Source organism: Palleronia aestuarii (assembly GCF_003253995.1).
GTDB classification, from domain to species: Bacteria; Pseudomonadota; Alphaproteobacteria; order Rhodobacterales; family Rhodobacteraceae; genus Palleronia; species Palleronia aestuarii.
The window spans coordinates 54,877-107,425 of the sequence record NZ_QKZL01000011.1 but is presented as its reverse complement, the minus strand read 5'-3'; the positions used below and the strand labels follow the sequence as shown (position 1 = coordinate 107,425).

The window sequence follows — 52,549 nt, the reverse complement described above, 5'->3', positions numbered from 1 at the left end:
GGCGGGTTGCAGCCGGTGCCCATCTCGGCCTTCGCGGCGGGGCGGATGCGGGGCGGATTGCAGCCGGTGCCCATCTCGACCTTCGCGGCGGGTCGGATGCGGGGTCCGGAGAACGGCTCGTTCGTGGTCTCGAGGGCGCGGGCGAGCAGGTCGGTCTTGGCGTTCATTTGTCTCTCCATCGGTATCGCTACGTCTTGGATAAGACACGTCACGCTCGAACTCACGTGAGTAAAACGTGAATTTATTCAATGTTTGCAATGACTTGCTTTAAATAGCTTATTCCTGCCACAGACACGAGAAGGATGTGTTGACGGACCCGAATCCGGGTGGCCAGCCCGGTACGATCTTGTCCGCAGTGTTGTGGGATCCCGGCATCGAATGTCACCCGGATCCCGCACCACCTTTGGTCGAACCGTCCCGATCGGCCACCATTGCGACATGCTCGGAAGCGCATGCCTATGGGGTAATCGACCGCGCAATGCGCCATTGCGCAGGAGCGTATGTTTCGAGGGGATCGCAAGGATAGCGGCCCCATGAAGCTCGGAAGGTGCCCGGACCGGGCATGACCGTTCTGGCTTTCTCGTTATCGACTGACCCTCCGTTTCCCTCGGGCCGGGCGCCGGCACGGGGCCAGCGCCTGACGGCTTACCGACGATGCCGGCGGGTCGCCTCGATTTCACGACCGGGGCTGTAGAAATCGGCGTAAAAACCGCCGAACGAGACGTGCTTCTCGTCGAAGAGGTTCGTTGCGTTGAGCGCCAACTCGGTGCGGTCGGTAATGGCATACCTGTAGGACGCGTCGACGGCGACGAAATCGTCGGATTCCCCGACGCTGTTCGTATCATCGTAGAAAAAGGCCTCGCTATAGCACGCCCCGAGGCCGAAGGTCATGTCGCCGCGTGCGCTAATGCCCCCCAGCGTGTAGCTCGCTCGGATCGAGGCAAGATGGTTCGGGACGCGCGCCGGTTGGTTGCCGGCATTGCCGGATGTCCCGTTCTCGACGATTCGTTGGTCGCGGTCGAACCCGCGATGCGGTCGCGTTCGGTGATGTCGATCCAGTCGTGGTGCAGCCCGAAGGACGCGATGACCCTGTCTCGCCAGTCGAGCTCTTCCTGCAAGTAGATCGCACCGCCTCTGCTTTCAGTCTCGGTATCTGCGAAGAGGGGAACGCTTTCCGGCTTTCCCGTATAGGAGATCGAAACGGACGGGGCGGCAGCGAATAGGCTCTGCCCGTTCGATGCGAAGTGACGGGCCTCGAACCCGATCAGCGTCGTCGTCGAGACAGATCCGAACTGCCCATCATAGGCTAATTGGATATCCGCGATTGCAACGTCTTTCTCGCCACCGCTGACGAAGAAACTTCGTTCGGCCTCCATCGTCGTCTGGCCCGAGACATAGGCATAACCGAAATCGTCGGCGCCGTCGCTGAGCCGGGCGGTTCCGCCAAGGCGCCACCCGTTGCCGAGATCATGCCGGCCGATCAGGGTGGCGGTGGTCCGTTCGGCCCCGCGATAGTTGAAGTCCGGCTCACCGAAGAATGCCTCTCTGCGGTCTAAATCGTAGCCGAGCGGGAAACCACCGCTGCCCGGCACATCGTCGCGATCCAGATGATCGAGCACGAAGGTGAGCTCGCTGCCCTCCTGCGGCCGGCAGGAAATCCCGCCCATCACGAAGACCTCGTCGTCGCGGAAATAGGGATATTCGTGCGTCCCATCACGTACGAGGCCGGCGAAGCGGTAGGAGAGCGCTCGGTCAGCGATCAGCGCATCCCCGAAATCGACGCCGATCTCGACGCTGTCGAATGAACCGATGGAACCGTAGGCCGAGCCGAACCGCTCGCTGCGTGGCGTCTTCATGACGTAGTTCACCGCCCCGCCGGGATTGGAAAAGCCGAACAGGGAGGAGTTCGCCCCCTCGAAGATCTCTACCCGTTCAGAAGCAAAAGGCTCCTCGCGGATCCGCCGAAATTCGCCCCCAGGGTCAGCCCATCGCGACAGGTGCAGGCATCGAAGCCGTGGATCGAGAAGTAGTCGAAGCGGCCGTCGGCGCCGTAATTGTCGGTCACGATGCCCGCGGTGTACTACAGAACGTCCTAGATCGAATCCGCACCGCGGCGTTCGATTTCAGCACTCGTGACGACAGACACCGTGGCGGGGACATCGAGGATATCGGCGGTGATCTTTCCGCCGGTGGCGATCTCTTCGGCGACGATGGTCTAGTCATCGTCGGCCGGACCGACTTCGAGGACGATCCCGGGCAGATGGACCGCATCCTGTGCGGCGAGCCCGCCCGGAACGATGATCGATCCGCAGAACAGTGTGGTCCGAAGCGGGGGATGGGGGGTAGGAGGCAAGACATGAAGAGTTCAGTTCAGACAACTTATTTCGGAATCCGGAAGGGCTGTCCCTCTGCGTCGCCATAGCTCGGATCAATGACGATACGGCTTTCGAGATCGAAGACGGCACGGGCGTTGTCTGAGGTCAGGACATCGCCAAGGGCGGCCCTCGACATGAATGCGTTCGTCGGCGATGGCGATCAGCCGATCCGAATAGCGCGCGGCGAGATTGAGATCGTGCAAGACCATGACGATCGTCGAGTCTCGCGACCGGCTTAGATCCATAAAGAGGTCGAGGACGTCGTTCTGATGGGTGACATCGAGATAGGTCGTGGGCTCATCCAGAAGCAGCAGGCCGGTTTCCTGCGCGAGTGCCCTCGCGATCCAGGCGCGCGAGCGTCCGCAGGAGTGTGAACTTGCCGGACGCATTGCCGCCGGCGATGGACGTGATCCGCCCCGGCAACGGCGCGAGAGACACGCCGTTCAGGATTCGCGCGTGGTTGTATCCCGCCAACAGATCGACGGCTTTGAGACGGTGCGCTTAGGTCATGGCCGTCCTCCGGCCCGGTTGGCACGAACGATGAGATAGAGAAGGTTCGGCGCGCTGAGCCCTCCGGTCACGGCTCCGGAGGACAGCCGGGCGGGCAACAGGAATTGTCCTGCGTAATCGCCGCCAAGGACGAGGATCGCGCCCATCGTGGCCGCGGCGGGCAAGCGGGTACGCCCGCCGGTCAGCTGCGCCGAGATCGGGCCGGCGAGGACCGCTACGAACGCGATCGGGCCCGCTGCGGCCGTGGCAAAGGCGATCAGGCCGACGCTGGCCACCGTCACGCATAGGCGGGTCAGGTCCGGGTCGACGCCGAGCCCCCGCGCGGTGGCGATCAGCAATCCTCCGAAAATCCCGATCGCGCCCGCCACCGGCCAGAAATGCGAGAGGTGTGTGCCGTTGACGCTGCCGGTGAGCCAGCGCATCGCATCGGTCCGGTCCCATGCCTGCGCGACGAGAAGCAGGTAGGCGGTCACGCTGTCTAGCATGGCAAAAAACCTCAATTCCTTTGCGGATCAGTCGTGTCCCGGCGGCCCCGTCCTCCGAAGACAATCCCCAGATCGCAGCCGCCGCGCCGAGCGCGGAAAGGACGACCATCAGGAAGACAGCCCCGTCCGTTAGGCCCAAGGCGACAATGGCGAAGACCGCGGCCGTCCGGGCGCCGGAACTGATCCCGATGATACCGGGGCTCGCGAAGGGGGTTGCGCAGCATGAGCTGGAAAGCCGCGCCGCCGAGACCGAAACAGCAGCCCGCCACCAGCGCCAGAAGCGCCCGTGGCAATCTCAGATCGCGGACCAGTAACGTCGCGCCGGGGACATCCTCGCCGCCCAGGACGGCGACCACGTCCCCGGGCGCGATGCAGCCCTGGCCGCACGCGAGCGCGAATAGGGCCGCCACCCCATCGACAGCACAGCGACGATCCCCGTGCCACGCGCGGGCGAGAAGGCGCGAGCGACGAGCGTCGGGTCGGACATCCCGCTCATAGACCGCGCCATTTCCGACGCCGTACCGTCCAGATGAAGACGGGCGTCCCGACGAATGCCGTGACGACCCCGACATCGAGTTCGTTCGGCCGCGCGATGACGCGCCCGAACACGTCGGTCAGGGCGAGCAGCGTGGTGCCGCCGATGGCAGAGGCCGGGATCAGCACGTGATGATCGATGCCTCCGAGGAGCCTGCAGACATGCGGAACGACGAGGCCCACGAACCCGATCGGCCCGCATAGCGCCGCCGCCGCCGAGAAGAGAAGGACCGCGCCGAGTGCCGCGAGCCCACGTCCGACGGTAACGTTCTGGCCGAGGCCCCTGGCCATGTCCTCGCCAAGCGCCAGTGCGTTCAGCACGCGCCCCGACGCGAGGCACAGAAGGAGCCCCGCGGCGAAGAAGGGCAGCGCGGGCACGATCGTGTCGAACCAGGCGCCGCCGATAAGCTAGGCCTAGACGTTGCCCGCGATGTCATTGCGCGGCAGTACCACCGCGATGAGGGAGGACGAAGCCGTGATGGAGGTCGCCGTCCCGGCAAGCGTCAGCTTGAGCGGTGTCGGCCCGTCGCGGCCGAGCGCGCCGATCGTGTAGACAAAGATCGCGGCCGCGCCCGCCCCCGCGACGCCCACCCAGAGATACGCCGCCGGCCCCGAGAGATCGAAGAAGGCGATCCCAGTCACGACGAAGAGAGCCGCGCCGCGATTGATGCCCAGGATCCAGGGATCGGCGAGGGGGTTGCGATTGATCCCCTGCATGACGTCGCCTGCGACCCCGAGCGCGCCGCCCGCGAGAGGCGCGAGGGCCGTTCGGGGCAGACGCACAGCGACCGCGGCGGAACCGATCGTTTCCGTCTGTCCGCCGAGCGCAGTACGGATCTCGGTCCAGGGGACCGACCGCGTGCCGATCGTCACCGAAAAGACAGCGGCGATGCCGAGCAGGACGAGCGCAACGGCGATCTTCAGCGATGTCGAGGCCAGCGATGCGGGCATCGGGCTATCGCGACGCGGCGCGTGACAGCAGCCCGAGATACGCGTCGAGCGACAACGGCGTCGGGTTCGCCGTGGCGCCGATCGCGTCGTCGCCAATGAGGGCGACGGCATCGCGCGCGACCGCGGGGAACTGCGTGATGAGCGGGTTCTCGGCCATCTTTTCGAGGCCGTTACGGTCGCCATGGGTGACGACCACGTCGTCGAAGAGATCCACGCGTTCGGCGCTGATCCTTTAGGCATATTGATCGGCCTCGCTGGCCGTACGGACGGCTTGTGGGATCTCCATGCCCAGATCGCGGAGGAACTGAACGCGCTGGTCGGCTTCGGCGTAGAAGTGGATCGTGCTCAGATCGCACGGATCGAGATGGGTGACGAACATGCCGGTCTTGCTCGCGAGGTCGGGATGCTTTGCCACGGCCTCCTCGATCCGCTTCTCAAGCCTCCGGACCAACTCCTCACCTGCCTTTGCCGTACCGATCCCGGCGGCGTTCTGACGGATCATCTTGCGCCAGGTCGCGGTCCAAGGCGCCTCAGGATGGGCGATGACGGACGCGATGCGGCTCAGTGTCTCGTAATCGGAGCGCGTGATGCCGGAATAGGCGGCGAGGATCACGTCCGGATCGGTCGCGGCGACGGCCTCGAAATCGATGCCGTCGTCCTCGTCGAAGAGCATGGGGGGTTCGGCGTCAAGCCTGTCGAGGCGCTCGGTGACCCAAGGCAGCATTCCGTCGTCGCCGCCTCAACTGGCGCGCGCGAAGCCGACGGGACGATGCCGTGCGCGAGCGGCAGCTCGTGATTGGCCCAGCCGACACTCGCGATGCGCTCCGGCGGGGCATCGATCCGGGTTGTGCCAAAGGCGTGTTCGACGGTCACGGGAAAATCCTGCGCATGGGCGCCGGACGTCGTGACGAGGATCGCCGCGAGGGCGAGAAGTCGTGGAATGGCGAGGTCCGTTTCGTTCCAGTCAATCGTTTCAGGGGTCGGGCGGCGGATGATGCAGCCTCAATCCATCTGCCAGTAGGCCGTGACATGACCCTCGCCGCGCAGAATTCCGCGATGCGTGCGCAGGTCCTTGCGGATGGAAGCGGCGCGCTGTTTCTCGGCGGCGACACGCCTTTCCGCCGAGGCCGAGACACGCTTCGCGGCACTCGAAAGGGGGTTCCGGTTTCTCGATTCCGTCGTGCAGTTCACCCCTCTCCTCGCCCTTTCCGGCACGGTTCCTGGCATGATCGAGGCTTTCCAGTCGCTTCAGGCCGCGGGCTCGCGAGTAGACCCGAGCTTGCTGGCAGGCGGGATCTGGGTCGCGCATCTTACGACGGCGGTGGGTTTGGCGGTCGCGATGCCCCCGGCAGTGATCCTATCATGGTTCGAAAGCCAGATGGATGCGGAACGCGTCCTGGCGGAACGAGCGATCTCCACCGTTCGGACGCCGATCGGAACGTTGCGGTCGGTCACGACGCCCGCGGGCCGCTTAGCCGATGCATAAGGTGAGCCGACGGCGCTGTAGATTGTCGCTCGCATCCCTTATCGACGTGATCTTCCTGCTGCTCCTGTTCTGCATGCTGTTGTCGACGTTCTAGCGGTTCCCCGAGATCGACCTCGTCGAAGCGGCGGCAGGTGGAGGAGCGCCCGATGAGGCGCCGCCGCTTTTCCTGCGCTTCAATGCTAAAAGCGTAAGCCTGAACGGCGAGGCCGTCGCGCTCGAGGGCCTGCGTGCCGCTCTGCCCGGCGACGCGGATCTGCCCCGCAGCCTCCTTATCTCCCTCGGCGGAGACGTAACGGCGCAGCGCTTGACTGATCTTCTGAATATCCTGCGCGGTGCGCCGGGCGTCCTGCCGACCGTCCTTGATGCGTCGTGATGCGCATGAAAGAGACGCTGAACCGGTAGCCGACGATACCGCTCATCAACGTCGTGTTCATGATGCTGGTCTTCTCCATAGTCGTCGGTCAGATCGCGCCGCCACTCGATGACGATCTGTCGCTCGTCAGGACCGAGGATCTGGAAGGCCGGGCCCTGCCCGATGCTCTCGTGATCCGCGCCGACGGCCGCCTTGCGTTCAGGGGGGCGGAGGTGACCTCGGTTGCCGCCTACGTGGAGGAACTGCCACTCGAGGCGCGCGGGGCGATCCGCATTGTTCCCGACCGGAATCTCGCCGCATCGCGCCTCGTGCAGGTCTCGGCCAACTTGCGCGCGTCGGGTACGGCTCGTGGCCGAACGGGGATTGGAATGATCCCCTCGTCGCGGATTGCCAAGGTGCTCGCGGGGCGGGAGCCGTCGCGATATCGGCCGCCGCAGTCGTGACGATCATGGCCGAGGCCCCGGTGAAGGCCGAAGGCGGTGGTCGGCCTACCCCTATCGAGGCTCAGCTCGGGACGAGCTTTGCCGATCTGGCAGAGGGCATACAGGGACCGGATGCGCCCGAGCCCCTCGAGCCTGTCGGAGAGCCGGAAGTCGAGGCCATCCAGCCCGATCGCGCCGAGGAAACCTCTGAAGATACTTCTCGACCGAAACTCGTCGTTCCGGATGCCGACAGATCGGCCATAGCGTCAGCGGCCGACCGGACGCCTGCCGCCGCACGCGGTCTGCCGCAAGTGGCCGTCTCCCCGGACGTGGTGGATCCGGCACCGGACACGGCCGCGCCGACGACGCCCGATACGATCTCCGCGGAGGAACCCGAACAGGGCGTCGTCTCTTCCTCCCCGCGTCCGTCCAGGCGGGAGCGGCAGTTCGAGCGGACGCAACCGCCTCAACGTACGGCTGCCGAGACGCCCGCACCGCAACCCGTGGCCCGCTCCGCTCCGGCTGCGGATGGCGGCCGCCAGGCGAGAGCCCCGGAAGTGGGCAACGCAGCGGTCTCGACTTATCCAGGGCAGGTCATCGCACGGCTTAATCGCGTGCGTCGGCCGTGGGTCCGCACGACCGGCGTGGCGAGCGTTGCTTTCTCGATTTTTGATACCGACGACCTGTCCGATACCGGCCTCACGCGTAGTTCCGGCTCGTTAAAGCTCGACCGCGCCGCGTTGAACCTCGTTCGCCGGGCCGGGCCCTATCCTCCGGCGCCCGTCGAAGCTTCTCGATCGACATATCCGGACGATAGCTCACGGGCTTCCGCTCGCTGTTACCGTGCCAAGGCAGAGGCAATGAAGCGATGTCAGCCCTTGGTACCATCCCATTTCCGCCCCGCTTCGAGAATGCGGTCGGTTCCGATGACGTCGTTCAGGCCCGCGAAGTCGAACATCCGGTCCATGAAAGGACGGTTCGAACCGTTTGCATGCAAGCTTCCATAATAATCCTGCGCCGTCCGGGCGAGCGCGCGGACGATGCCGCCCGGAAAGATGGCGATGGAAAACCCCATGGCCTCGAGATCGGAGGCGGCGGAGATCGGCGTGGCGCCGCCCTCGACCATGTTGGCCAGCAGGGGCAGGCGATCGCGGAACGAGGCCGCCACGTGGGCAAGTTCGGCGCCCGTGCGCGGCGCCTCTACGAAGAGCACGTCGGCGCCTGCGTCGATATAGGCTTCGGCACGGTCGAACGCCGCATCGATCCCCTCTACAGCGATCGCGTCCGTGCGCGCGATGATGAGGATTTCGTCGGAGTCGCGGGCATCGGCCATGGCGGCGATCTTGCCCGCCATCTCTGCCTTGGGGATCAGGGATTTCTCGGCTAGGTGACCGCACCGCTTCGGATAGGTCTGGTCCTCCACCTGCAACGCGGAGGCGCCTGCGCGCTCGTAGACGCGCATCGTGCGCTGTGCGTTGAGGGCGTTTCCGAACCCGGTATCGGCATCGATGATCACGGGAACGGAAACCCGGTCGGCGACGAGCGCCATTGTATCCGCCATCTCCGACATCGAGGTCAGGCCGATATCGGGCCGCCCGAGCCGGGTATAGGCCACCGCGGCCCCGGAGAGGTAGAGGGCCTCGAACCCAGCTTCCTCGGCGAGTGCGGCGGTCAACCCGTCATAGACGCCGGGGGCGACGAGGATTCCATCGGCGGCGAGACGGGCGCGGAGGCTCATGACGACACCTCAGTCTCGGCTTCCGCCTCGGAGCAGGTCATCGCCGTGCCCGTGGCGCCTGAGCCAGTTCTAAACTCACGCAAAACACGACCGTCATCGACCTTGCATGTCGGACGCCGCGCCGAAAGCTCGCGATCCTGCGGGGCCGCGGCGATCTCCCGTCTTCCCGCCCTCTGCTGGTGAACGCCTCCGAGACATTGGATACCTGGCGAGGGGGCGATGGGTAGCAACGACATTCGGTTCATATCGATACGGTCAGTCATGCGCGTCCTCCCGCGTGATGATTATGGTGCCATGGGGAACGATCCACCCGGTCAGCCCCAGCTCGATCAGTGCCGGCGCATTCCTCTACTTAGGATCACGGGGTCTACGGGCGGGCAAGCCTCTTTAGGGCGGTGACCATGGCCTGCCACGCCTTGCAAAAGCGCAAGCGCTTGACCTGTTGGCTCATCCGGACCGAACCTCGTCCGGGATCGATCCCCCAAAGCCGGCTGTTACGCACATTAGGGGAAGAATGGGGTTTGTGGCGCAATCTACGCCAGACCGTCTTCGCTATCCCGTCCAAACGTCATGATCTTCGACCGTGAGGCGGCCTGTTGGCTTCAGGTCGAATCTGGTGAACCATCGCGTCAAAAGTATGATTCAGTGTCGATTGCCGAAGCGGTTCGGAATGGAGGTCCGATGGGAGACAACGCCAGGTCCGTCATTCCGGGAGGCGCGAGATTCCGCTCGGATAGGTCGCTTCCGAATGATGATTTCGTGCCCGGGACGAACGCGCGTCATTTGTATCCGACCGTGGAGTCGAGACAGGCCGACCGGGTCGGCGGTAGAGGGTTGAAGGTTCGCGATTCCATCGATTGTCCTGTCCGATCCCGCGCGCATGGCAATTGGCGCTTAACGGTTGACCCGGTGCAGCAGAGAGGGCCGACATTCGCCGCGGCTGGCTTCGGTGTGTCATCGAGCGGCTCCGTCGAGCCTCCCTCTTCGCTCCATAGCCCCGATCGTTTCGAGCTTGATATGGAAACGGTACACGCCGGGGAGGTCGGGGCTCGCCGTGCGGACACAATATCCTGTGATCGCCGCGGGAAGGCCGGCTCGTGAGCCGCACGCTGCTCGACAAGCTCTGGGACGCGCATGAGGTGGCGTTCGACGAAGAGAACGGGTCGCTTCTCTGGGTGGACCGGCACCTCGTCCATGAGGGTTCGCATCATGCCTTCGCGAAACTGGCCGAACGCGACCTTCCGGTCTTCGCACCCGAACTCACTTTCGGCGTGGCCGATCATTACGCGCCGACGCGTGGCCGCGCCTCCATCGCCGACCCGGCCATTGCCCAGATGCTGGAGCGGCTCGAGCGCAACACGGAGCGTTACGGCATCCGTTTGTTCGGACTGCGCGACCCCCGCCAGGGCATCGTGCACGTGATCGGGCCGGAGCAGGGCCTGACGCTGCCCGGGCTGCTCGTCAATTGTGGCGACAGCCACACATCGACTCACGGCGCCTTCGGGGCGCTGGCCTTCGGGATCGGCGCGACGCAGGTCGCGCATGTCCTGGCAACCCAGACGATCTGGCAGGCACGGCCGAAATCGATGCGCATCCGCATCGACGGCATGCTCGGACCCGGAGTGACCGCCAAGGACATCGCGCTGCACTGGATCGCGAAGCTCGGGACCGATGGCGCCACGGGACATGCCGTGGAATATGCCGGATCGACGGTGCGCGATCTCTCGATGGAGGGACGGATGACGCTCTGCAACCTCTCGATCGAGGGTGGCGCACGCTTCGGGATCGTCGCGCCGGACGACAGGACAATCGCCTACCTGAAGGGTCGCCCGTTCGCGCCGGACGGGGACGATTGGGACCGGGCGTGCGTCGCGTGGCGCGAACTGGTGACCGACGAGGCGGCGCGCTTCGACCGGGAGGTGCGGATCGACGCGGCGGACATCGCGCCCACCGTCACCTGGGGCACGACCCCGGAGCAGGCGCTGCCGATCACGTCCACGATCCCCGATCCCGGCACATTCGACGGCGGTCGGGCACGGGCCGCGCGGGAGGCGCTCGACTACATGGGGCTGACGCCTGGACAGCGGCTGGAAGACATTGCCGTCGATCAGGTCTTCCTCGGCTCCTGTACCAACGCCCGGATCGAGGATCTGCGCGCCGCCGCCGCGATCCTCAAGGGTCGCAGCGCCCGTGTGCCGGGGGTGGTCTCTCCCGGGTCGATGCTGGTCCGGGCCGAGGCCGAGAGGGAGGGGCTCGACCGCATCTTCGTCGAGGCCGGGCTCGAGTGGGTCGCTTCGGGCTGCTCCATGTGCGTCGGCATGAACGGTGATGTCGTCGCGCCCGGCAAGAGATGCGCATCGACGACGAACCGGAATTTCCGCGGACGGCAGGGTAAGGGCGCGCGGACCCATCTCATGTCGCCCGTCATGGTTGCCGCCGCCGCTGTCACCGGACGGCTAACCGATGCCCGGGCACTGATGATGGAGCAGTCCTGATGGCCGGCTGGACCACCCACGACGGCTTGGCCGCCGCGCTCCCACAGGCGAATGTGGACACCGACCAGATCATTCCCGCGCGGTTCATGTCCGCGAGCCGGAAGGAAGGATACGGTGACTACCTCTTCGCCGACCTGCGCGAGGGAAACGACGCCTTTCCGCTCGATCGCCACGCAGGCATCAGCGTGCTGGTCGCCGGGCCGAACTTCGGCTGCGGGTCGTCGCGCGAAGCGGCCGTCTACGCGCTGATCGACGCGGGCATCCACGTGGTCGTTGCGGAGAGTTTTGCCGAAATCTTCGCGGGCAATGCCGTCAATAACGGCTTGTTGCCGGCGCGAACTGCCGAGGCGGGGGCGATTCTCGAAGCGCTCGGAACCGAAACGGCCAAAGTCCGGGTGGACCTCGAGACGCGGCGCTTCCTCGTCGATGATCGGGAATACGGGTTCGAATTAAGCGAGATCTGGCGCCGCAAGCTCGTGAATGGCTGGGACGATATCGACCTGACGCTGTCGCGGACCGAGGCTATAGCCGCGTATCGCGACGCCCGGCGCGGGCAGGCCCCCTGGATTTGGCCGAAGACCGCTCCGTCCTGAGCCACTCAGGGCGACTGCGCCCATGGCGTCTTCGAGCCCGGCATCGCCGCCGCATACGAACTAGGCGTCGGCTTTTGGGGAAGGGGGCAACGGGCGGCGATGTTACGCATGGTCGCGCGAACTTCCTTCATAGCATTACGAGCGCCGCGCGATGACCATTTCATCGCAGAAGTGCGATCCGGTTAAATCTGCCACGCCACATCAGTAAGTCGCAGGTAAGTAATATCCTGTGCAATATTGATTGATACGTTCCGCTATGCGGTATAACAGGGGGTAAATCCTGTGCTGCGATTACATGGGATTGCGCGCTTTGGTGCAGACAAGTACTTGCGAGATGACCTTGAACCGACGGGAGAGATCAGATGCGCACCCGGAGTTCGCCGCTCGAAGACGGCGGGTCGGATCCGCACGAGGATGGCGGTCGCGACCGGTCGTCCGATCGCAAGTTCATAAATTCCCTGTCCCGCGGGTTCGATATCTTGCGTGCGTTCAAGCCGGGCGCGGGACCGATGGGCAACCAAGAGCTGTCGCTGGCGACGGGCATTCCGAAAGCCACCGTCACCCGCCTGACGCATACCCTCTCGGAGCTCGGATATCTGCGCTACCTCAAGGGCGAGGCGAAGTTCGAGCCGACGGAATCGATCCTCGCGCTTGGATACGCCGTCCTTTCGAACATGACCGTCCGGCAGATCGTGCGCGAGCCGATGCAGAAGCTGGCCATCGCGCAGGATGTCACCGTAGCACTTGCCGCGCGGGATCGATCGAGCATGATCATCGTCGACGCCTTCAACGCGGGGTCGCTGTCGTCGCTGCATCTCGAGGCGGGATCGCGAGTGCCGATCGCCACGACCGCAGTCGGGCGTGCTTTCCTCGCGGGGCTGGACATGGAGGAGCGCGCCTTCTTCTTCGATCTGCTCAAGGCGAAGCTCGCCGCGGAGGATTGGGCGGAACTCAAGCCCCGGATCGACGACGCCATCGCGCAGGTGGAGAGGCGCGGCTTCTGCTACGTGGAAGACGATTGGCACCACGGTATGCGCGCGGTGGGAAGTCCGCTCAAATCGGCCGCGGGGCAATCTCTCAAGAGCATGCTTTGCGGCGCGCCGTCCTTCGCGGTCGGGCGCGACAAGCTCGAGGGCGAGCTCGGCCCGCAACTTGCCCATATGTGCCGACAGCTTTCGCCGATGCTGCGCTGACATCCGCCCGGTCCGGGCCATGCCGCAGTCCACGGTGGCCCGATCTCCTGCCGACGGGGCGGGACAGGACCTTCAAGGGAGGATGAGATGAATCAGCAGGCACGGATCGACGCGCAGACGACGCCGGGGGCGACACGGGCGCTCGCGAAGTTCGTCGCGGAGGCGCGGACGGCAAGCTTCGACGACAAGACGTTTCACCGGGCGCGGTACCATGCGCTCGACACAATCGGCGCCTTGATCGCAGGCGCGGTGCAGGAGACGACCGAGACCACGGTGAAGGCCGTTCGCGCCACCGGCGCCGGCGGAGAGGTGCCGGTTCCGGGTCGCGGTGAACGCTTCGACATGACGACCGCCGCGCTCATCGCGGGTACCGCGGGGCACGGGCTCGAGGTCGACGATGGCTACCGGGCGGGCTCGGTCCATCCTGGAACCGTGATCGTGCCAGCCGCGCTCGCCGCGGCGTGGCAGACCCGATGCGACGGCGACACTTTCCTGCGCTCGATCATCGCGGGCTACGAGGTGATGTGCCGGATCTCCGCGGCGATCCACCCCCGGGCGCGCTGGCGCGGCTTTCACAACACCCCGGCCACCGGGGTCTTCGGCGCGACCGCCGTCTGGTGCGTGATGAAGGGGCTGGACGAGGATGCCGTGGAAAGCGCGTTCGGGGCGGCGTGCTCGACGGCCTCCGGGCTCTTCACGTTCCTCCACGGCGGAGAGGTGAAGCGCCTGCATGCAGGCTTCGGCGCCCGCAGCGGATTGCTCTCGGGTGTTCTGGCCGAGAATGGCCTGCAGGGCCCTCCGGGATGTCTCGAGGTGCGCGATGGGTTCTTCCATGCCTATGCCGGGGGCGATACCGGCGAGTTCGACTATTCCACGCTCGATATCCTGTCCGTCGGAACCGGTTCGCCGCATGCGATGACCGAGTGCTACATCAAACCCTATGCGTGCTGCCGGCATATCCACGGCCCGATCGACGCCCTGACCCTCCTGATGCGCGAGCACGACTTCACCGCCGACAAGATCGAGGCTATGCACGTGGGCACCTACCGCGTCGCGGCCGCGCACGACCTTCGGACATGGTCGAGCTTCACGGGCTCGCAGATGAGCATCCCGTTCGTCCTGGCGAGCGCCGCGCGTTTCGGTCGCGCCGACATCGACGTCTTCGACGCCGCGCACCGGGCCGATCCGGAGACGGCTGCTCTGGCGGAGCGGGTGAGCGTCGACGTGGACCCGGAATGCGAGGCCGACTATCCCAGGACCCGACCCGCCCGGGTCACGGTCACGCTGAAGGATGGCCGGCGCGTGGATCACAGGGTGGACCAGCCCTATGGATCGCCGGGCAACCCGCTCGACGAGGCGGCGCTCGAGGCGAAATTCATGACGCTGGCCACGCTTGTCTTCGACGAGGCGGAGGCGCGGTCCATCGCGGCATCACTTTGGGCCGTCCACGATACCGCAGACATGCGTCCGCTCGTCGAGAGCCTGGCGCGCGCCAGCTGACCGAACGGGCCGCGCCCGATCCGGGGCGCGGCCTGCGGTCACACCGGGCGCATGGCCGCCGCAAGCGCCTGCGGTCCGACGCGTTCGAGGGCAAGCGCGGCGTCGCACAGGCGTTCCACCCCGGCATCCCCGAGAACCGGCGCCGTGAGCATCTCGGCCTTCTGTCGGAACGCGGCTTCATCGGGAAACCGGTCGGGCTCGCCGGAGGGCGATTCCACCACCCGATCGAGTTCGCGTCCGTCCGACAGCACGACGCGGACGGAGGCGGCCATGCGTCGTGGGTAGAGCGCCTCGATGGCCGTGTCGTGCCAGACCTGCACCTTGTCGGCCAAGGCATCGATCTCCGGCTGGGCGATGAGACGCGGGTAATCGTCCCAGCGCACGCCCCCGGCGATCAAAGCTGCGGCCGCAAGGAAATACATGGAAAACTGTGCGTCCACGGTGTTTCTCGCGTGCCGCTTGCGCGCTTCGGGTTCTCCCACGGCGGCGATGGCCTTGCGGGACAATCCCACATGGATCGACCGGACATCGCCGGCATCGACGCGCATGTCGAGAAGCGCATCGATGGCCGCATGGGCGAACCGGCAGGCGGGATAGGGCTTCACGCCGATCTCCAGCGTTTCCCATTCGGTGCCGAGGTTCTTGACCGCCAGGCCGGGCTCGGGGGCATCGGTGAAGACGCGCAGGAGCCCGCGCTCTCCCTCGATCGGTTCGGCCGCACCGCGAAATCCCGCCCGCGCAAGGAACGCGGCGCGGACCCCCGCCTCCGCGGCAAGGCCGACCTGCAAGCGCTTCGTCCAGGCGCCGTTGGCGTGGAACTGAAGCGTTCCGCCCGCCGAGGAAAGCGCGATCCCGAACGCATCCGTCATCTGCTCCGCAGACAGTCCCATGACCGCACCGGCCGCCGCGGTTGCGCCGAAAACACCCGAAGTCGCCGTCGGATGATACCCTCTGGCATAATGCCTTGGCGGGACGAGCGCGCGCCCGAGCCGGGCCATGACCTCCATTCCGGCGACGATGCCGACGATCGTCGCCTCACCGTCGGCGTCGACCGCCTCTGCGGTGGCAAGGGCGGCGGGAACGACGGGGGCCGTGATATGGGCGGAGGCGCCGATATGCGTGTCGTCGAAATCGAGCGTGTGCACGAGCGCTCCGTTCAGGCCCGCGGCAGCCGCGGGGGCAAGGCGGGTGCCATGGCCGGCGACGGTACAGGGCCCCGGACCCGCGCCGGCATCGCGGAAGCCGGCAAGGAGGCTGGGGGTGGAATCGCCGTCGTGCATCGCGCGCACCGCGATGGCGACCGCGTCGAGCGTCAGCAGGGCGGCCCGGTCGCGCACCGTCCGGGGAATCCCCTCTGCCTGCAATGTCGAGACGAATTCCGCGAGTTTGCCCGTGATTTCCGCCAAAGCTCCATCCTCCCTAGATCGATCGTGACCGAGATTAGATGTATTGCAGTATAGACATCAAATGTATTTTAGACAGGCCGCAGGACGGGTGTATAATGCGGTTGATACATGATGCGAGGATCACATGGCCGCGGCACCGCTCTACCATGCCATCTACTCTCAGCTTCGGGCCAACATCCGCGAGGGACATTACCGTCCCTACGATACGCTGCCCGGCGAGAACGAGCTTGCGCGGGATTACGGCTGTTCGCGCGTGACGATCCGCAAGGCCCTGCAGAATCTGGCAAGTGACGGGTTGATCGAGCGACGCCAGGGGCGCGGAACCGTCGTGGTCAACAATCGTGCGATCGATCCGGTCCGCGCGGAAGTTACGGGCTTCGTGGAGAACCTCCTCGCCATGGGTCTGCGCACGCGCGTGGACGTCTTGCACTTCGCGTTCGAGAGGCCGCCGGAGCGGATCGCCGAAACCATGGGATTGCCGCCGAATACCCAAGGGCTTCACACCGTAAGGTTAAGATTTTACAAGGACATGCCGTTCTCGTACTCCGTCGCGTGGGTGCCGGAGGAGATCGGTCAATCTTTCAGCCGGGCCGATCTCGCCGCGCAGCCGCTGACGCAGCTTCTGCGCCGCGCCGGGATCGATGCGGTTCGGGCCCATCAGCGCATCTTTGCAAAATCCGCAGATACGATCGTCGCGCCGCTTCTGGGCGTCGCGGTGGGCAGCCCCTTGCTGGGGATCGAGCGCCGCGTCGAGGATCGGACGGGGCGTATCGTGGAGTACCTATACGTTCTCTATCACCCCGAGCGGTACGAATTCGAGATTACCATGGAATCCGACCCCAGCAGGAACGACGGCGCCTGGCAGGCGGCTGGCAGGGAGGACATGCTTCCCGAAGATAATTCTTGACGGGACCCACATGTATTAAGTTAGATACAAGTGGAGGAGCGGATCGCGGGCTGCGGTCCGATGAAGCTGGAGGATTCGCCTTGGATTTCGCGCCGACCCCCGAGAGGACGCAGTTCCGCGACATGGTGCGCCGTTTCGCAAACGACAAACTTGCACCGGGTGCATTGAAGCGGGCGCACGATCCCGGATTCCCCTTCGAGGCGTCGCGCATGGCGGCAGAGGCCGGTCTTCTCGGCATCACCATTCCGGAAGAGGATGGGGGCCAGGGCGGCACCCTGATGGATGCTATCATCGCGATCGAGGAGGTGGCACTCGCCGACCCGCGCGGGGCCGACGCGATCCAGCAGGGCAATTTCGGCGCCATCCGCACCTTCGCCGAGTACGCGAGTCCCGCTCAGAAGGAGAAGTATCTGCCGGGGATGCTGAGGGGCGAAGTCGCGATCGGTCTGGGTATGACGGAGCCCGATGCCGGATCGGCGGTGACGGATCTGACCACGCGCGCCGATCCCGATGGTGACGGGTACCGGCTGACCGGTGGCAAGGTCTTCACGAGCCACTCCGCCGAAGCGAACGTGTTCCTCGTCTATTGTCGCTTTGGGCCGGGTGCGGGCAATATCGGATCGGTCATCGTGGAGCGCGGCCAGGAAGGGTTCAGCTTCGGTCAGCCGTCGAATTATATGAACACCGAGCAGTGGTGCGCGCTTTATTTCGACGCCGTCCGGATCGAGCCCGAGAACGTGCTTCTCGGCCCCGGCGGCTTCAAGAAGCAGATCTCCGGGTTCAACGCGGAACGGCTCGGCAATGCCGCGCGAGCCAGGGCGCTGGGCGAGTTCGCCTTCTACGCCGCACGCGACCATGCGCTCGAACGCACGCAGTTCGGACGGCCGCTTTGCGAGTTCCAGGGATTGCAGTGGAAGTTCGCGGACATGCAGGTCGCCCTGGAATCGGCGCGTCTGCTTCTCTACCGCGCGGCGGTCTCGGCGGATCGTGGCCTTCCATCGGCGCAGGACACGGCCTTGGCCAAGCTCATGTGCAACCGCGCGGGTTTCGATTGCGCGAACGAGGCGGTGCAGGTCATGGGCGGCACGGGGTATTGCGACGAGCACCTCGTCGAATATTGCTTCCGCAAGACGCGTGGCTGGATGATCGCCGGCGGATCGACCGAGATGATGAAGAACCGGATCGCCGAAGGGGTCTTCGGACGGCGCTTCTCGCAGCGTCCGCCTCGCCCCGAGGTCCGGGAGGCCGCGGAATGAGCGCGCTCGATCTCGGTCGTCCCGACCTCGCCGATGCCCTCCTGCGACCGCGTTCCGTCGCCATCGTCGGGGCCTCGGCCAACCTGTCGAAGAACAACAGCCGCCCGCAGCGTTTCCTGCGCAAGCATGGCTATGAGGGGGCGGTCTATCCGGTAAATCCCGGCTACGACGAGATCTTCGATGTCGCCTGTCATCCGACGATCAGCGATGTCGGCACCGCCGTCGATCATGCCTATCTCATGGTTCCCACGTCGGCCATGGAAGCGAGCGTGCATGATTGCGTCGCGGCAGGCGTGTCCTGCGCCTCCATCTTCTCGGGCGGTTTCGCCGAAGCGGGCCCGGACGGCGAAGCATTGCAGCGACGGATCGTCGATATCGCACGCGAGGGCGGATTGCGGCTTCTGGGCCCCAACAGTCTGGGCGTCATCAATCCGAACGAGAAGGTCGCCTTGTCGGCCAACGCGGTTCTCGAGCGCGACGACCTCGCGCCGGGACGGCTGGGACTCGTCTCGCAATCTGGCAGCCTGATCGGCGCCCTGATCTCGCGCGGGCGGGCGCGGGGGATCGGTTTCGGAACGCTCGTCTCGGTCGGTAACGAATGCGACCTGTCGGTGGGCGAGATCGCGACGATGATGCTCGGCGACCCGCAGCTCGATACGATCAGCCTTTTTCTTGAGACGTTGCGCGACCGCGATGCGCTGGAGGAGATGGCCTGGAAGGCGAAAGAGGTGGGCAAGCCGGTCATCGCCTACGTCCTCGGCAAGTCCGACCTCGGACGGTCCCTCGCGCAATCCCATACCGGCGCGCTCGCGGGCGACGGCATGGCGATGGACAGTTTCCTGTCGGACATGGGCATCGTCCGCGTCAATCTCTTCGAGACGCTCATCGAGGCACCGGCGCTCCTGGCAGGCACGCCCAAGGCCAGGGGCCGCCGGGTGGCGGTCGTGACGACGACGGGCGGAGGCGGGGCCCTCGTCGCGGACAACCTCGGCGCCCGGGGAATCGAAGTCGCGCCGCCGAGCGACGGGTTGAGAGCCGCCCTTTCGGGATACGGGCTGGAAACAGGTGATTCACCGATCGTGGATCTGACCATGGGCGGCACACGGGAAGAGGTCGTGGATGCCTGTCTCGGTGCGCTCGTCGCGGACGAGGCGATCGACCTCGTCGTGATGGTCGTGGGATCGTCTTCGGAATTCTATCCGCATCTGGCGGTCAAGCCGCTCGCGAAATGGGCCGATACGGGCAAGCCGGTCGCGGCGTTTCTTTGCCCCAATGCGGTGGAGTCTCTGGAACTTCTCCAGAAGGCGGGAATCGCCGCGTTCCGCACGCCCGAATCCTGCGTCGACGCGATCGACGCCTACCTGAGCTGGCGAGATCCGCGGGCTTTGCCGCGTGAGACGTTGCCCCCCGCGGTGACGGATGGATTGTCAGGGCGCGGTACACTCGACGAACGCCGATCCCTCGAGGTGTTCCGGGCGCTCGGGATCGTCACGGCCGACAGCCGTGTTCTTCCGGCCGGAGCGCCGATCCCCGACGACCTGTCCTATCCGATCGTGGCCAAAATCCTGTCCGACAAGATTGCCCACAAGTCCGATATCGGGGGCGTCGAGGTCGGCATCGCGGGTCGCGACGAGCTGTCGGCCGCGCGCGAGCGGATGTTGTCGGCAGTCGCGGCGCATCGGCCCGACGTGACGCCGGAGGGAATTCTCGTTCAGAGCCTGCACCAAGGGCTCGGCGAGGCCATCGTGGGATTTCATGTCGATCCGATCGCCGGGCCCGTCGTGCTGGTGGGACTGGGTGGCGTTCTGGCCGAGACCTACCGCGACGTGGCGGTGCGGCTCGCGCCCGTGACGCTCGACACCGCACGTGAGATGGTGGCGGAGGTCAGGGGGTTCGCCCTCCTGCGCGGCGCACGGGGGGCGCCGAAAGGCGATCTCGATGCGCTGGCGCAGACGGTCGTCTGCATGTCGGGTTTCGCGACCGTCGATGGACCGGCCGTCGCCGGGGCCGAAATCAATCCGGTTCTCGTCGGCCCTGAGGGGCAGGGCGTCGTGGCGGTCGATGGCCTGATCCATCTATTGGAGGCGGATGCCGACCATGCGTGACGCGTCGATCGACATCATCGGCGTCATCGGTGCGGGCACGATGGGGCGCGGTATCGCCCAGCTTTTCGCCCAGTCCGGACGGGAGGTCCGGCTTTTCGACCGTGACGCGGATGCAGCCGGGCAGGCGGTGAGTTTCGTGTCCAACATGCTCCGGCGTCGTGCAGAGAAGGGCGAGGCGACGTCCGACGAGGTGGAGGCTGCCATCGCGCGCATCGCGATCGTTCCGGACCTCGCCGCGATGGAGGGCGCCGATCTGGTGATCGAAGCGGTGGCCGAGCGACTAGAAATAAAGCAGGACCTTTTCACGGAGCTCGAGGGCATCGTCGCAGGAGATGCCATTCTCGCCACGAACACGTCCTCGCTCATGGTCACGGCCATCGCGTCGAGTTGCGCGCGCCCCGAACGGGTGGCAGGCTACCATTTCTTCAACCCGGTTCCGCTGATGAAGCTCGTGGAAGTCGTCCGCGGCGAGCGGACCGACCCCGCATTGGTCGAGCGGCTGGCGGCGCTGACCCGCGACGTCGGCCACCATCCGGTGATCACTGCGGATACGCCGGGCTTCGTGGTCAACCACGCGGGCCGCGCCCTCTACACGGAGGGGCTGCAGCTCCTGCAGGACGGCGTCGCGGGCGTCTCGGAAATCGACACCCTCATGCGGGAGATGGCGGGGTTCCGCATGGGACCGTTCGAGCTCTTCGATCTGACCGGTATCGACGTATCGGGGCCGGTCATCGAATCCGTACATGCGCAGTACTTCTTCGATCCCCGCTATCGCTCCAGCCCGATCGTCCGTCGTCGGATCGCGGCTGGCCTGCACGGGCGGAAGACCGGCGAAGGTTTCTACGCGTATGACGGTCAGAAGATCCGCCGCCCCGCCGAGGAGGTCGTCGCCGATGCACCGCTGCCGGAGGGGGTCTTCGTGGATGGCGACGATCGGGATCTCGTGGCATTGGTCGAGAAGCTCGGCGCGCGTATTGACGAAGGGGCGACGCCGGCTCCGCACAGTCTCATCGTGACGGCGCCACTGGGCTCGGACGTGGCCGAGATCTGCGCCGCACGCGGATACCCGTCCGACCGGACGATCGGGGTGGAGACATTCTTCGGGCTCGGCGGAGAACGGCGCTGCCTGGCCGCGCCGGTGGGCGCCAGTGCCGCTACGCGGGCCTCGGCGCGGGCACTCTTCGCGCGTGACGGGGCGCGGGTGAGCATGGTGAACGACAGCGTGGCGCTCGTCGTGCAGCGCATCGTTGCGGTGATCGTCAACCTGGGCTGCGAGATCGCACAGCAGCGCGTGGCCGATCCCGAGGACATCGACCTCGCCGTGAGGATCGGTCTCGGCTATCCCAACGGCCCCCTCGCACTCGGGGACCGGCTTGGACCGGCGCGCGTGCTTGCCGTGCTGGAGGGCCTGCAGGGCCTGTCCGGCGATCCGCGCTACCGGCCGAGCGGCTGGCTGCGCCGGCGCGCGCGACTGGGTCTCTCCCTACGGACCCCCGACCGGGTCTAGCCGTGCGGGCGGCGTGCGGTCAGGCGTCCCGCCAGACGGGGTCGCGCTTCTCGCGGAAGGCCGCGATCCCTTCGTGCAGGTCGGCGCTCAGGTAGAGCGTCGGCTGGTGGGCTGCCTCGAAGCGCAATGCATCCTCCAGTGATGCGGGCGGTTCGCGGAAGATCTCGCGGACGCATCGGCGCGTGCCCGGCGCCGTGCGCGCGAGCCGCTCGGCGAGATCGACTGCTTCTGCTTCCGCGCGGCCTTCCGGCGCAAGGGTGTCGACGAGGCCCATTTCATGGGCTTTCGACGCATCCAGCGTGCCGCCGAGGAGGAACAGCCGCCGCGCCGCCTGTGGGCCGATCCGGGCGGTGACGGACCACGCCGCACCGACATCGGGCATCAGGCCCACCTTCTCGAAAGCGGTGACGAAACGCGCGGCCGTACCGGCCACGAGAAGGTCGCAGACGGCCGCAAGACCGAGCCCGGCGCCGGCACAAGCACCCTCGACCGCGGCAACGATCGGCTTGGCGCTGTTGTGGATGCAGCGGGGAAGGGCATGGGCGGCCCGGATGCGACCCTCTGCCTGTTCGGGCGTCATCCGCATCATCGTGTTCAGGTCGCCGCCGGCACAGAAGGCGCGACCGCTGCCGGCGAGGACCATCGCGTCGATCGCGGGATCGTCGTTCAACGCGCCGATCGCCTGGAGCAGGGCTTCGCGCATGGCCGCGTCGAGGGAGTTCCTGGTTTCGGGGCGTGTCATGCGGAGCACGGCGATCCGGCAGAAGCGCTCGACGCGGACATGGGCACGGCCGGTGTCGGTATGGGTCATCGGTGTCTCCTGTCGAAGAAGCGGGCAGGGAGGCGGCGTCGCATTCAGACGTCCGCGGCATCCGTGCAGAACTGCGCGAGAACCGAGGCGGTATCGGCGCCCTGGACCGGGGCGCGTCGCGTTCCGGGATCTCGCTCTCCGCCGAAATCGAGCGGTATCGCGGATGTCAGGTACTCTCCCGCGCCGGGCTGATCGACACGTGCGAAAATCGGGTTTTCGGGGGAGCAGGCCCGGTCGGACGTGACCAGATCCCGGATCGTCTGGTAAGGCCCCCAAAGAACCCGGTGCCGATCGAGAGTTTCGGCAACCTCGGCGTAATCGCGCCCGGCGAACCACGGCGCGAGCAGCAGCTTGAGGCCATCCCGCGCTTGCCAGCGCCCGGCATCGGTATCGAGGTCTGCATCGAGCGCGCGGGCCATGTGACGGGCCTTCTCCGCCGTACCGGTCGCGTCGGTGAGGGCGCGCCATTGGCGATTGCTGAGCGCCGCGACCATCACGCGCCGCCCGTCGCCGGTCCCGAAATCGCAGCCGAACGCGCCGAAAACGTCGTTGCCGTTCGCACGCCGCGGCTCCTCTCCGATCTCGGCCTCGGCGAGCATGCCGAGATTGCTCAGCATCCAGAGGGCGCAATCCTCGAGCGACAGCCGAATGAGGCTCCCCTTGCCGGTCTCGCGGCGACGGCGTTCCGCGGCGAGCAGGCCCGACGCGGCAAGGAGCCCGCAGACCATGTCCCAGGCCGGCAGCATCTGGTTCACCGGGCTTTCGCCGGTGGCCTGACCCGTTAGGAAGGGAAGCCCGGTGCGCGCCTGGATCGTGTAGTCGATGGCGCCGCGATTGTCGTGCGTGCCGCGAATGGCCAGCATGATGAGATCCTTGCGATCCTGACGCAGGGATTCGTAGTCGAGCCACGCCGTGTCGGGCCGGTTCGTCACGACCATGCCGGTCTGTCGGATCAGTTCCCGCGCATGGCGCTGGCCCTCCTCCCGGCGCAGGTCGAGTTGCACCGACCGCTTGCCCTTGTTCAGCCCCTGCCAATAGAGGCTGACGCCCTCTCGGCTCAGCGGCCAGCGTGTCGCGTCGAGGCCGCCACCACTCTGATCGATCCGGATGACGTCCGCGCCCATCTGCGCCAGAGACAATCCGGCGAGGGGGGCCGCGATGAAGGCCGACAATTCAACCAGCTCGAGGCCGGCAAGGATCCCCGCGGGGGTGTCGTGAGAGGGTCGGGTCATCGGGCTTCCTCAGCTTCAGCGCCGGCGCTTTTGCAGGAAGGCGTCCATGCGCGCCTTCTGATCGGGCGTGTCGAACAGGATCTGCATGTTGCGCTGTTCGATCCGCAGCGCGGCCTCGAGCGGGAGGTCGGCTCCCTCGGTCACGGCAGACTTTATCATCTCCACCGCCAGGGGCGGCATGGCGGCGATCGCGGCCGCGCGCTCGATGGTGCGGGGCAGGACCTCTGCATCGGAAGCCGCGAGCTCCGTGAGGATGCCCCATTTTTCCGCAGTCTCACCGTCGATCGGCTCCCCGCTCAGAAGCAGGCCCATGGCCCGGTGGCGTCCGATCAGCCGAACGAGGCGCTGCGTGCCCCCACCACCCGGCATGATCCCGAGCTTGATCTCCGGCAGGCCAAGCCGCGTTCCGGGGCCACCGACCATGATGTCGCAGAGTAAGGCCAGTTCGAAGCCGCCACCGAAGGCGTAGCCGTTCACGGCCGCCAGGAGAGGCTTGGGATGCGCGAAGATGCGCCCCCAGAGCCGCGCGAGTCCGAGACGATGGATTTCGGCCGGTCCGGCCTTGGCGAGAAGGGCAATGTCCGCGCCGGCGGCGAAGGCCCTCTCGTCTCCGGTAATCACGGTCGCGCGAATGGCGTCGTTCCCCTCGATCGCGTCGAGTTCGGCGACCAGTTCCAGACGCATCTCGAGATCCAGCGCGTTCCGCGCCTCCGGACGATTGAGGCGCAGGACCGAGACGCCGATGTCCTCCCTGTCCTCCCTGAGTACCTTCATGCCTACCTGCAACTTCATCTATAGACACTGATTATAAGCACACAATACCGCATAGCGAAATGCAAGAGTTGAAGATGATGCATTTATTGGGTAAGTCCCGCGGTAGGGCGATCCGGGAGGGGACGTTGCAACATTCCGCGGGCGATGTGTCTGCTGGCTCGGAGGACAGGGAGCGGATCGAGCGCCGAACCGACCGGGTCTCCGGCCGGCTGGTCGAGCAGTTCCGGGCGACATTGGGGTGTATTCCGCCGACACCGGAGGTGCCGCAATTCCTACACTGGTGTCTGGCGACGCCGCTTACGCCGAACGTGGAATTGGGAACCGACGGGCATCCCGAGCGCGGCGATTTCCTGCCGGAGGTCGGATTGCCGCGCCGCATGTGGGCCGGGGGGCACCTGGAGTTCCGAGCATCTCTCGCAGATAGCGACATCGTCGAGCGGACGTCGCGCATCGACGACATTCGCGAGACGACCGGACGCAGCGGGCGGCTCTGTTTCGTGACCGTCATGCACGATTATGCGGTAGACGGCGCATCACGCATCACGGAGCGCCAGGATATCGTGTACCGGGGCGCGGGCGAGACGAAACCGCGTGCGGTCCCTGTCGAGGAGGAGGATGAGCCCGTCGCGATGTCGCGCGAAATCCTCCCCGGCGCGGCGTTGCTCTTTCGCTACTCGGCGCTGACATTCAACGCGCATCGCATCCATTACGATCTGGCATATGCGCGCGACATCGAGGGATATCCTGCATTGGTCGTCCACGGGCCACTGATCGCAACGCAATTGGGTGCGATCGCCGCAAGGTGCTTCGGACGCCCCCTCCGGACATTCGAGTTTCGAAGCGTCGCGCCGGTCTTCGCGGATGGGGTCTATCGTCTCGAGGCAAGGCACACGGCGGAGGGTCTGTCGCTCCGCGCGACGCAGCGCGGACAGCTGGCGATGCGGGCCGCCGCGACCTGACGAACACGCAACGCAAGTGACGAAGGACAGGGCACCACGATGAAAGATGTCTTTATCTGCGCGTACCGTCGCACCGCCTTCGGTCGGTTCGGTGGCGCGCTCGCCTCGGTCCGGCCGGACGATCTCGGCGCCGTGCCGATCCATGCCATCATGGCGGATCATCCCAACCTGGACTGGACGGGGCTCGATGACGTGATCTTCGGCAACGCCAACCAGGCCGGGGAGGACAACCGGAACGTGGCGCGGATGTCGGCGCTGCTGGCCGGTCTGCCGGTCGAGGTGCCGGGCGTGACGCTGAACCGGCTGTGCGGGTCGGGGATGGACGCCGTCCTCACCGGCGCGCGGGCCATCGCGGCGGGAGAGGCGGAATTGATCCTCGCGGGCGGCACCGAGAGCATGAGCCGCGCACCCTTCGTCCTGCCGAAGGCCACGGATCCGTTCTCGCGGAAGGCCGAGATCCACGACACCACCATCGGGTGGCGCTTCGTCAATCCGGTCATGAAGGCGCGCTACGGTGTCGATTCCATGCCCGAGACCGCCGAGAATCTCGCGGAGGAATTCCAGATCTCGCGCGATGATCAGGATGCCTTTGCCCTGCGATCCCAGGAAAAGGCCGCCGCGGCGATCGCGGCGGGCCGCCTCGCGGAGGAAATCGTTCCAGTCGAAGTTCCCCGCCGGAAATCCGATCCGGTGATCGTCGATGTCGACGAGCATCCCCGTGCGACGACCGCCGAGGCACTGGCGAAACTGCCGACACCCTTCCGGGAGAGCGGCGGTTCGGTAACGGCCGGGAACGCGTCCGGCATCAACGATGGTGCCGCGGCGTTGCTTCTGGCCTCCGCGGGTGCGGTCGAGCGGCACGGCCTGACGCCCCTGGCGCGAGTGCTCGGAGGTGCCACGGCGGGCGTCCCGCCGCGCATCATGGGATACGGCCCGGTCCCTGCCGTACGCAAGCTTCTCGATCGCATCGCGCTTTCAATCGATGAGTTCGATCTCATCGAGCTCAACGAGGCGTTCGCGGCCCAGGCGCTTGCCTGCACACGCGCGCTCGATCTGCCTGACGACGATTCGCGGCTCAATCCGAACGGCGGTGCCATCGCCCTGGGGCATCCGCTCGGCGCATCCGGAGCGCGGCTTGTCGGGACCGCGACGCTCGAACTCGCGCGCTCCGGCGGCCGGTACGCCTTGGCCAGCATGTGCATCGGCGTGGGGCAGGGCATCGCCCTTGCCCTGGAGGCCGTCCGCAGATGAGCAAAGCCACGCAGTAATACCGCATAGTGAAACGATGGATCTAAAAATAGACGTGCAAAGTGCAGTATTAGTTTTGAGTTTGCGCGTTCCTGTGATTTGATCCGTACAAGAGGAGAGCCGCCACGCCGTTCGCGCGACGTTGCGACGACAGGCTGTCGAGGGAGGAAAGTTGATGTCACCAGCCATTGCGCAGGCCGCGGCACCGGTCAGGCAACCGGAGATCCGCCCGGTCGAGGCCTCGACCCTGATTTCCTATCGCGGGGTCGGCAAGGTCTTCGAGACCGATCAGGGCTCGATGACCGCCGTCCGCGACATCACGCTCGACATCCGGGAAGGGGAGTTCGTCACGCTCGTCGGCCCGTCGGGATGCGGCAAGTCCACGCTGCTCAACATGGCCGCCGGTCTTTTCGAACCCAGCACCGGCACGGTCTCGTATCGCGGCGAGATCGTGCAACCGTACAATCGCCGGGTCGGCTACATGACCCAGAACGATCACCTGCTGCCGTGGCGCGATGTCACCGGCAACGTGATGATCCCGCTGGAGATCCAGGGCGTTCCACGTGCAGAGGCCCGCGACCGTGTCGAGACGCTGCTGCGCGACGTCGGCCTCCAGGGCTTCGAGAAATCCTATCCGTCCCAATTGTCCGGCGGGATGCGGAAGCGATGCGCGCTTGCCCGGCTGCTCGCCTACGACCCCGAGGCGCTCTTAATGGACGAGCCCTTCGGCGCGCTCGACGCACAGTTGCGGATGCGCATGCAGATCGAGATCCGCCGCCTTGCCATGGATCTCGGCAAGACCGTCGTCTTCGTGACTCACGACCTCGACGAGGCGGTCTCCATCGCCGATCGATGCGTCGTCTTCACCCAGCGTCCCGGCACCGTCGCACGGATCGTTGACGTGCCCTTGGACCGGGACCGCGACCTCATGCAGCTGCGCCACAACAACACCTATCGCGACCTGACGGCCGAGCTCTGGGAGCTTTTGGCGCCGGACATGGAGGGGGGAGACCGGACATGACCGAAACGAACGCATCCACCGTCGGCACGGTCATGCAGAACAAGAAGGAGGCGATCCTGAGCCGCCGCCAGAAGGCCCGGCAGCGCGGCAACCGGATCATGATGATCCGGCTGGCGTTCGTCGTCGTCTTCCTCGCGGTCTGGCAGATCGCCTCGATGTACCTCGTGTCCGACTTCTTCATCGGCATGCCCACGGAGATCGCGCGCGACCTCTGGGCCTGGGCATTGTCGGGTACGCTCTTCTTCCACGCCAGCATCACCAGCATCGAGGCCCTTCTGGGCTTCCTGCTCGGAAGCGCGGTCGGCATGGCCGCTGGTGTTCTCATGGGCCGGGCGCAGACACTGGCCGAGATCGTCGATCCGTTCCTGATGATGTTCTATTCGCTGCCAAAAGTGGCGCTCGCGCCGATGTTCATTCTGTGGTTCGGGATCGGCATCGACATGAAGATCTACCTCACCGCGACCATCGTGTTCTTCCTGGTGTTCCTGAATACCTATGCCGGGGTCCGGTCGGTCAGCCGGGAGCAGATCGCGATCATGAAGCTCATGGGTGCGAAGGAGAGCCACATCCTGCGCAAGGTGGTGCTGCCTTCCGCGGTGACGTGGGTGTTCAACGGGCTGCGCCTTTCGGTGCCTTACGCGCTCATCGGCGCCATCGTGGGCGAGCTGATCGCGTCCAACAAGGGCCTGGGCTACCTCCTCGCAAACGCGTCGGGACAGTACGATACCTCGGCGATGTTCGCTGCGCTCATCGCCATCATGATCCTCGCGCTGGCGCTGAACTACGCGGTGAAGGTCGTCGAGAAGAAGGCGATGCCGTGGAAGGCCGCCGAGGACCAGCGCGAAATGTCGATCTGACAGCCGCCGATCGGACGAGGGCGGGAAAGCCCCGTCCGGCCGGTACCAATGGGGAGGAGACCCACGTGAAACTGACTGACTGGATCAAGGGCGCCACCGTCGCCGCAGCCTGCCTTCTGGGCGCGGGCGGCATGGCCGCGGCGCAGGAGATGAAAACGGTTCGCATCGCCACGTCGACGACGGGCATGCTCTACGTCCCGATCTACGTGGCCGAGTCGATGGGATATTTCGACGAGGAGGGCATCGACCTCGAACTGCAGACGATGAAGTCGAGTGCGATCATGGCCGCGGTGATCGGCGGTGACGTGGACATCTATCCCGGCACGCCGGCCGCCGCGCTGCGGGCGGTGAGCGCGGGGACCGACATTCGCATCTTCGGGACACTGGTGACGCAATATGCCTCGAACGTCGTGCTGAGCGGTTCGAAGGCCGAAGAGCTCGGGATCGACGAGAACTCGAGCTTCGAGGAGCGGGTCGCCGCGCTCGAGGGTCTGACCATCGGCGTGACCGGCGCGGGAAGCGGCACGCATCAGCTGGCACTCTACCTGCTCCGCGAAGCCGGTCTGAATCCCGACAGCGACGCCACGATCGTCTTCGTCGGCGGTTCGCGCGAGATCCTGGCGGCGTTCGAACGTGATCGCATCGACGCTTTCATCCTTTCGAATCCCACCTCCGACACCGCGGTGATGGATCAGGGCGGGTTCCTGCTCTTCGACATGGCCGGCGGCGCGGTAGAGGAATTGCAGAACTACCCCTACATCACGCTCGATGCGCGCGGCACCTGGTTGGAGGAGGATCCCGAACGCTCCAAGGCCATCGTGCGGGCGCTCGCCAAGGCGCTTGCGGCGATCAAGGATCCGGAGCAGGCGGACGAGGTTCGCGAGACCGTCTATCAGGATTACCTGTCGCAATTCGACAAGGAGCTTTTCGAGGCCGCCTGGAGCAACGTTACACAGGCCTATCCGGCCACGCCAGCGCTGACCGAGGAGATGCTCGGTATGGCCATCGAATACCTAAATGCCGTTTCCGAGGACAAGTACGATAAGAGTCTGGCCGAGACGGCGCTGATGACCCAGTTCACCGACGAGGCGCTCGCCTCGCAGTGACGCACTGTTTTCGGGGGCGGCTCGACTGCCCCCGTTTCACAATATGACGATCGACGCATCGAAGGCCGGCGACAAGACTTGCTCCGTTCGATCCGTTCTCCGTATCCAAGATGAAGTCTGCCGTTGCAGGGACGGCTTGTCCGACATGCGCGAGAACGTGTTTGCCTGATGTGGCAGAGCAGGCGGGGATCGTCTTTCATCGAGGGCGATCTGTAGCGATCATCGGCGCTGTCGATCGGAATGGCACCGTTAGGACCGCACGATAAGCACCACCGCTATTGGGGCTCTGCCATACGCGAAGCTTTCCCAAGCTTGGGATCAATCAGTTCAGATGTATGTGCCATGAGCCCTTTCGGTCCGTCGTCCATGGAGCGCTGGACGTGATCGGATGTAGCGGGGGATGACCAGCCGGGGCTTGGACGTGTTTCACACCTTGTCGGCGGTGAGTGCATTTTCAGGACCGGTTGGGTTGGACAGGGATCGGACATAGCCGCAGGTAACACCGGCTCCGTATTGCCGTGCACCGGTGTGAGGAGCGTAGAGCGCTCTGAACTGTAAAGTTCAAAGGCGGGCGTGGCTGCTCGGAATTCGCCCGCGTCTGCGGACGGATCGCCGAGTTGAAGATGCTATTACACGATGACGGCCCGGGTCTTTGCCATCCGCATCTCCAAACCGTTTGGATAATCCGGCGCAATCCACGGGCAGAACGTCCGATGCTGCCGGCCTTATGGTCAGGCGACCCGCCGGCGCCCATCACGCAGATGAAAATCATCCGAGGAGATACCCTCTACGTTCCAGATTGGTAATAAGTTTCAGGGTCTTCATCACTTCATTGCGTTTTTTAACTTGATGTTAACCATTCTAAAGTCCCGCCCGTGCGGTTGAGGCCGCGCGACCTTCTTGTTCAGTATCAAATGGGGATTTTCGATGCGATTGACCTTGATCACGACAGCTCTTCTTGGCGCCACGACGCTTAGTGCGGGCGCGGCGACCCTGTCGGGCAGCACGGGCTACGCGCTGCGTAACAACGGGATGGAACTGACGATCTTCAACGATCTGGGCATGGCATCGCAGGGATCGACGATCACCCTGTCGGATAGCCTGAACGCGATCACCTACCGTCCCGTGACAGGCGAGCTCTACGGCTACCAGACCGGAAACGGTGGCGCCGCCGATCAGGTCTATACCATCGACACCATCACGGGCGCGCTAACCAACACCGGTGCGATGCCGATGGACGGGGCCGGTCTCTCCTCCGGCGCGCGGGTCGGTTTCGACTTCAACAACCAGATCGACGCGGCACGGGCCGTTTCGACGCGGGACGAGAACGTCGTGTTCTTCCCCTCCGACTTCCCGGACGAGCGGGCCAACACGATCCTGCAGTTCACGAATCTCTTCTATGCCGCGGGAGACGCGAACGAAGGGGTCAATCCGCGCGTCTTCGCCAATGCCTACACCAACGCGGTGGACGGGATGACGGCGAGCGAGACGCTGCAATACGCGCTCGACGCCAACACGAACTCGCTCGTGACGCTTGCCAACAACGCCGGCACGCTCGAGACCGTCGCGCCGATCACCGTCGACGGCCAGGTGCTCAACTTCACCCAGAACGGCGGCTTCGACATCCTGTCGGACGAAGAGGGCGACAACCTGGCCGTGGCGCTGCTCTCGGGTGGCGGCAAGACGGGCCTCTACACGATCGACCTGACCGACGGCTCCGCGGTCTTCTTCGGCGAGTCGCTTGGCGGGCAATTCGCGAGCTTCACCGCGCAGACCGGCCCGATGCCGGCGCCGGTTCCGCTGCCCGCCGGTCTGCCGCTTCTCGTTGCCGGCCTCGGCGCGTTCGGTGCCTTCCGGGCGTTCGGCCGCAAGTCGGCCTGAGACGATGCCGCGGCGGCCTCCTGGCCGCCGCGGCCTTCCTCAGAAGTAACTCGTGACGAGAGCGCCCGAGATCAGCGTCCAGCCATCGGCCACGGCGAAGAAGGCGAGCTTGAAGGGCAGCGAGACGATGGCGGGCGGCACCATCATCATGCCCATCGACATGAGCACCGCCGCCACCACGAGATCGATGATCAGGAAGGGCAGGAAGATCAGGAAGCCCACCTGAAAGGCGCGCTCGATTTCTGACAACAGGAACGAGGGGACGAGCATCGAGAGCGGTGCCTGCGCGGTGAGCGTCTCCGGCGCATCCTGAGGTCGGAGCGAGGCCAGCGCCTCGAACGTGTCGGGATCGATTCGCGTCAGCATGAAGCCCCGGAACGGATCGAGCGTCAGCGGCAACGCCTCCTCGAGACTGAGAGTGCCCTGGATCAACGGATCGAGCCCGTTGCGATACGCCTCCATGAAGACCGGCTCCATCACAAAGTAAGTCAGGAACAGCGCCAGCGTGATGATCAGCATGTTGGGCGGCGATTGCTGCAGCCCGATCCCCTGGCGCAGGATCGACAGCACCGTCACGATGAACGGGAAGCAGGTGATCATGATCGCGAGGCCGGGCGCGAGGCTCAGCACCGTGATGAGCGCGAGAAGCCCGATCGAGCGCCCGGCGAGCGTTCCGGTCCCGTCGCCGAAGTCGATCGACACGTTCTGTGCCAGGGCCGGGTGCGCCGTAAGGAGGAACACCAGGACGGGAATCGCGTAGCGCATGGATCAGAGTTCGGATTTCAGGTCGGCCACTTCGGTCAGGCGAACGGCAAGTTGCCCCTGCTCGTCGCCGTCGAGCTCCTGCAATTCGCCGCGTGCGATGAGCCGGTCGCCGACATAGAGTTCGACGGGATCGTCGACCTTGGTGTCGAGTGCCAGAACCGCGTCACGACCCATCCGCAGCAGTTCGCTGAGCTTCGGGCGAGCCTTGCCCACGGCCACGACGATCTCGATCGGGAGGTGACTGAACGGATGGCTCGCACCGGGCGCGGCCATGTCGGTTTGCGCGGGGGCGAAGTCTTGGCTCTGGTCATCCATGGGCGAGGGCATCCTTGTTGATGTGGTCGAGGGCGTCGAGTGCGGCGCCCAGGCGTCGTTCGAGATCGGCGGGATCGATCTCCCGCTCGAGCGTGCCGAGACGGAGATGGACCTTACCCGGTTCGAGGGTCGCATCCTCGCGGACCTGTGCGGGCAGGCTGCCGACCTCGTCGAGGACCCGGCGGACCTTCTCCGCCTCGCCTTCGCCCACACGGATCTCGATCTCCGCCTCGCCGGCCTCGGCGATCATCGCTTCGAGTTCCTCCGTGAGGCGCTCTCCCAGGGTGCGGTCGATCATGAGCGGCACGGCATGCGCGACGATGGTCCGCAGGAGTGGCGAGAGCGCGGCCATGACATGGGCGCGGGCCTCGTGGAAGGTGAAACCCAGATCCTGGAGCGTGGCGCGAGCAGCCGTGTCGCTCTCCTCCGCGGCCTTCTGCGCGGCGCGCTGGGCGTCCTCCCAGCCCTCCGCGTAGCCCTTGTCGTAGGCTGCGACGCATTCGGCTTCGAGGCGGGCGGCATCGATCGGATCTACCTCAGGTTCGGCGAAGCTGGTTCCGAAATCCTCAAGCCTCAGCACATTGTTCATCAGGCCTTCTCCCCTTCGTCTTCCATCCAGCTCTTGAGGATCTGCAGCGATTCCTCCTGCCGTTCGTCGATCAGGCTGCGCAGCCGCGCGACGGCGCTGCCGGCGTCATTCGGATCGGGGTCGGCGCCGTCGTGATCGGCCAGCATGGGTAGGCCGAACTGCGGGGCCCCGAACATTCCTTCGGTCGCATCCTCAGGGTCGATCTCGCCCACGAGTCCGCTGCCTTCGCTCGCGGGCGGCGCAAGGCCGGGCCTGCCCGGGGCGGGCAACGCCTTGCCACCGAGGATCGGACGCACGACGAAGAGGCCGATGGCGAGGGCCACGAGCCCCAGGATGCCGATCTGCGCAAGGCGCATCGCGTCGATGTTGGCAAAGCTGCCGATCGCCGCGGAGGGGTCGCTGCCTTCGGCAACCAGGGGTTCGAATTGCATGGTCTGGATGGAAAGCGTGTCACCGCGATCCTGGTTGAGGCCGACCGCGGCGCTCACGAGATCGCGCAGCGCGGCCATCTCGGCCTCCGGACGCGGCTCCCAAGTGACGGTGCCGTCCTCGGCCACGTTCCGGATGCCGTCGACAAGGACCGCGGTGGTGATTCGGTCGATGGCGCCCGGATTGCGCAAGACTTGGCGCTGGGTTTCGGAGACCTCGTAATTCGTACGCTGGCGGGTCTCCGACGACTGGCTCTCGGAACTCTGATTGCCGCCTGCCGCATCGCCGTCGGGAAGGTTCGAGGCGACGGTCACGTCGTTGCCGCCCGTATCGGTGGCGCTTTCGGATGTCTCGACCGTATCCGTGGAGATGGCCACGCGGCTCTCGGGATCGATTCGACGCTCGGTGATCTCCTCGCGCTCGGACACCGTCTCGACGTTCACCTCGACGACCGCCTTGCCGTAGCCCACCCGCGCCTCGAGCAGCCGCTCGACATTGCGCTTGAGCGCTTCCGCACGCTGCGTCGAATCGCCCGTTGCCTGGCCCTGCTCCTCGGCGGAGAGAATCACGCCGCCATTCGCGTCGATGACCGAGACGTCCTCGGGAGACAGGCCGGTAACGGCCGAGGCCACCATGTAACGCAGCGCGCGAGCGTGATTGCTGGAGAGACCACCGGCGGTGGGCGTGATGGTGACGGACGCCGTCAGCTTCATGTCCCGCTGGAACGGCCTGGTACCGGGATTGGAGATATGGACGCGGGCGTTCTGGATCGCGGGGCTCGCAACGATGGTGCGGGCGAGCTCGCCTTCCTTGGCGCGCCAATAGGCGGCGTCGAACATCTGGCTCGTCGTGCCGAATCCCGACATCTGGTCCAGAAGCTCGTAGCCCTGCATCGGATTCGACGGCAGACCCTCGGAAGCGAGCGTCAGTCGGAGCTGATCGCGCTGCGTGCCGTCGACGAAGATCGAGTTGCCCCGGACCTCGTAAGCCACGCCGCGCGCCTCGAGCGCCTGCACGACCTCGCCGGCGGAATTGTTCTCAAGCCCCGCGAAGAGAAGCTCCATGCTGGGCTGCGTGGCCATGCGGGCGACCCCAATGATCGCCACGAACATCGCAATGGTCGCAAGCCCTGCGATCACGCGCTTCTGCATGGAAAGGTTCGACCAGACCGTGCTGAACTGTTGCAAGAGCGACCTCCTGTCATTGCGGGGCATTCTGCCCGTCTCGAAGGTGAACCTGACCGGAGGCGCTTAACATTCGGTTAGTCGAATCTCGGTTATCTGTCTTTCGAAGCGAAGAATTCGTGGAAGGGGCCGGATCGTGGCGAATGCGGAAGCAGAGATCGGTGCTGAGGCGCCGGAACAGAAGAAATCCGGCAAGAAGGGCCTCCTGATCGGCGTCGTTCTGGCGCTGCTTCTCGGCGGCGGCGGCTTCTATGCTGTGTGGTCCGGGATGATTCTCGCGCCGGGCGATGATGCGCATGACGAAGCCGAGGCCGGTCATGGCGAGGCGGATGAGATGGAATCGATCGCCGACGTGGCCTTCGTGCCCGTGGAACCGATCATCGTCTCCCTCGGACCCGGTTCCAGGTCCAACCACCTCCGGTTCCGCGCGCAGCTCGAAGTCCCGGCGACCTACGAGCAGGACGTCACGCAGCTGATGCCGCGCGTGGTCGACGTGATGAATTCCTACCTTCGGGCAGTCGAGCCGTCCGTCATGGACCGGCCCGGTGCTCTGATCGATCTGCGCGCGCAATTGTTGCGCCGGGTGCAACTCGTCGTGGGCGAGGGACGCGTACGCGATCTCCTCGTCATGGAATTCGTGCTGAGCTGAGGGACATTCCATGGACATGATCGCCGATATCCTGCTCATCAGCGGCGCCCTCGGAGTGGCGTTCTACTGTTTCGTGCTGTCGCGTCGGTTGACGCGGTTCACCGACCTCGAACAGGGGGTAGGGGGAGCGGTCGCGGTGCTCTCGGCGCAGGTCGACGACCTGCAAAAGGCCCTCGACCGCGCACGCGAGGCCTCGGAGACATCCGGAGTGAGGTTGCAGACGCTGACGGCCCAGGCCGATGCGGTGGCGCACCGGCTCGAACTGCACGTGGCGGCGCTCCACGACCTGCCCCAGGCTCCGCCCCCGCCCGCACCGGCCCCGCCGCCCCAGCAGGCCGCGCCGACGCCGATGGCCCCGCCAGAGCCTACCCCGCCGGCACCGCGCCCTGCGGAGGACGATTTCTCGACGCTCTTCGCGCAGCCGGCGCAATCGTCCTACTGGCCCTCGCGTGACTGGTTCGCGCAGGAATCCGCTGCATCGGCTCAAGCGGAGCCACCTCGCCCCGCGCCGCAGAAGCCCGAGCCTGAGCCCGCCCGGAAGGCGACACCCACCGGCGCGGTGCCGGTGCCGTCCTTCTTCTCACGTCGCAATCACGTACCGGAGGCTGCGGAATGAATATGCCATCTTTTAAGGCAGATGCGCGCCGTAAGACTGCTTCGAAGAAGGCCACGCCGCGCAAGAGCAAGCTGAGAAGCGGAATGCGTACGTTCGGGATCGGTGCGCTGCCGCTTCTGGCCTCGCTTTCCGTCGCCTCGGGCCTCATCCGGCTCGGCGACGGGACGGGCCAGGCGATCGCGCGAGAGATCGGCGCGCTCACGACGAGTGCGGAGACGAACGCGGCGACGGTCGCGGCCACCGACGAGGTGGCCAACGTGCTCGCGGCGCTGGAAAGCCGCCAGGCCGCCCTCGACGAACGGGAGGCTGCCCTCGACGAGCGCGAGACGCGGATCGGGGAGGCACGGGAAGCCCTGCGCGACCAGCTCGCCGAGCTCGAAGCGGCCGAGACGGAGCTCTCGGCCCTACTCCAGCAGGTCGAGACCGCGGCGGAGGACGACCTGACGCGTCTCACGACCGTCTACGAAAGCATGAAGCCGCGGGATGCATCGGCCCTCTTCGAGACGATGGCGCCGGCCTTCGCGGCGGGTTTCCTCGGCCGGATGCGGCCCGATGCGGCTGCAGGCATCATGGCGGGATTGTCGCCGGAAGTGGCCTATTCCGTGAGCGTAATGATGGCGGGCCGTCACGCGGATCTCCCGCGCGAGTGAGGCGCCCGCCGACGGAAAGTTAACCTTTCTACACCATGGTTCCGGCGAAACTCGGACAGCAAGGAAGTTCAGAATGATCGGTCTCGTCGGAATCGTCGTGGTCCTGGTGATGGTGTTCGGCGGCTATCTCGCGGCCGGGGGCAAGATGGGGATCATCCTCAAGTCGCTTCCGTTCGAAATGATGATGATCGGCGGTGCGGCGCTGGGCGCGTTCCTGCTCTCTAACGACCTGCCGTCGATCAAGAAGACGTTGAAGGACGTGGGCCGGGTCTTCAAAGGTACGAAATGGAAGCATGACGATTACCGCGACCTGCTCTGCCTCCTCTTCGAACTGGTGCGGGTCGCGAAGTCGAATCCGGTGGAACTCGAGGCGCATATCGAGGCTCCGGACGAAAGCGCCATCTTCGGTCGTTACCCGCGTATCTCGGCCGACAAGGAAGCCGTCGACCTCATCTGCGACACGCTGCGCGCAGCGTCCATGAACTACGACGACCCGCACCAGGTCGAGGAAGTGCTCGAGAAGCGGATGGAAGCCAACCTGCACCATTCGATGCATTCGAGCCATGCCCTGCAGACGGTGGCCGATGGCCTGCCGGCGCTCGGGATCGTCGCCGCGGTGCTCGGCGTCATCAAGACGATGGGCTCCATCGACCAGCCGCCGGAGGTTCTGGGCAAGATGATCGGCGGCGCCCTCGTCGGAACGTTCCTCGGCGTGTTCCTGGCCTACGGTTTCGTCGCACCCTTCGCTTCCAAGCTGAAGGCCGTGGTCGAGGAGGACGCGCATTTCTATCAGCTCATCCGCGAGGTGCTGGTCGCGAACCTGCACAATCACAGCCCCTCGATCTGCATCGAGGTCGGACGTCAGAATACGCCAGGCCACGTGCGGCCCGGCTACAACGAGCTCGAGGAAGCGCTGAAGAGCGCCAAGGCAGCATGAGGCGAGCGCTTCTCGCCTTCGTGCTTCTCACCTGTCTCGCGCTGCCCGCCGCGGCGCAGACCGTCCTCGTTCGCAGCGGCGAGCATGGGAGCTTCACCCGCATCGTCGTCGATTTCGCTAATCGACCCGACTGGCGGATCGAGCAGACAGAGGATGGGGTTCGGCTGTTCGCAGGGCGGGTCGATTTCGATCTTTCGCAAGTCTACCGACGTATTTCGCGCGAGCGGTTGCAATCGCTCACCCAGGTCCGACCCGGCGTACTCGACATCATGCTGGGCTGCCGCTGCGTGGTCGAGACCGACGCGCTTCCGAACGGTTGGCTCGTTCTCGACGTGATGGCGGGCGAGCCAAAGGATGTAAGCCGCGGTGTCGAGCTTCCCGATCACGGTGAATTGGAACCGCTCCCGCTCTTTCTCCTGCCGCGCGGGATCGCCGGGCCCGAAAACAGGGACGGTCTGCTTCGCCCGGCCGAGGGCCTGGCCCGGACCGAACGGCTGCGCGGGGAGATCGTCGAGAAATTCGCACGCGGCGCGGCGCAGGGTCTCGTCGATGCAGATGTAATTGAGCCAATCCGTCCGCCCGAGCCTCAGCCCGAACCCGAGCCTGAGCCTGAGCCCGAATCGGTCGCTCGAGAGCCCGAGGGTCCCGCGTTTCCGAACATGCGCATCGAAACACAGATCGACCGCGACAGCCCCGAGCGGCGGAACCGCCCGGCGCCGGCCATCTGTCCCGAAGCGGGAATGCTGGATCTCGCGAACTGGGGAGATGCCGAGAATCCGATGGGTGGCCTCGGCGAACTCAGAGCGCGGATGGCCGACGAATCGGCCACCGCGTCGGGTGAACTGGCGCGGGCCTTCGTCTTCATGACCTTCGGCGCTGAGGCGCGCTCTGTTCTTGCGCAGGCCGATCCTGATCTGCCTCAGCTCGCGCTTCTGAGAGAGGCCGCGTCGTTGATGGACGGCCCGGTGCCGGCACCGCATCTGACGGCGCAGCGCGATTGCGATCCGGTCGCAGCGATCTTCGCGATGATCTCGAGCGAACCGGCGATGCCGGACGATCTACGCCCGATCTCGTCGGCCTTCTCGAATTTGCCCGTTCACCTGCGTCGCCATCTCGGACCTCGCCTCGCCGAGGCGCTCATCGATGCGGACGAGGTCGAGGCCGCGATCGGTGTCAGGCGGGCGATCGAGCGGGGAGGCGCGCAATCGGACGAGATGGGGATCGTCGACGTGAAGCTCGACCGGGCGAAGGAGGCCGGCAAGGACGGGACCGACGCGCTCCTTCCGATCGTCGAGGCCCGCGCGCCCCGCGCGGCAGAAGCGCTGACGCTTCTTCTCGATACCGCGCGCGAGGACGGCCGCCAGGTGCCGGCCGCGACGCTCGATCAGGCGATCTCGCTCGGATTCGAGAGCCGCGGTCCGGAGGGGCTTGCGCTCGACACCGCGCTCTTCCGCAGCATGTTGGCCTCGAAAGCGTACCAGGATGCCGATCACAGGCTAGATTCGCTGGAGGCGCGGCCGGGCGCGGACATGGAGGCGCTGCGGACGGATTTCTTCGAGACGATCGCGGAGATCGAGGAAGATGCCGCGTTCCTGACGATGGCCAACCGTTTCGTGACCCGGGAGGTGCCCCGGCCGGGAACGCGTTACAAGCTCGCGGAGCGGCTCGCCGACCAGGGGCTGAACGACTTGGCGCGACGTTATCTCGACAAGGGCGAGGGTATCCCCTCCCGCGAGGAGCGATTGCTGCGGGCCGAGATCGCCGTCGCCGAAGCGGAGGCCGACATCGCCGAATCCTACCTCGCCGGGCTCGACGGGCCGGAAGTGGAGGCGCTGAGCGTTCAGATCGAGGCGATCCGGTTGATCGCGGAGGCTCCGCCCGCCGTCGATCCCTCCGCCGAGGCTCCGAACGAATTCTTGACGCCCAGCCTCGCGACGCGCAATCGCACCCTCATCGAGCGGAGCGCGGCGATGCGCGCGGAGATGCGCGACCTGCTCGGGGAATAGCGATTTGCGGCGGCGGGTAACCCTCCGGTAAGCTTGATGGCTTTATTCTGGCGGCGTACCCGGTCGGCGTCCGAGCCGACACTGGAGGTCATATGCGGAGAACCGTGGTCATGCTTCTGGCAGCGCTCCTGCCCCAGGCCCTCGCGGCGGCGGGCGAAGGTTATTGCGCACGGGCGGCGCTCATGGCGGGCGAGGAGAACGGCGTCCCGCGCGAAGTGCTGATGGAGGTCGCGGGCGATTCTGCGGATCCCTCACCCTGGCGAGTGACGGTGGATGGCCGCAGTCAGAGCTTCGATGCGCGCGACACGGCGTTGGGCCGCGCCTATCACGTCTTCCGGGAAGGCGAGGAAAGCTTCGCGGTCGGTTGTTTCCGCGTGGATTTCGATCTCCACGGACGGCATTTCGCCTCTCTCGACGAGATGTTCGACCCGCTCGCCAATGCGCGCTACGCCGCACGGTTCCTCGCGCTCCTGCATGACGATCTGGGCGATTGGGATAAGGCCGTCGCCGCCTGGCGCGACCGCACGGGCGATTACGCGCTGGCGCTCGGTCCCGCGCTCGAGACGTTCCGCGAAGCGCCCCGTGCCGTGTCCCGCGGCGGCGCGCCGGGCGCCGGCTCCCTGGTGCCGCTCGGTGCCACCGGGTCATCTGACGAAAGATGAAACTGGACATCCGCAATCTCTTTCAGCCGACGGTGATGCTCGCCCTCGCGCTGATGGCGATCATCGTGATGATGATCCTGCCGGTGCCGTCCTGGGTGCTCGACGTCGGCCTCGCCGCCTCTTTCGCCCTGGCGATCCTGATGTTCACGGTCACGCTCTTCATCGAGCGGCCGCTCGACTTCTCGGCCTTCCCCACGGTGCTACTCGCCTCGCTGATGCTGCGGCTGTCGCTCAACGTGTCGTCGACGAAGCTCATCATCGGCGAAGGCCATACGGGCCCCGGTGCCGCGGGCGACGTCATCCAGGGCTTCGCCATGTTCGTCATGGGCGGATCGGTCTTCCTCGGCCTTGTCGTCTTCGGCGTCCTCCTGATCGTGAACTTTATGGTCATCACCAAGGGCGCATCGCGGATGGCCGAGGTGGGCGCGCGCTTCGCACTCGACGCGATGCCGGGCAAGCAGCTCGCCATCGATGCCGACATGAGCGCGGGCGCCATCGATCACACCGAGGCGAAAGGCCGCCGCGAGGTCGACCAGCAGGAGATGACGTTCTTCGGATCGCTCGACGGCGCCTCGAAATTCGTCAAGGGCGATGCCGTTGCGGGGCTGCTCATCACGATGCTGAACATCGTGATGGGCCTCATCATGGGCGTCGTCGTCCACGGCATGGCGATGGGCGACGCCTTCACCACCTACGCGATCCTCACGGTGGGCGACGGGCTGGTGACGCAGATCCCCGCCGTCATCATCTCCATCGCCTCCGCGCTGCTGCTTGCGCGGGGGGGTGCGATCGGGTCCACCGATCTCGCGCTCTTCACGCAGCTCGGCCGTTACCCCTCGGCGCTTATCACCGTCGCGGTCCTCCTCGCGCTCTTCGCGCTGGTGCCGGGCCTGCCCTTCGTGCCCTTCATGGCGGGCGCGATGGCGCTCGGCTATGCCGGCTGGTCCGCGCGCCGGCGTCTGCAGCGCGAAGCCGCGATTCCCGCGGAGCGGACGGAAGAGGAGGCGCCGGCGCGTCAGGGGATCGGCGACGTGCTCGATCTCGACGATATCCATCTCGAATTCGCGCCCGACCTCGTGCCGATGATCCTCGACCCCGCGACGGGGCTCGACGCGCGGATCGGCAACATGCGAACCCATGTCGCAAGCCGCTTCGGCATCGTGCTCCCCGAGATCCGGCTTACCGACGACGCCACCCTTCCCGACGGCACCTACGTCATCCGCATCCAGGGGGTCGAGCGGGTGCGTGACCGGATTTTCCCCGACCGGATTCTCGCGCTCCTGTCGGACGGCGCGCCGGGGCTTCCCGCGGGCACCGACGTGGCCGAGCCGGTCTACGGCGCGCCCGCGCGTTGGATCGATCGCGATCGGCAGGAGGAGGTCGCGCTCTCCGGCCTGACCACCGTCTCTCCGCCCGAAGTGCTGGCCACGCACCTTCTCGAGGTCATCAAGTCGAACTTCCCTCGGCTGATGACGCTGAAAGCGCTGCGCCGGCTCCTCGACGAGTTCACCCGGTTGAGCGATCCCCACCGCGCCGCGGCCAACAAGCGGCTGATCGACGAGCTCATTCCCGACAAGGTGCCAGTCGAGCTTCTGTTGCAGGTCCTGCGGCTTCTCCTCGAGGAGCGCGTGTCGATCCGCAACCTCCCGCTGATCCTCGAAGCGATCGCAGGGGCGCGGGGCGCCACGGTCACGCCGGAGGGCATCTGCGAGCGCGTGCGCCAGCGGCTGGGATTCCAGCTCGTGGCGGAGTTGAAGCGCCCCGACGGCACCGTGCCGCTCGTCCAGCTCGCCCCCGAATGGGAGCAGCTCTTCAATCAGCACCACCTGAACGGCGACGAGGGTGACATCACCGTCGCGCTGCCGCCCGACGACTTCAACCGGCTCGTGTCCTCGACCGCCGACCGGCTCGGAGCCGCGGCCGACGAGGGGGTATTCGCGGCGCTCATCACCTCCGCCCGGCGCCGGCGTTTCCTCAGGATGGTGCTCTCGGCACGCGGCATCACCAATCCGGTTCTAAGCTTCGAGGAACTGGGGACGGAAGCGCGGCCCTCGCTCGTGGGGATGGTGCCGGGATGATCGCGCTGGCCGAGCTTCTGCAGATCTCGCGCGAGACGCTGATGCTGGGCTTTGCGGTCTTTCTCCGGGTCGGCGCCGCAATGGCGCTCCTGCCGGCCTTCGGGGAACGGACCGTGCCGATGCGGGTGCGCGGCGTACTTGCGCTGGCCTTCACCCTCATCACCGCGCCTGCCGTGGCCTCGATGATGCCCGTGCTCGATCCCGACTTCTATCTCGGCACGTTTCTCTTCGCGGAGGTGGTCATCGGGCTCACCCTCGGCGCGCTCCTGCGCCTTTTCGTCCTCGCGCTGCAGATCGCGGGCTCGATCGCCGCGCAATCGGTCTCGCTCGCGCAGATCCTCGGCGGCGCCGCGCTCGACCCGCAGCCCGCGATCGGGCATATCATGGTGATCTCGGGCCTGGCACTCGCGGTGATGCTCGGGCTCCACGTGAAGATCGTCCAGCTCTTCGTGCTCTCCTATGATCTTCTGCCGGCAGGCCAGTTCCCGGCGCCGTCCGACCTCCTCGAATGGGGGATCGAGCGCGTCGCGCGGGCTTTCGCCCTCGGCTTCTCGCTCGCCGCGCCGTTCGTCATCACCTCGCTCGTCTACAATCTCGCCCTCGGCGTCATCAACCGCGCCATGCCGCAGCTCATGGTGTCGTTCGTCGGCGCCCCCGCGATCACCGCGGGCGGGCTCATCCTCCTGATGCTCGCGCTGCCCTTCATCCTGCAGATCTGGGTCTCTGCCATGGACGGCTTCCTGATCGATCCGGTCGGGGCACCGCGATGAGCGGGGGCGACGACGAAGGCGACGACAAGCAATTCGACCCGTCGCAGAAGAAGCTCGACGACGCGCGCAAGAAAGGCGAGATCCCGCGCTCGACCGACCTCATCACGACCGGAGCCTATGCGGGGCTCCTGATGACGGGCCTCGCGATGGGCAGCGCGTCGCTTTCCTCCATGGGCGGGATTCTCGAGGGGATTCTCTCCCGCGCGGGCTCGCTCTCGCAGGAGATCGCCTCGGGTGGCGGAACCGCCTTCGCGGGCGGGCTGATGCTCGAGATCGGGATGGCGATTGCGCCCTGGCTCTTCATCCCTGCCGTCTGCGCGCTCCTGTCGGTGATCGGGCAGCAGGCCCTCACCGTGACGGGGTCGAAGCTGCAGCCGAAGCTCAACCGCATCTCGATCCTCTCGAACGCCAAGAACAAGTTCGGCCGCGGCGGTCTCTTCGAATTCGCCAAGAGCACGGTCAAGCTCCTCATCTACGGCGTCATTCTCTTCTGGTTCATCGCCTCCCGCATGCCGCAGATCATGGCCGCCATGGCGCTGACCCCAGGACATGTCACGGCCACCTTCCTCGAGCTCGCGCTCACCTTCCTGATGCTCGTGACGGCGGTGTCGCTCTGCCTCGGCGGGATCGATTTCCTGTGGCAACGGGCCGAGCACATGCGCAAGAACCGCATGTCCTTCAAGGAGATGAAGGACGAGCACAAGGAAAGCGAGGGCGATCCGCATTTCAAGCAGAAGCGCAGGCAGCGCGGCTATGAAATCGCGATGAACCAGATGCTCGCCGACGTGCCCGAGGCCACCGTCGTCATCGTCAACCCGACCCATTACGCCGTGGCGCTGAAATGGAGCCGCACCTCGCCGGGCGCGCCGCTCTGCGTGGCCAAGGGGGTCGACGAGGTCGCCGCGCGGATCCGCGAGAAGGCGGCCGAGGCGGGCGTGCCGATCCATAGCGATCCGCCCACCGCCCGCGCACTCCATGCCGTCGTCGAGATCGGCGAGGAGGTGCGGCCGGAGCATTACGCCGCCGTCGCGGTCTCCATCCGCTTCGCCGAGGACATGCGACGCCGGGCGCGCGGGGCATGAAGACGAACGATCTCTCCCGCCTCTCCGCCATCGCGCGGATGATGCGCGACCGCGAGCTCGCCAAGGTCGAGGGGATCGTCGCCCACATGAATCGCCTGCGCGCCGATATCGCGCGGATCGAGGAGGCGCGCGACGCGCGCAGCCGCGACACCGGGCTCGACGCGGCGCGGCTTCTCGGCGCGGACGTGGCCTGGCTTGCAGCGACCGAAGAGCAGTTGACCCGCGCACAGGCCCAGATGGCCATGCTTCGGGTGACGCACGAAAACGCCCTGCGCGAGGCGCGCAGGGCGTTCGGGAGGTCGGACGTGCTCGGGACGTTGTCGGACGACGCGGCCGCGAAAGCGCGGCGGCCTAAAGATCCTGACGATTGAGATCGAGGATCAGGACGTCCCTGAGGCTCGGACCGAGAACCTGGCGGCCGCTCTCGACAAGCGCGCGGCGGATGTTATCCATCGCGCCGTTCGAGGTGAAGGCTCCGTCGAAACCGCCGTTGTTGGCATGGTCCATAAGGATGCGAAGGAAGCCGTCGCGCAGCTTAGGCTCCCGGCGGTTGGCCTCGTCCGTGGTGAGCGCGTCCACCTCGAGCGAGAGGGAGGCCACCACCAGCGCGCCCACGGCATCGTCGGCGATCACCGGAACGACGAACTGATTGGGCATCGCGACGAACTCCGTGCCGGACTCGCCATGCTCGTCGGCGCCGCCATGCGCCGGGGCACCCTTGGGGGCGTCGCCGTGCCCGCCGCCATGGGCGTCGGCCTTCCCCGCGGGCGCGCCATGGGCGTCCGTCGCGCCGGCCTCTCCGGCATGCGGATCGCCGCAGGGGGCAAGGGCGCCTGCGGGCAGGTCGCCGCCGGCCAGTTCGGCATCGGCCGACGGGGCGGGGTCGGGGCGGAGCGCGATGCCGGCGCCGACACCGGCGCCGAGGCCGATCAGCCCGATCGCGAGGGGGAGGACTTTCGCGAGCATGGGGGTCTCCTAGAAGGGCAGGATCCGGTCCACGACCTGCTGGCCGTAGCGGGGCTGCTGAACATCGGTGATCTGGCCGCGTCCGCCGTAGGAAATGCGTGCCGCGGCAATCTTGTCGTAGGTGATCTCGTTCTGGCGGGAGATGTCCTCGGGCCGGACGTAGCCGGTGACGAGAAGCTCGCGCAGTTCGTAGTTCACGCGCACTTCCTGGCGGCCCTCGATGGCGAGCGAGCCGTTCGGGAGCACGTCGGTCACGGTCGCGGCCACGCGCAGCGTCAGCTGCTCGTTGCGGCTCACGGACCCGTCGCCCGAGCTGCGGCTGTTTGAGCTGAGGCCCACGGCGCTGTCGAGCGTCGCGCCGTCGGGCATCGAGCGATTGAGCCTTTGCGGGATGCCGAAAAGCGAGGGAACACCCATCTCCTCCGACCCGGAGCGGGAGCGCTCCGAGGAGTTCGAGAACTCCGCGCGGTCGTCGATCTCGATCACCACGGTCAGGATGTCGCCGCGGGTCTCCGCGCGACGGTTGCCGAGGAGCGAGCCGCGGGCTCCGGTCCAGAGCGAGGCCTGATCGACGGGGCGATCGGGTTCCGCGTAGAGTGGCAGGCCCGGGGTGGCCATGGCGCGCATCTCCGTCCCGGAGGTCACGGGAGTGAGTTCGGGCGCGCGGCCCACCTCCTGCATCCGACCGCAGGCGGTGACGGCGCCGAGGCCCATCAGGGCAAAAATGGCGGTACGGATCATTGGAATCCTCCGGAAACAACGATGGAACCGTCGGGCGTGACGGTGCCGAAGACTGTGGTGCGCGAATCGAGGTTCATTGCACGGACGCGGTCACCCACCCCCGCGCGGTCGAGCACTCGGGCCTCCGCGGTGATGTTGAGCACGGCGCTGCGATAGATGAGCGGGACCACTTGGTTGCGCTCCACGATGGCCGGCGGGCCGATATCGCCGGGCCGGATCGGCCGACCGGCATAGAGCGTGACGAGCGCTTCCTTGCCCACGATCGCCGCGGGATCGTCGAGCGCGCCGGGCGTGTCGCCCGCGACGAGATGGCCGTCCGCTGCGGTGAGCATCGACTTGGCGCGGATCGTCTGGCTCGCGACGAGGGTGTCGCAAAGGGCGGGTAGTGGCGCGAGGATTGCGAGGAGGGTGAGAACCGTTCGCATCAGCGCAACTGCGAGGTCGTGCCGAGCATCTGGTCGGCGGCGGTGATGACCTTCGAGTTCAGCTCGTAGCCGCGCTGCGCTTCGATCAGCTGGGTGATCTGGCGGACCGGATCGACGGAGCTGTCCTCGAGATAGCCCTGGCGGAACGTGCCGAGCCCGTCCGTGCCGGGATCGGCGACGAAGGCAGGGCCGGAAGAGGGTGATTCGAGAAACAGGTTCGAACCGATCGCCTCGAGCCCCTTCACGTTGGTGAAGCCCACGAGGTTCAACTGCCCCAGGAGCTGCGGCTGCACCTGATCGCGGAAATAGCCGTAGACCTCGCCGGCGGGGGAGATCGAGATCGAGTTCGCGTCCTCGGGGATGACGATGTCGGGTGCGACCGGATAGCCGTCGGACGTGACAATGAGCCCGTCGGCCGTCCGCTTCAGCGCGCCGTCGCGGGTATAGGCGGGGTTGCCGTCGGGCAGCGTCACCTCGAGATAGCCGTTGCCCTCGATCGCGACGTCGAGATCGCCGCCGGTCTCGATCGACGCGCCCTGTGACACGATCATCGAGACCGCCGTGGGCCTCACGCCCATGCCGAGCTGTACGCCCGTCGGGAGCTGCGTGCCGGTCGTCGACGAGATCGTGCCCGGGCGGGTGACCTGCTGGTAATGCAGGTCGGCGAATTCCGCGCGGCGGGCGTTGTAGCCCGTGGTGTTCATGTTCGCGAGGTTGTTGGAGATCACCTCGACCCGCATCTGCTGGGCGCTCATGCCGGTCGCGGCAATGGAGAGGGCACGCATGTCAGGGTTTCCTTCTAGCTACCCAGGGTTTTGAGGACGCCGCGAATTCGCTCGTCCTCCTTGTCGAGAAAGCCTTGGCCGAGTTCGTAGGCGCGCTGGACGTCGATCATCCGCGAGATCTCGGCAACGGGATTGACGTTCGACGCTTCGAGAAAGCCCTGCAGCACCACGCCGTTCTCGACGGGCACGGGAGGGGCATCGAGCGTGAAGAGGACACCGTCGCGGCGGGTGGTGTCGGATACCGTCTCCGGCTCCCAGAGGCCGATCTGATTGAGCGGCTGGCCGTCTGCGGACAGGGTTCCGTCCGCGGCGATCGAGATCGCCTCCGCATCGGGCGGTACGAAGACCGGCGCGCCGCCCGCGTCGAGCAGGCGGAAGCCGTCTGCGGTGACGAGATCGCCCTCGGCGTTCGGGGTGAAATTGCCGGCGCGCGTCAGCGCCTCGCCGTCGGGTGTCTCGATGAGGAAGAAGCCCCGCCCCTCGATCGCGAGATCGAAGGTGGCGCCGGTCTGCTCGACGGCGCCCTGCATCTGCGAGGTCATGCGCGCGTTGGAGGTGGCCATCGACAGAGACGGCGCGGTGCCGTCGAGATCCTGGACGTATTCGGAGAAGATCAAGCCTTCCTTGCGGAAGCCGCCCGTCGCCATGTTGGCGATGTTGTTGGCCACCACCTGCATCTCGCGCATCAGGCCCGACTGGCGGGCAAGGGTCGTGTAGCCTGCATTGTCCATTTCAGCCTCCTGCGATCAGCGGGACGATTTCGGTGGTGAAGTACGAGGTCAGCGTGTCGGTCATGAACCCCATCGTCATCCAGAACACGCCGACGATGGCGATGAGCTTCGGCACGAAGGTGAGCGTCATCTCCTGCACCGAGGTCAGCGCCTGGAAGAGGCCCACGACGAGGCCCGCGACAAGCGCCACGGCGAGGATCGGTGTCGATGTGATGACGGCGATCCAGAGCCCCTGGCGAAGCGTGTCGTAGAAGACGATCTCGGTCATGTCTCAGACCGGCATGCGCAGGATTTCCTGGTACGCCTCGACCACCTTGTCACGGACGGTCACGGCGGTTTCGACGGCGAGCTTCGTTTCCGACAGGGCCTGGACGAGGGCTTGCGGATCGGCCTGGCCCGTCATCGCGGCCTTTGCGGTCTCCTCGCCCTTCTGAAGGGTCGACAGGAAGTCCGAGGCGGCCTGGCCTGCGCTCTCGATCGTCGGATCGGGTGCGGTCGCGGGACGCGTGGCAGTGTATCTCTGGGCGGCGAGAGCGGCGTTGATGTCCATTCTGGACCTCCATGTAAAAGAAGTGTCGGCGTTTGTTGCGGTATCAGCGTTTGAGAAGATCGAGCAGGCCCTGGCTCATCTGACGGGCCTGATCGAAGAGCTTGAGGTTGGCTTCATAGCTGCGCTGCGCCTCGCGGGCGTCGGCGATCTCCATGACCATGTCGACGTTCGAGCCGGCGTAATAGCCCATGTCGTCGGCCATCGGATGGGAGGGGTCGTAGACCTGCGGCAGGTCGCGGCGGTCGAGCCGCACGCGGCCGCTTTCGACGCCGCCCGTCTCCATCGCCTCCTTGAAGGGTATCGTCTTGCGGCGATAGCCGGGCGTATCGACGTTGGCGATGTTCTCGGAGACGTGGCGCAAACGCTCCGCCTGGGCCTTCATCCCGCTCGTGGCGATCGAGAAGGTACCGGTGAAATCGGACATGATCGCCTCCCTCAACCGCGGCCGAGCGAGGTGCGCAGCACGTCGCGGGCATTGGCGTAGATGGTGAGTGCCATGTCGTGCTGGCGCCGCACGTCGGCGGCCTGCAGCATCTCGTCCTCGAGAGAGACGGTATTGCCGTTGGGAGAGGCTTCGCTGTCGCGCTTGATCGCATGGGCCGACGATGCGCTGTCCCCGCCTTCCGTGAAATGGCCGGGCCGCGTCGCACGCAGCTCGACGCCGCCGCGATCGAGCGTCGACGCAAAATCTGCGAGGTCGGTGGCATGGTAGCCCGGCGTGTCGGCATTGGCGACGTTGCGCGCGATATGGTTCTGGCGATCCGTCGCATGACGGGCCAGATCGCCGGCTAGGCGGAAAATCCCCATGTTCTCGATCATCAAGCGAATCCTTCGCTGCTGTTCAACGAAGGTTTAAGGGTCATTCGTTTAGAAACGGTTTCGACAATGCAAAGGATCAGAACGATGCCTCCGATCGGATACCGCCAGGTCGAAGCCGCGGTCGAAGCCGCACGCATGAGCCGCCCCCTGGGCCGCGTCGGCGCCGTCGAGGAAGGCGTCGTCCATGTTACGGGCCTCGCCGGGACCGCGGCGGTCGGTGATCTGGTGCGGATGGGAAGCGGTGACGCGCAGATGCGCGGCGAGATCGTGGGGCTCAGGCACGATGCCGCCGTCGTCGTTCCCGACGGTACCCCGGACGGGCTGAAGCTCGGCCTTCCTGTCGCCCATCTGGGTGCCGCGACGCTCGCGCCGGACGACAGCTGGATCGGGCGGGTCGTCGACCCCTATGGCCAGCCCGTCGATGGCCGGCCGCTGCTGCCGGGCCTCACGCCCTCGCCCCTTTCGGCGCGCCCACCCGATGCCACGCGCAGGCGTGCGCTCGGCGCGCGGCTCGAGACAGGGTTCTGCGTCTTCAACACGCTCCTGCCTCTCGTCCGTGGTCAGCGAATCGGGCTTTTCGCCGGTTCGGGCGTCGGCAAGTCGACGCTTCTCGCGGGCCTCGCGCGGAAGGTGGAGGCAGATGTCGTCGTAATCGCGATGGTGGGCGAGCGTGGCCGCGAGGTGCGCGAATTCGTTGACCATGTGCTCGGTCCCGAGGGCATGGCGCGCGCGGTGATCGTCGCGGCTACCTCCGACCAGTCGGCCTCGCTCCGCCGCCGCTGTGCGCCCGCCGCGATGGGGATCGCGGAGCATTTTCGCGAGCAGGGCAAACACGTATTGCTCCTCGCCGATTCGATCACCCGGTTCGCCGACGCCCATCGGGAGATCGCGCTGGCGCGCGGCGAGCCCGCAAGCCTCAGAGGCTATCCGCCCTCGATGTCGGCGCAGATTACCGCGCTCTGCGAGCGGGCCGGGCCCGGCGCGGAGGGATCGGGCGACATCACCGCGATCTTCACCGTGCTCGTCGCGGGATCGGACATGGAGGGGCCGGTCGCCGACACGCTCAGGGGCGTGCTCGACGGTCACGTGGTCCTCGATCGCACGATCGCGGAGCGGGGCAGGTTCCCGGCGATCGACCTTCTGCGCTCCGTCTCCCGCGCGCTGCCCGGGGCCGCGACCACTCAGGAGAACGTGCTGATCGGGGAGGCGCGGCGATTGCTCGGCGCCTACGAGCGGGCCGAGATGATGATCCAGGCGGGACTTTACGCGGCGGGAAGCGACAAGACGGTCGACGCCGCGATCACCGCGTGGCCCAAGATCGACGCGTTCATCGCGCAGACCGAGACGCGCACGACGCGGGAGAGCTTCGTGGCGCTCGCCAGGTGCCTGTCGCGCCGGGGCGAGACGCCGGAATGAGCTGGGCGGCGTCCTAGCCGCCCTGCAGGAGCGTGAGCGCGATGCTGGCTCCGCTGCCCATCTGCGATTGGCCGTCGGCGATCTGCCCGCGCACGAGGAAGAGACGCAAGGCCTCCTTCTGCATGTCGGGATCGGCGAAATCCGTGACATCGGAGGTGCCGAAAACCCGTTCCGCCCGATCGCGAAACTCCGTCAGCTGGCGATCGAGATCGAGCGTGCCGAAGCTCTGCGGCAAACCCAAAGCGGTCTCGAACACCTTGCGAAGCGGCGGTGAGGCCATCACGGAGTACCAGCGCGCGTTGTCGGAGAGCTCGGTTTGATCGTTGATTGTCGCGAGCTCCCGCTCGAAGCTCATCGCGAGGCGCATGTTGCTGTCGCTTTCGCCGACCGCGATCTCGAACTGACGGTCCTGATAGGCATCGGTGATCCGATCCGCGAAGCCCGCGACATCCAGCGAGGGGCCGTTCGCGTCACCGAAGCCGAATGCCTTCGCCATCGCCGAATAGCGCTTGTCAGAGAACTTCGACGCGAGCGATTTGGGGTCTTCGGTGTCGGACGACAGGATCTTCTCGATGAAGTACTTGTTGTTGATATCCTCGTCGAGACCGAAGGCACCGAGCGCCACCTCCAGGAGCTGACGGTCGGCAACGAGTTCCTCGGCCGACGTGATAGAGGCGATCCGGTCCCGGAACGCCTCCACGTTACGCTTGATCAGCGGCGCCTGTTCGAACGCCGCCTGCTGGCTTTCCCGCGTGCGCTGCAGGAACGCGTAGCCGGCCGTGCCGGAGAACGGAACGACGGGTTGGAAGCTCATTGCGCTGCGATCGCGTCCGGCGAAGGCGGACGCTTGGCGATCGAGAGGAGATATTCCTCTCTCGGCAGGAGCTGTCGAAGCGACTTAAGGACATAATAGGGCTGGTTGTCCTCGATCGCCTTGAAGGCGGCGCGCACGATCTTCGTGCTCTCTGGGTCGTTCATCGCCGCGCCGAGCTGCAGGATGCCGGCGCCGAGCTCGGCTCGCGCATCGGCCATGCTGATATCACCCGAAAGGATGAGCTGCGCCGCATAGCAGAGCCGTCTGACGGGCGTATTCGCTTCCCCGGGATGAATCGCGTCGCGCAGGCGCAGAATGTTGGCGCCCGGCGTCACGATGTTGAGACGACCCCGGCGGTTGCCGTTCTCGATGACGGCGCCGTTGATGAGCACGCGCTCGTTCGGGGCGAGTTTCAGAACCAGGCCGGTCATGCCGCGACTCTTTTCGGTGGGCGCAATCCGCGCATGATCGAGGTATTGATTTCGACCAGAACATCGATTCCGTCGCTACCGGCAAGGATCTTGCTGGTTTGCTTACCGGTGAATTGCGCGAGGGACAGGATCTCGGCACGAAGTTGCATCGGCAGCGCGTTCTCCGGGTCGGCGACATCGATCGCCAGAATATTCCAGAGCTGCTTGTTCCGGTGCAATGCCGCGACCTTCTCCGGCATGGTTTGGGCGCTCTTCATGGCGCCGGTAATCTTGGCGAAAGCGTCATACTCGACGTCTTTGGCGGGTTTGAACGTAGCGGTGCTGGGCGCATAGGCCGATTGAGCGAGATGGGATCGGTACACCGGGGGAGTCCTTTTCGAGACGGGCGTGGTCGGGCCACGGCTTTCAATCGGA

The 52,549-nt window shown here is 66.1% G+C and carries 54 protein-coding genes and 2 pseudogenes; 27 read left to right on the top strand and 29 right to left on the bottom strand.

Going from position 1 to position 52,549, the window contains the following annotated elements:
* Positions 1-645: 645 nt before the first annotated feature.
* The 8 genes and pseudogenes from LX81_RS22240 to LX81_RS22810 all read right to left on the bottom strand — a co-directional run bounded on the left by LX81_RS22240 (position 646) and on the right by LX81_RS22810 (position 5,579).
* A complete protein-coding gene (locus tag LX81_RS22240) occupies positions 646-936 on the bottom strand; it encodes a TonB-dependent receptor (RefSeq protein ID WP_234822610.1) in 291 nt (96 codons plus the stop codon).
* On the bottom strand, positions 888-1,856 hold the full coding sequence (locus tag LX81_RS22235; protein ID WP_170133938.1) for a TonB-dependent receptor domain-containing protein: 969 nt from the start codon (positions 1,854-1,856) through the stop codon (positions 888-890). The genes LX81_RS22240 and LX81_RS22235 overlap by 49 nt, the downstream gene beginning before the upstream one ends.
* A gap of 68 nt (positions 1,857-1,924) precedes the next feature.
* Positions 1,925-2,065, bottom strand: coding sequence for a hypothetical protein (locus LX81_RS22230; RefSeq protein ID WP_170133937.1), 141 nt, complete (start codon positions 2,063-2,065; stop codon positions 1,925-1,927).
* An 816-nt stretch (positions 2,066-2,881) separates the two neighbouring features.
* On the bottom strand, positions 2,882-3,370 hold the full coding sequence (locus tag LX81_RS13340; protein WP_111537821.1) for an iron chelate uptake ABC transporter family permease subunit: 489 nt from the start codon (positions 3,368-3,370) through the stop codon (positions 2,882-2,884).
* Between the two features lie 11 nt (positions 3,371-3,381).
* A complete protein-coding gene (locus LX81_RS23330; RefSeq protein WP_111537820.1) occupies positions 3,382-3,942 on the bottom strand; it encodes an iron chelate uptake ABC transporter family permease subunit in 561 nt (186 codons plus the stop codon).
* A pseudogene (locus tag LX81_RS13330) lies at positions 3,863-4,855 on the bottom strand (FecCD family ABC transporter permease). Before LX81_RS13330 ends, LX81_RS23330 begins: the two are co-directional and overlap by 80 nt.
* Before the next feature lie 4 nt (positions 4,856-4,859).
* Entirely contained in the window at positions 4,860-5,069 is a 210-nt protein-coding gene (locus LX81_RS22815; protein ID WP_234822607.1) for a hypothetical protein, read from the bottom strand.
* Positions 5,070-5,087: 18 nt separating this feature from the next.
* Positions 5,088-5,579 carry an ABC transporter substrate-binding protein gene (locus tag LX81_RS22810; protein WP_234822606.1) on the bottom strand — a complete coding sequence of 164 codons (492 nt, stop codon included), beginning with the start codon at positions 5,577-5,579 and terminating at the stop codon, positions 5,088-5,090.
* A gap of 384 nt (positions 5,580-5,963) precedes the next feature.
* On the opposite strand from LX81_RS22810, the pseudogene LX81_RS13320 reads away from it, so the two are divergent.
* Both LX81_RS13320 and LX81_RS13310 read left to right on the top strand, forming a co-directional pair.
* A pseudogene (locus LX81_RS13320) lies at positions 5,964-6,341 on the top strand (MotA/TolQ/ExbB proton channel family protein); the annotation flags it as partial.
* A 432-nt stretch (positions 6,342-6,773) separates the two neighbouring features.
* The gene (locus LX81_RS13310) at positions 6,774-7,157 is read left to right on the top strand and encodes a biopolymer transporter ExbD (RefSeq protein WP_308418335.1); all 384 of its coding nucleotides are present in this window, start codon (positions 6,774-6,776) and stop codon (positions 7,155-7,157) included.
* A gap of 850 nt (positions 7,158-8,007) precedes the next feature.
* Here LX81_RS13310 and LX81_RS13305 read toward each other — a convergent pair.
* Positions 8,008-8,874 (bottom strand): isocitrate lyase/PEP mutase family protein, encoded by an 867-nt coding sequence (locus LX81_RS13305; protein WP_111537818.1) that lies wholly within the window; start codon positions 8,872-8,874, stop codon positions 8,008-8,010.
* A gap of 1,097 nt (positions 8,875-9,971) precedes the next feature.
* On the opposite strand from LX81_RS13305, the gene leuC reads away from it, so the two are divergent.
* The 4 genes from leuC (at position 9,972) to LX81_RS13285 (ending at position 14,655) form a co-directional block, all read left to right on the top strand.
* Entirely contained in the window at positions 9,972-11,369 is a 1,398-nt protein-coding gene (leuC, locus tag LX81_RS13300; RefSeq protein ID WP_111537817.1) for a 3-isopropylmalate dehydratase large subunit, read from the top strand.
* Positions 11,369-11,962 carry a 3-isopropylmalate dehydratase small subunit gene (gene leuD, locus LX81_RS13295; protein ID WP_111537816.1) on the top strand — a complete coding sequence of 198 codons (594 nt, stop codon included), beginning with the start codon at positions 11,369-11,371 and terminating at the stop codon, positions 11,960-11,962. Before leuC ends, leuD begins: the two co-directional genes overlap by 1 nt.
* Before the next feature lie 362 nt (positions 11,963-12,324).
* Complete coding sequence (locus LX81_RS13290) at positions 12,325-13,155, top strand: IclR family transcriptional regulator (protein WP_111537815.1); 831 nt, start codon at positions 12,325-12,327, stop codon at positions 13,153-13,155.
* 87 nt (positions 13,156-13,242) lie between these two features.
* Entirely contained in the window at positions 13,243-14,655 is a 1,413-nt protein-coding gene (locus tag LX81_RS13285) for an MmgE/PrpD family protein (protein WP_111537814.1), read from the top strand.
* 38 nt (positions 14,656-14,693) lie between these two features.
* On the opposite strand, the gene LX81_RS13280 is transcribed toward LX81_RS13285, so the two are convergent.
* Positions 14,694-16,061, bottom strand: a complete 1,368-nt coding sequence (locus LX81_RS13280; protein ID WP_111537813.1) for an MmgE/PrpD family protein — start codon at positions 16,059-16,061, stop codon at positions 14,694-14,696.
* 124 nt (positions 16,062-16,185) lie between these two features.
* Here LX81_RS13280 and LX81_RS13275 point away from each other — a divergent pair, with 124 nt between their 5' ends.
* From LX81_RS13275 to LX81_RS13260, 4 genes are all read left to right on the top strand, one after another.
* Positions 16,186-16,968, top strand: coding sequence for a GntR family transcriptional regulator (locus tag LX81_RS13275; protein ID WP_111537812.1), 783 nt, complete (start codon positions 16,186-16,188; stop codon positions 16,966-16,968).
* An 80-nt stretch (positions 16,969-17,048) separates the two neighbouring features.
* Positions 17,049-18,224 (top strand): acyl-CoA dehydrogenase family protein, encoded by a 1,176-nt coding sequence (locus tag LX81_RS13270; RefSeq protein WP_111537811.1) that lies wholly within the window; start codon positions 17,049-17,051, stop codon positions 18,222-18,224.
* Complete coding sequence (locus LX81_RS13265) at positions 18,221-20,329, top strand: acetate--CoA ligase family protein (protein WP_111537810.1); 2,109 nt, start codon at positions 18,221-18,223, stop codon at positions 20,327-20,329. The genes LX81_RS13270 and LX81_RS13265 overlap by 4 nt, the downstream gene beginning before the upstream one ends.
* Positions 20,322-21,836 carry a 3-hydroxyacyl-CoA dehydrogenase gene (locus LX81_RS13260; RefSeq protein WP_111537809.1) on the top strand — a complete coding sequence of 505 codons (1,515 nt, stop codon included), beginning with the start codon at positions 20,322-20,324 and terminating at the stop codon, positions 21,834-21,836. Before LX81_RS13265 ends, LX81_RS13260 begins: the two co-directional genes overlap by 8 nt.
* Positions 21,837-21,855: 19 nt before the next feature.
* Here the strand turns inward: LX81_RS13260 and LX81_RS13255 are convergent, their stop codons facing one another.
* Genes LX81_RS13255 through LX81_RS13245 form a run of 3 tightly spaced genes read right to left on the bottom strand, consistent with a single transcriptional unit; the run spans position 21,856 to position 24,671 of the window.
* The gene (locus LX81_RS13255) at positions 21,856-22,647 is read right to left on the bottom strand and encodes an enoyl-CoA hydratase/isomerase family protein (RefSeq protein WP_111537808.1); all 792 of its coding nucleotides are present in this window, start codon (positions 22,645-22,647) and stop codon (positions 21,856-21,858) included.
* Between the two features lie 44 nt (positions 22,648-22,691).
* Positions 22,692-23,879, bottom strand: coding sequence for a CoA transferase (locus LX81_RS13250; RefSeq protein ID WP_111537807.1), 1,188 nt, complete (start codon positions 23,877-23,879; stop codon positions 22,692-22,694).
* Between the two features lie 15 nt (positions 23,880-23,894).
* Positions 23,895-24,671 (bottom strand): enoyl-CoA hydratase-related protein, encoded by a 777-nt coding sequence (locus LX81_RS13245; RefSeq protein ID WP_211322759.1) that lies wholly within the window; start codon positions 24,669-24,671, stop codon positions 23,895-23,897.
* A 107-nt stretch (positions 24,672-24,778) separates the two neighbouring features.
* Between LX81_RS13245 and LX81_RS13240 the strand changes: the two genes are divergently transcribed.
* From LX81_RS13240 to LX81_RS13215, 6 genes are all read left to right on the top strand, one after another.
* Complete coding sequence (locus tag LX81_RS13240; RefSeq protein ID WP_234822605.1) at positions 24,779-25,612, top strand: HTD2 family dehydratase; 834 nt, start codon at positions 24,779-24,781, stop codon at positions 25,610-25,612.
* A 39-nt stretch (positions 25,613-25,651) separates the two neighbouring features.
* On the top strand, positions 25,652-26,863 hold the full coding sequence (gene pcaF / locus LX81_RS13235; RefSeq protein WP_111537805.1) for a 3-oxoadipyl-CoA thiolase: 1,212 nt from the start codon (positions 25,652-25,654) through the stop codon (positions 26,861-26,863).
* A 172-nt stretch (positions 26,864-27,035) separates the two neighbouring features.
* Entirely contained in the window at positions 27,036-27,881 is an 846-nt protein-coding gene (locus LX81_RS13230; protein WP_111537804.1) for an ABC transporter ATP-binding protein, read from the top strand.
* Complete coding sequence (locus LX81_RS13225; RefSeq protein WP_211322758.1) at positions 27,878-28,738, top strand: ABC transporter permease; 861 nt, start codon at positions 27,878-27,880, stop codon at positions 28,736-28,738. The genes LX81_RS13230 and LX81_RS13225 overlap by 4 nt, the downstream gene beginning before the upstream one ends.
* 65 nt (positions 28,739-28,803) lie before the next feature.
* Positions 28,804-29,844: an ABC transporter substrate-binding protein gene (locus LX81_RS13220; protein WP_111537803.1), complete on the top strand. Its 1,041-nt coding sequence runs from the start codon at positions 28,804-28,806 to the stop codon at positions 29,842-29,844.
* 927 nt (positions 29,845-30,771) lie between these two features.
* Positions 30,772-31,725 (top strand): DUF4394 domain-containing protein, encoded by a 954-nt coding sequence (locus LX81_RS13215; protein WP_111537830.1) that lies wholly within the window; start codon positions 30,772-30,774, stop codon positions 31,723-31,725.
* Positions 31,726-31,764: 39 nt separating this feature from the next.
* Here the strand turns inward: LX81_RS13215 and fliP are convergent, their stop codons facing one another.
* The 4 genes from fliP to fliF are packed head-to-tail and all read right to left on the bottom strand — an operon-like array spanning position 31,765 to position 35,010.
* Positions 31,765-32,490 (bottom strand): flagellar type III secretion system pore protein FliP, encoded by a 726-nt coding sequence (gene fliP, locus LX81_RS13210; protein ID WP_111537802.1) that lies wholly within the window; start codon positions 32,488-32,490, stop codon positions 31,765-31,767.
* A gap of 3 nt (positions 32,491-32,493) precedes the next feature.
* On the bottom strand, positions 32,494-32,805 hold the full coding sequence (locus LX81_RS13205) for a FliM/FliN family flagellar motor switch protein (protein ID WP_111537801.1): 312 nt from the start codon (positions 32,803-32,805) through the stop codon (positions 32,494-32,496).
* On the bottom strand, positions 32,798-33,394 hold the full coding sequence (locus tag LX81_RS13200) for a FliH/SctL family protein (protein WP_111537800.1): 597 nt from the start codon (positions 33,392-33,394) through the stop codon (positions 32,798-32,800). The genes LX81_RS13205 and LX81_RS13200 overlap by 8 nt, the downstream gene beginning before the upstream one ends.
* Positions 33,394-35,010 (bottom strand): flagellar basal-body MS-ring/collar protein FliF, encoded by a 1,617-nt coding sequence (gene fliF, locus LX81_RS13195; RefSeq protein ID WP_111537799.1) that lies wholly within the window; start codon positions 35,008-35,010, stop codon positions 33,394-33,396. The genes LX81_RS13200 and fliF overlap by 1 nt, the downstream gene beginning before the upstream one ends.
* Before the next feature lie 133 nt (positions 35,011-35,143).
* Between fliF and LX81_RS13190 the strand changes: the two genes are divergently transcribed.
* From LX81_RS13190 to LX81_RS13145, 10 genes are all read left to right on the top strand, one after another.
* The gene (locus LX81_RS13190) at positions 35,144-35,656 is read left to right on the top strand and encodes a flagellar basal body-associated FliL family protein (protein WP_373280285.1); all 513 of its coding nucleotides are present in this window, start codon (positions 35,144-35,146) and stop codon (positions 35,654-35,656) included.
* A 10-nt stretch (positions 35,657-35,666) separates the two neighbouring features.
* The gene (locus LX81_RS22800; RefSeq protein WP_234822604.1) at positions 35,667-36,272 is read left to right on the top strand and encodes a hypothetical protein; all 606 of its coding nucleotides are present in this window, start codon (positions 35,667-35,669) and stop codon (positions 36,270-36,272) included.
* Positions 36,273-36,355: 83 nt separating this feature from the next.
* A complete protein-coding gene (locus LX81_RS13180) occupies positions 36,356-36,922 on the top strand; it encodes a MotE family protein (protein ID WP_111537798.1) in 567 nt (188 codons plus the stop codon).
* Positions 36,923-36,995: 73 nt separating this feature from the next.
* Positions 36,996-37,859: a flagellar motor stator protein MotA gene (gene motA, locus LX81_RS13175; RefSeq protein ID WP_111537797.1), complete on the top strand. Its 864-nt coding sequence runs from the start codon at positions 36,996-36,998 to the stop codon at positions 37,857-37,859.
* Positions 37,856-39,865, top strand: coding sequence for a hypothetical protein (locus LX81_RS13170; protein WP_111537796.1), 2,010 nt, complete (start codon positions 37,856-37,858; stop codon positions 39,863-39,865). Before motA ends, LX81_RS13170 begins: the two co-directional genes overlap by 4 nt.
* A gap of 92 nt (positions 39,866-39,957) precedes the next feature.
* On the top strand, positions 39,958-40,527 hold the full coding sequence (locus tag LX81_RS13165) for a lysozyme family protein (protein ID WP_146259427.1): 570 nt from the start codon (positions 39,958-39,960) through the stop codon (positions 40,525-40,527).
* Positions 40,524-42,605 (top strand): flagellar biosynthesis protein FlhA, encoded by a 2,082-nt coding sequence (gene flhA / locus LX81_RS13160; protein ID WP_111537794.1) that lies wholly within the window; start codon positions 40,524-40,526, stop codon positions 42,603-42,605. Before LX81_RS13165 ends, flhA begins: the two co-directional genes overlap by 4 nt.
* The gene (locus LX81_RS13155) at positions 42,602-43,375 is read left to right on the top strand and encodes a flagellar biosynthetic protein FliR (protein ID WP_111537793.1); all 774 of its coding nucleotides are present in this window, start codon (positions 42,602-42,604) and stop codon (positions 43,373-43,375) included. Before flhA ends, LX81_RS13155 begins: the two co-directional genes overlap by 4 nt.
* Positions 43,372-44,457, top strand: a complete 1,086-nt coding sequence (locus LX81_RS13150; RefSeq protein WP_111537792.1) for an EscU/YscU/HrcU family type III secretion system export apparatus switch protein — start codon at positions 43,372-43,374, stop codon at positions 44,455-44,457. Before LX81_RS13155 ends, LX81_RS13150 begins: the two co-directional genes overlap by 4 nt.
* Positions 44,454-44,828 (top strand): hypothetical protein, encoded by a 375-nt coding sequence (locus LX81_RS13145; protein WP_111537791.1) that lies wholly within the window; start codon positions 44,454-44,456, stop codon positions 44,826-44,828. The genes LX81_RS13150 and LX81_RS13145 overlap by 4 nt, the downstream gene beginning before the upstream one ends.
* Here LX81_RS13145 and LX81_RS13140 read toward each other — a convergent pair.
* From LX81_RS13140 to LX81_RS13100, 9 genes are read right to left on the bottom strand one after another with little or no spacing between them, the layout of a single operon-like run.
* The gene (locus LX81_RS13140; RefSeq protein WP_111537790.1) at positions 44,809-45,423 is read right to left on the bottom strand and encodes a flagellar basal body-associated FliL family protein; all 615 of its coding nucleotides are present in this window, start codon (positions 45,421-45,423) and stop codon (positions 44,809-44,811) included. The two genes, LX81_RS13145 and LX81_RS13140, sit on opposite strands and share 20 nt — an antisense overlap.
* A 9-nt stretch (positions 45,424-45,432) precedes the next feature.
* The gene (flgH, locus tag LX81_RS13135) at positions 45,433-46,164 is read right to left on the bottom strand and encodes a flagellar basal body L-ring protein FlgH (RefSeq protein ID WP_111537789.1); all 732 of its coding nucleotides are present in this window, start codon (positions 46,162-46,164) and stop codon (positions 45,433-45,435) included.
* Positions 46,161-46,589, bottom strand: a complete 429-nt coding sequence (flgA, locus tag LX81_RS13130; RefSeq protein WP_111537788.1) for a flagellar basal body P-ring formation chaperone FlgA — start codon at positions 46,587-46,589, stop codon at positions 46,161-46,163. The genes flgH and flgA overlap by 4 nt, the downstream gene beginning before the upstream one ends.
* On the bottom strand, positions 46,589-47,374 hold the full coding sequence (gene flgG, locus LX81_RS13125; RefSeq protein ID WP_111537787.1) for a flagellar basal-body rod protein FlgG: 786 nt from the start codon (positions 47,372-47,374) through the stop codon (positions 46,589-46,591). The genes flgA and flgG overlap by 1 nt, the downstream gene beginning before the upstream one ends.
* 14 nt (positions 47,375-47,388) lie before the next feature.
* Positions 47,389-48,105: a flagellar hook-basal body complex protein gene (locus LX81_RS13120; RefSeq protein WP_111537786.1), complete on the bottom strand. Its 717-nt coding sequence runs from the start codon at positions 48,103-48,105 to the stop codon at positions 47,389-47,391.
* Between the two features lies 1 nt (position 48,106).
* Positions 48,107-48,373 (bottom strand): flagellar biosynthetic protein FliQ, encoded by a 267-nt coding sequence (locus tag LX81_RS13115; RefSeq protein ID WP_111537785.1) that lies wholly within the window; start codon positions 48,371-48,373, stop codon positions 48,107-48,109.
* Between the two features lie 3 nt (positions 48,374-48,376).
* Entirely contained in the window at positions 48,377-48,655 is a 279-nt protein-coding gene (gene fliE, locus LX81_RS13110) for a flagellar hook-basal body complex protein FliE (protein WP_111537784.1), read from the bottom strand.
* A 43-nt stretch (positions 48,656-48,698) separates the two neighbouring features.
* Positions 48,699-49,079 (bottom strand): flagellar basal body rod protein FlgC, encoded by a 381-nt coding sequence (gene flgC, locus LX81_RS13105; RefSeq protein ID WP_111537783.1) that lies wholly within the window; start codon positions 49,077-49,079, stop codon positions 48,699-48,701.
* 11 nt (positions 49,080-49,090) lie between these two features.
* Positions 49,091-49,474, bottom strand: a complete 384-nt coding sequence (locus tag LX81_RS13100) for a FlgB family protein (RefSeq protein ID WP_111537782.1) — start codon at positions 49,472-49,474, stop codon at positions 49,091-49,093.
* An 84-nt stretch (positions 49,475-49,558) separates the two neighbouring features.
* Between LX81_RS13100 and LX81_RS13095 the strand changes: the two genes are divergently transcribed.
* Positions 49,559-50,890 carry a FliI/YscN family ATPase gene (locus LX81_RS13095; RefSeq protein WP_111537781.1) on the top strand — a complete coding sequence of 444 codons (1,332 nt, stop codon included), beginning with the start codon at positions 49,559-49,561 and terminating at the stop codon, positions 50,888-50,890.
* A 13-nt stretch (positions 50,891-50,903) separates the two neighbouring features.
* On the opposite strand, the gene LX81_RS13090 is transcribed toward LX81_RS13095, so the two are convergent.
* From LX81_RS13090 to flaF, 3 genes are read right to left on the bottom strand one after another with little or no spacing between them, the layout of a single operon-like run.
* The gene (locus LX81_RS13090; RefSeq protein WP_111537780.1) at positions 50,904-51,704 is read right to left on the bottom strand and encodes a DUF1217 domain-containing protein; all 801 of its coding nucleotides are present in this window, start codon (positions 51,702-51,704) and stop codon (positions 50,904-50,906) included.
* A complete protein-coding gene (gene flbT, locus LX81_RS13085; RefSeq protein WP_111537779.1) occupies positions 51,701-52,135 on the bottom strand; it encodes a flagellar biosynthesis repressor FlbT in 435 nt (144 codons plus the stop codon). Before flbT ends, LX81_RS13090 begins: the two co-directional genes overlap by 4 nt.
* Positions 52,132-52,497, bottom strand: a complete 366-nt coding sequence (gene flaF, locus LX81_RS13080) for a flagellar biosynthesis regulator FlaF (protein WP_170133935.1) — start codon at positions 52,495-52,497, stop codon at positions 52,132-52,134. Before flaF ends, flbT begins: the two co-directional genes overlap by 4 nt.
* Between the last annotated feature and the right edge of the window lie 52 nt (positions 52,498-52,549).

Excerpts from the sequence above, each read along its gene's own strand:
- LX81_RS22235 (WP_170133938.1), bottom strand. The coding sequence starts at position 1,856 with ATGAAGACGCCACGCAGCGAGCGGTTCGGCTCGGCCTACGGTTCCATC.
- LX81_RS13340 (WP_111537821.1), bottom strand. The coding sequence starts at position 3,370 with ATGCTAGACAGCGTGACCGCCTACCTGCTTCTCGTCGCGCAGGCATGG.
- LX81_RS23330 (WP_111537820.1), bottom strand. The coding sequence starts at position 3,942 with ATGTCGGGGTCGTCACGGCATTCGTCGGGACGCCCGTCTTCATCTGGA.
- LX81_RS22810 (WP_234822606.1), bottom strand. The coding sequence starts at position 5,579 with ATGCTGCCTTGGGTCACCGAGCGCCTCGACAGGCTTGACGCCGAACCC.
- LX81_RS13310 (WP_308418335.1), top strand. The coding sequence starts at position 6,774 with ATGATGCTGGTCTTCTCCATAGTCGTCGGTCAGATCGCGCCGCCACTC.
- LX81_RS13305 (WP_111537818.1), bottom strand. The coding sequence starts at position 8,874 with ATGAGCCTCCGCGCCCGTCTCGCCGCCGATGGAATCCTCGTCGCCCCC.
- leuD (WP_111537816.1), top strand. The coding sequence starts at position 11,369 with ATGGCCGGCTGGACCACCCACGACGGCTTGGCCGCCGCGCTCCCACAG.
- LX81_RS13290 (WP_111537815.1), top strand. The coding sequence starts at position 12,325 with ATGCGCACCCGGAGTTCGCCGCTCGAAGACGGCGGGTCGGATCCGCAC.
- LX81_RS13285 (WP_111537814.1), top strand. The coding sequence starts at position 13,243 with ATGAATCAGCAGGCACGGATCGACGCGCAGACGACGCCGGGGGCGACA.
- LX81_RS13275 (WP_111537812.1), top strand. The coding sequence starts at position 16,186 with ATGGCCGCGGCACCGCTCTACCATGCCATCTACTCTCAGCTTCGGGCC.
- LX81_RS13265 (WP_111537810.1), top strand. The coding sequence starts at position 18,221 with ATGAGCGCGCTCGATCTCGGTCGTCCCGACCTCGCCGATGCCCTCCTG.
- LX81_RS13260 (WP_111537809.1), top strand. The coding sequence starts at position 20,322 with ATGCGTGACGCGTCGATCGACATCATCGGCGTCATCGGTGCGGGCACG.
- LX81_RS13255 (WP_111537808.1), bottom strand. The coding sequence starts at position 22,647 with ATGACCCATACCGACACCGGCCGTGCCCATGTCCGCGTCGAGCGCTTC.
- LX81_RS13250 (WP_111537807.1), bottom strand. The coding sequence starts at position 23,879 with ATGACCCGACCCTCTCACGACACCCCCGCGGGGATCCTTGCCGGCCTC.
- LX81_RS13245 (WP_211322759.1), bottom strand. The coding sequence starts at position 24,671 with ATGAAGTTGCAGGTAGGCATGAAGGTACTCAGGGAGGACAGGGAGGAC.
- pcaF (WP_111537805.1), top strand. The coding sequence starts at position 25,652 with ATGAAAGATGTCTTTATCTGCGCGTACCGTCGCACCGCCTTCGGTCGG.
- LX81_RS13230 (WP_111537804.1), top strand. The coding sequence starts at position 27,036 with ATGTCACCAGCCATTGCGCAGGCCGCGGCACCGGTCAGGCAACCGGAG.
- LX81_RS13225 (WP_211322758.1), top strand. The coding sequence starts at position 27,878 with ATGACCGAAACGAACGCATCCACCGTCGGCACGGTCATGCAGAACAAG.
- LX81_RS13215 (WP_111537830.1), top strand. The coding sequence starts at position 30,772 with ATGCGATTGACCTTGATCACGACAGCTCTTCTTGGCGCCACGACGCTT.
- fliP (WP_111537802.1), bottom strand. The coding sequence starts at position 32,490 with ATGCGCTACGCGATTCCCGTCCTGGTGTTCCTCCTTACGGCGCACCCG.
- LX81_RS13205 (WP_111537801.1), bottom strand. The coding sequence starts at position 32,805 with ATGGATGACCAGAGCCAAGACTTCGCCCCCGCGCAAACCGACATGGCC.
- LX81_RS13200 (WP_111537800.1), bottom strand. The coding sequence starts at position 33,394 with ATGAACAATGTGCTGAGGCTTGAGGATTTCGGAACCAGCTTCGCCGAA.
- LX81_RS22800 (WP_234822604.1), top strand. The coding sequence starts at position 35,667 with ATGGACATGATCGCCGATATCCTGCTCATCAGCGGCGCCCTCGGAGTG.
- LX81_RS13180 (WP_111537798.1), top strand. The coding sequence starts at position 36,356 with ATGCGTACGTTCGGGATCGGTGCGCTGCCGCTTCTGGCCTCGCTTTCC.
- motA (WP_111537797.1), top strand. The coding sequence starts at position 36,996 with ATGATCGGTCTCGTCGGAATCGTCGTGGTCCTGGTGATGGTGTTCGGC.
- LX81_RS13170 (WP_111537796.1), top strand. The coding sequence starts at position 37,856 with ATGAGGCGAGCGCTTCTCGCCTTCGTGCTTCTCACCTGTCTCGCGCTG.
- LX81_RS13165 (WP_146259427.1), top strand. The coding sequence starts at position 39,958 with ATGCGGAGAACCGTGGTCATGCTTCTGGCAGCGCTCCTGCCCCAGGCC.
- flhA (WP_111537794.1), top strand. The coding sequence starts at position 40,524 with ATGAAACTGGACATCCGCAATCTCTTTCAGCCGACGGTGATGCTCGCC.
- LX81_RS13155 (WP_111537793.1), top strand. The coding sequence starts at position 42,602 with ATGATCGCGCTGGCCGAGCTTCTGCAGATCTCGCGCGAGACGCTGATG.
- LX81_RS13150 (WP_111537792.1), top strand. The coding sequence starts at position 43,372 with ATGAGCGGGGGCGACGACGAAGGCGACGACAAGCAATTCGACCCGTCG.
- LX81_RS13145 (WP_111537791.1), top strand. The coding sequence starts at position 44,454 with ATGAAGACGAACGATCTCTCCCGCCTCTCCGCCATCGCGCGGATGATG.
- LX81_RS13140 (WP_111537790.1), bottom strand. The coding sequence starts at position 45,423 with ATGCTCGCGAAAGTCCTCCCCCTCGCGATCGGGCTGATCGGCCTCGGC.
- flgH (WP_111537789.1), bottom strand. The coding sequence starts at position 46,164 with ATGATCCGTACCGCCATTTTTGCCCTGATGGGCCTCGGCGCCGTCACC.
- flgA (WP_111537788.1), bottom strand. The coding sequence starts at position 46,589 with ATGCGAACGGTTCTCACCCTCCTCGCAATCCTCGCGCCACTACCCGCC.
- flgG (WP_111537787.1), bottom strand. The coding sequence starts at position 47,374 with ATGCGTGCCCTCTCCATTGCCGCGACCGGCATGAGCGCCCAGCAGATG.
- LX81_RS13120 (WP_111537786.1), bottom strand. The coding sequence starts at position 48,105 with ATGGACAATGCAGGCTACACGACCCTTGCCCGCCAGTCGGGCCTGATG.
- LX81_RS13115 (WP_111537785.1), bottom strand. The coding sequence starts at position 48,373 with ATGACCGAGATCGTCTTCTACGACACGCTTCGCCAGGGGCTCTGGATC.
- fliE (WP_111537784.1), bottom strand. The coding sequence starts at position 48,655 with ATGGACATCAACGCCGCTCTCGCCGCCCAGAGATACACTGCCACGCGT.
- flgC (WP_111537783.1), bottom strand. The coding sequence starts at position 49,079 with ATGTCCGATTTCACCGGTACCTTCTCGATCGCCACGAGCGGGATGAAG.
- LX81_RS13100 (WP_111537782.1), bottom strand. The coding sequence starts at position 49,474 with ATGATCGAGAACATGGGGATTTTCCGCCTAGCCGGCGATCTGGCCCGT.
- LX81_RS13095 (WP_111537781.1), top strand. The coding sequence starts at position 49,559 with ATGCCTCCGATCGGATACCGCCAGGTCGAAGCCGCGGTCGAAGCCGCA.
- LX81_RS13090 (WP_111537780.1), bottom strand. The coding sequence starts at position 51,704 with ATGAGCTTCCAACCCGTCGTTCCGTTCTCCGGCACGGCCGGCTACGCG.
- flbT (WP_111537779.1), bottom strand. The coding sequence starts at position 52,135 with ATGACCGGCCTGGTTCTGAAACTCGCCCCGAACGAGCGCGTGCTCATC.